The 55,404-nt window shown below is 72.0% G+C and carries 58 protein-coding genes and 1 tRNA gene (2 of these 59 cut by a window edge); 16 read left to right on the top strand and 43 right to left on the bottom strand.

Annotated elements, in window-relative coordinates; genetic code table 11:
* Nucleotides 1-530, top strand: the 3' portion of a protein-coding gene (locus CWN80_RS04175) for a PspA/IM30 family protein (protein ID WP_007923990.1). Its footprint begins 187 nt before the window's first position; only the last 530 of its 717 coding nucleotides appear in the window; its start codon lies beyond the left edge, outside the window; the stop codon is at nt 528-530.
* Between the two features lie 83 nt (nt 531-613).
* Here the strand turns inward: CWN80_RS04175 and pth are convergent, their stop codons facing one another.
* Nucleotides 614-1,195: an aminoacyl-tRNA hydrolase gene (pth, locus tag CWN80_RS04180; RefSeq protein WP_007923991.1), complete on the bottom strand. Its 582-nt coding sequence runs from the start codon at nt 1,193-1,195 to the stop codon at nt 614-616.
* 104 nt (nt 1,196-1,299) lie between these two features.
* Between pth and CWN80_RS04185 the strand changes: the two genes are divergently transcribed.
* The gene (locus CWN80_RS04185; protein ID WP_007923992.1) at nt 1,300-1,782 is read left to right on the top strand and encodes a hypothetical protein; all 483 of its coding nucleotides are present in this window, start codon (nt 1,300-1,302) and stop codon (nt 1,780-1,782) included.
* Between the two features lie 86 nt (nt 1,783-1,868).
* Here the strand turns inward: CWN80_RS04185 and CWN80_RS04190 are convergent, their stop codons facing one another.
* Both CWN80_RS04190 and CWN80_RS04195 read right to left on the bottom strand, forming a co-directional pair.
* A complete protein-coding gene (locus CWN80_RS04190) occupies nt 1,869-2,549 on the bottom strand; it encodes a 50S ribosomal protein L25/general stress protein Ctc (RefSeq protein ID WP_007923993.1) in 681 nt (226 codons plus the stop codon).
* Nucleotides 2,550-2,734: 185 nt separating this feature from the next.
* Complete coding sequence (locus tag CWN80_RS04195; RefSeq protein ID WP_128276930.1) at nt 2,735-3,772, bottom strand: EamA family transporter; 1,038 nt, start codon at nt 3,770-3,772, stop codon at nt 2,735-2,737.
* A gap of 79 nt (nt 3,773-3,851) precedes the next feature.
* Between CWN80_RS04195 and CWN80_RS04200 the strand changes: the two genes are divergently transcribed.
* The gene (locus CWN80_RS04200; protein WP_007923995.1) at nt 3,852-4,382 is read left to right on the top strand and encodes a CGNR zinc finger domain-containing protein; all 531 of its coding nucleotides are present in this window, start codon (nt 3,852-3,854) and stop codon (nt 4,380-4,382) included.
* A 52-nt stretch (nt 4,383-4,434) separates the two neighbouring features.
* Here CWN80_RS04200 and CWN80_RS04205 read toward each other — a convergent pair whose 3' ends face one another.
* The 7 genes from CWN80_RS04205 to CWN80_RS04235 form a co-directional block, all read right to left on the bottom strand.
* A complete protein-coding gene (locus CWN80_RS04205) occupies nt 4,435-5,406 on the bottom strand; it encodes a ribose-phosphate diphosphokinase (protein WP_007923996.1) in 972 nt (323 codons plus the stop codon).
* Nucleotides 5,403-6,884: a bifunctional UDP-N-acetylglucosamine diphosphorylase/glucosamine-1-phosphate N-acetyltransferase GlmU gene (glmU, locus tag CWN80_RS04210; RefSeq protein ID WP_040880444.1), complete on the bottom strand. Its 1,482-nt coding sequence runs from the start codon at nt 6,882-6,884 to the stop codon at nt 5,403-5,405. The genes CWN80_RS04205 and glmU overlap by 4 nt, the downstream gene beginning before the upstream one ends.
* A 253-nt stretch (nt 6,885-7,137) precedes the next feature.
* On the bottom strand, nt 7,138-7,812 hold the full coding sequence (locus CWN80_RS04215; RefSeq protein WP_007923998.1) for a histidine phosphatase family protein: 675 nt from the start codon (nt 7,810-7,812) through the stop codon (nt 7,138-7,140).
* Between the two features lie 87 nt (nt 7,813-7,899).
* Nucleotides 7,900-8,127, bottom strand: a complete 228-nt coding sequence (locus CWN80_RS04220) for a hypothetical protein (RefSeq protein WP_007923999.1) — start codon at nt 8,125-8,127, stop codon at nt 7,900-7,902.
* 140 nt (nt 8,128-8,267) lie between these two features.
* Nucleotides 8,268-9,647 carry a hypothetical protein gene (locus CWN80_RS04225; RefSeq protein ID WP_128276931.1) on the bottom strand — a complete coding sequence of 460 codons (1,380 nt, stop codon included), beginning with the start codon at nt 9,645-9,647 and terminating at the stop codon, nt 8,268-8,270.
* Nucleotides 9,644-11,029, bottom strand: coding sequence for a hypothetical protein (locus CWN80_RS04230; protein ID WP_007924003.1), 1,386 nt, complete (start codon nt 11,027-11,029; stop codon nt 9,644-9,646). The genes CWN80_RS04225 and CWN80_RS04230 overlap by 4 nt, the downstream gene beginning before the upstream one ends.
* Nucleotides 11,030-11,060: 31 nt before the next feature.
* Nucleotides 11,061-11,142, bottom strand: a tRNA-Gln gene (locus CWN80_RS04235).
* Nucleotides 11,143-11,251: 109 nt separating this feature from the next.
* On the opposite strand from CWN80_RS04235, the gene CWN80_RS04240 reads away from it, so the two are divergent.
* Nucleotides 11,252-11,851 carry a TetR/AcrR family transcriptional regulator gene (locus CWN80_RS04240; protein ID WP_007924005.1) on the top strand — a complete coding sequence of 200 codons (600 nt, stop codon included), beginning with the start codon at nt 11,252-11,254 and terminating at the stop codon, nt 11,849-11,851.
* A gap of 68 nt (nt 11,852-11,919) precedes the next feature.
* Here CWN80_RS04240 and CWN80_RS04245 read toward each other — a convergent pair whose 3' ends face one another.
* Entirely contained in the window at nt 11,920-12,279 is a 360-nt protein-coding gene (locus CWN80_RS04245; RefSeq protein WP_128276932.1) for a VOC family protein, read from the bottom strand.
* On the bottom strand, nt 12,276-13,076 hold the full coding sequence (locus tag CWN80_RS04250) for a methyltransferase domain-containing protein (protein WP_007924009.1): 801 nt from the start codon (nt 13,074-13,076) through the stop codon (nt 12,276-12,278). The genes CWN80_RS04245 and CWN80_RS04250 overlap by 4 nt, the downstream gene beginning before the upstream one ends.
* A gap of 95 nt (nt 13,077-13,171) precedes the next feature.
* Between CWN80_RS04250 and CWN80_RS04255 the strand changes: the two genes are divergently transcribed.
* A complete protein-coding gene (locus CWN80_RS04255; RefSeq protein ID WP_007924016.1) occupies nt 13,172-13,678 on the top strand; it encodes a MarR family winged helix-turn-helix transcriptional regulator in 507 nt (168 codons plus the stop codon).
* 2 nt (nt 13,679-13,680) lie between these two features.
* On the opposite strand, the gene CWN80_RS04260 is transcribed toward CWN80_RS04255, so the two are convergent.
* From CWN80_RS04260 to metG, 6 genes are all read right to left on the bottom strand, one after another.
* A complete protein-coding gene (locus CWN80_RS04260) occupies nt 13,681-15,471 on the bottom strand; it encodes an ABC-F family ATP-binding cassette domain-containing protein (RefSeq protein WP_007924017.1) in 1,791 nt (596 codons plus the stop codon).
* On the bottom strand, nt 15,471-16,409 hold the full coding sequence (locus tag CWN80_RS04265; RefSeq protein ID WP_007924018.1) for a 4-(cytidine 5'-diphospho)-2-C-methyl-D-erythritol kinase: 939 nt from the start codon (nt 16,407-16,409) through the stop codon (nt 15,471-15,473). The genes CWN80_RS04260 and CWN80_RS04265 overlap by 1 nt, the downstream gene beginning before the upstream one ends.
* The gene (gene rsmA / locus CWN80_RS04270) at nt 16,406-17,302 is read right to left on the bottom strand and encodes a 16S rRNA (adenine(1518)-N(6)/adenine(1519)-N(6))-dimethyltransferase RsmA (protein ID WP_007924019.1); all 897 of its coding nucleotides are present in this window, start codon (nt 17,300-17,302) and stop codon (nt 16,406-16,408) included. Before rsmA ends, CWN80_RS04265 begins: the two co-directional genes overlap by 4 nt.
* Before the next feature lie 85 nt (nt 17,303-17,387).
* Nucleotides 17,388-18,608 carry a resuscitation-promoting factor gene (locus tag CWN80_RS15935; RefSeq protein ID WP_272948428.1) on the bottom strand — a complete coding sequence of 407 codons (1,221 nt, stop codon included), beginning with the start codon at nt 18,606-18,608 and terminating at the stop codon, nt 17,388-17,390.
* Nucleotides 18,609-18,825: 217 nt separating this feature from the next.
* The gene (locus CWN80_RS04280; RefSeq protein ID WP_007924028.1) at nt 18,826-19,701 is read right to left on the bottom strand and encodes a TatD family hydrolase; all 876 of its coding nucleotides are present in this window, start codon (nt 19,699-19,701) and stop codon (nt 18,826-18,828) included.
* The gene (gene metG, locus CWN80_RS04285) at nt 19,701-21,497 is read right to left on the bottom strand and encodes a methionine--tRNA ligase (RefSeq protein WP_007924032.1); all 1,797 of its coding nucleotides are present in this window, start codon (nt 21,495-21,497) and stop codon (nt 19,701-19,703) included. Before metG ends, CWN80_RS04280 begins: the two co-directional genes overlap by 1 nt.
* 82 nt (nt 21,498-21,579) lie before the next feature.
* On the opposite strand from metG, the gene CWN80_RS04290 reads away from it, so the two are divergent.
* Nucleotides 21,580-22,176 carry a DUF4126 domain-containing protein gene (locus CWN80_RS04290; RefSeq protein ID WP_007924038.1) on the top strand — a complete coding sequence of 199 codons (597 nt, stop codon included), beginning with the start codon at nt 21,580-21,582 and terminating at the stop codon, nt 22,174-22,176.
* A 44-nt stretch (nt 22,177-22,220) separates the two neighbouring features.
* On the opposite strand, the gene CWN80_RS04295 is transcribed toward CWN80_RS04290, so the two are convergent.
* Nucleotides 22,221-22,808, bottom strand: a complete 588-nt coding sequence (locus CWN80_RS04295) for a TetR/AcrR family transcriptional regulator (protein ID WP_007924040.1) — start codon at nt 22,806-22,808, stop codon at nt 22,221-22,223.
* A 132-nt stretch (nt 22,809-22,940) separates the two neighbouring features.
* On the opposite strand from CWN80_RS04295, the gene CWN80_RS04300 reads away from it, so the two are divergent.
* Entirely contained in the window at nt 22,941-23,123 is a 183-nt protein-coding gene (locus CWN80_RS04300) for a hypothetical protein (RefSeq protein ID WP_007924042.1), read from the top strand.
* A gap of 90 nt (nt 23,124-23,213) precedes the next feature.
* On the top strand, nt 23,214-23,984 hold the full coding sequence (locus tag CWN80_RS04305; RefSeq protein WP_007924044.1) for a CPBP family intramembrane glutamic endopeptidase: 771 nt from the start codon (nt 23,214-23,216) through the stop codon (nt 23,982-23,984).
* Between the two features lie 7 nt (nt 23,985-23,991).
* Here CWN80_RS04305 and CWN80_RS04310 read toward each other — a convergent pair whose 3' ends face one another.
* Genes CWN80_RS04310 through CWN80_RS04325 form a run of 4 tightly spaced genes read right to left on the bottom strand, consistent with a single transcriptional unit; the run spans nt 23,992 to nt 28,351 of the window.
* Nucleotides 23,992-24,870, bottom strand: a complete 879-nt coding sequence (locus tag CWN80_RS04310; protein WP_128276933.1) for a hypothetical protein — start codon at nt 24,868-24,870, stop codon at nt 23,992-23,994.
* A 13-nt stretch (nt 24,871-24,883) separates the two neighbouring features.
* Nucleotides 24,884-25,627 (bottom strand): succinate dehydrogenase/fumarate reductase iron-sulfur subunit, encoded by a 744-nt coding sequence (locus CWN80_RS04315; RefSeq protein ID WP_007924048.1) that lies wholly within the window; start codon nt 25,625-25,627, stop codon nt 24,884-24,886.
* A gap of 2 nt (nt 25,628-25,629) precedes the next feature.
* The gene (locus CWN80_RS04320; protein WP_128276934.1) at nt 25,630-27,621 is read right to left on the bottom strand and encodes a fumarate reductase/succinate dehydrogenase flavoprotein subunit; all 1,992 of its coding nucleotides are present in this window, start codon (nt 27,619-27,621) and stop codon (nt 25,630-25,632) included.
* Nucleotides 27,622-27,637: 16 nt separating this feature from the next.
* Nucleotides 27,638-28,351, bottom strand: coding sequence for a succinate dehydrogenase cytochrome b subunit (locus CWN80_RS04325; protein ID WP_040880449.1), 714 nt, complete (start codon nt 28,349-28,351; stop codon nt 27,638-27,640).
* 141 nt (nt 28,352-28,492) lie between these two features.
* Between CWN80_RS04325 and CWN80_RS04330 the strand changes: the two genes are divergently transcribed.
* On the top strand, nt 28,493-29,173 hold the full coding sequence (locus tag CWN80_RS04330) for a spermidine synthase family protein (RefSeq protein WP_007924053.1): 681 nt from the start codon (nt 28,493-28,495) through the stop codon (nt 29,171-29,173).
* Between the two features lie 313 nt (nt 29,174-29,486).
* Here the strand turns inward: CWN80_RS04330 and hemL are convergent, their stop codons facing one another.
* From hemL to CWN80_RS04395, 13 genes are all read right to left on the bottom strand, one after another.
* Nucleotides 29,487-30,818 (bottom strand): glutamate-1-semialdehyde 2,1-aminomutase, encoded by a 1,332-nt coding sequence (gene hemL, locus CWN80_RS04335; RefSeq protein ID WP_007924056.1) that lies wholly within the window; start codon nt 30,816-30,818, stop codon nt 29,487-29,489.
* Between the two features lie 202 nt (nt 30,819-31,020).
* Nucleotides 31,021-31,500, bottom strand: coding sequence for a MarR family winged helix-turn-helix transcriptional regulator (locus tag CWN80_RS04340; protein WP_007924059.1), 480 nt, complete (start codon nt 31,498-31,500; stop codon nt 31,021-31,023).
* A complete protein-coding gene (hemB, locus tag CWN80_RS04345; protein WP_007924060.1) occupies nt 31,497-32,495 on the bottom strand; it encodes a porphobilinogen synthase in 999 nt (332 codons plus the stop codon). Before hemB ends, CWN80_RS04340 begins: the two co-directional genes overlap by 4 nt.
* The gene (locus tag CWN80_RS04350; protein WP_128276935.1) at nt 32,492-34,132 is read right to left on the bottom strand and encodes a bifunctional uroporphyrinogen-III C-methyltransferase/uroporphyrinogen-III synthase; all 1,641 of its coding nucleotides are present in this window, start codon (nt 34,130-34,132) and stop codon (nt 32,492-32,494) included. Before CWN80_RS04350 ends, hemB begins: the two co-directional genes overlap by 4 nt.
* Complete coding sequence (gene hemC, locus CWN80_RS04355; protein ID WP_007924065.1) at nt 34,129-35,088, bottom strand: hydroxymethylbilane synthase; 960 nt, start codon at nt 35,086-35,088, stop codon at nt 34,129-34,131. Before hemC ends, CWN80_RS04350 begins: the two co-directional genes overlap by 4 nt.
* On the bottom strand, nt 35,085-36,359 hold the full coding sequence (locus CWN80_RS04360; protein WP_007924066.1) for a glutamyl-tRNA reductase: 1,275 nt from the start codon (nt 36,357-36,359) through the stop codon (nt 35,085-35,087). Before CWN80_RS04360 ends, hemC begins: the two co-directional genes overlap by 4 nt.
* Nucleotides 36,359-37,039, bottom strand: a complete 681-nt coding sequence (locus CWN80_RS04365) for a redox-sensing transcriptional repressor Rex (RefSeq protein ID WP_007924069.1) — start codon at nt 37,037-37,039, stop codon at nt 36,359-36,361. Before CWN80_RS04365 ends, CWN80_RS04360 begins: the two co-directional genes overlap by 1 nt.
* 120 nt (nt 37,040-37,159) lie before the next feature.
* Nucleotides 37,160-37,408, bottom strand: a complete 249-nt coding sequence (locus CWN80_RS04370; RefSeq protein WP_238148059.1) for a glutaredoxin family protein — start codon at nt 37,406-37,408, stop codon at nt 37,160-37,162.
* A 10-nt stretch (nt 37,409-37,418) separates the two neighbouring features.
* Complete coding sequence (locus CWN80_RS15940; protein WP_157986906.1) at nt 37,419-38,963, bottom strand: lysophospholipid acyltransferase family protein; 1,545 nt, start codon at nt 38,961-38,963, stop codon at nt 37,419-37,421.
* On the bottom strand, nt 38,963-40,015 hold the full coding sequence (locus CWN80_RS04380; RefSeq protein WP_128276936.1) for an NAD-dependent epimerase/dehydratase family protein: 1,053 nt from the start codon (nt 40,013-40,015) through the stop codon (nt 38,963-38,965). The genes CWN80_RS15940 and CWN80_RS04380 overlap by 1 nt, the downstream gene beginning before the upstream one ends.
* Before the next feature lie 174 nt (nt 40,016-40,189).
* The gene (locus CWN80_RS04385) at nt 40,190-40,288 is read right to left on the bottom strand and encodes a 30S ribosomal protein bS22 (RefSeq protein ID WP_003792170.1); all 99 of its coding nucleotides are present in this window, start codon (nt 40,286-40,288) and stop codon (nt 40,190-40,192) included.
* 148 nt (nt 40,289-40,436) lie between these two features.
* Entirely contained in the window at nt 40,437-40,634 is a 198-nt protein-coding gene (locus tag CWN80_RS04390; RefSeq protein ID WP_007924109.1) for a helix-turn-helix domain-containing protein, read from the bottom strand.
* A gap of 166 nt (nt 40,635-40,800) precedes the next feature.
* Complete coding sequence (locus tag CWN80_RS04395; protein WP_007924111.1) at nt 40,801-41,991, bottom strand: acetoin utilization protein AcuC; 1,191 nt, start codon at nt 41,989-41,991, stop codon at nt 40,801-40,803.
* A gap of 71 nt (nt 41,992-42,062) precedes the next feature.
* Here CWN80_RS04395 and CWN80_RS04400 point away from each other — a divergent pair, with 71 nt between their 5' ends.
* Entirely contained in the window at nt 42,063-42,722 is a 660-nt protein-coding gene (locus tag CWN80_RS04400) for a potassium channel family protein (RefSeq protein ID WP_051987785.1), read from the top strand.
* A gap of 79 nt (nt 42,723-42,801) precedes the next feature.
* On the opposite strand, the gene CWN80_RS04405 is transcribed toward CWN80_RS04400, so the two are convergent.
* The 7 genes from CWN80_RS04405 to CWN80_RS04435 all read right to left on the bottom strand — a co-directional run bounded on the left by CWN80_RS04405 (nt 42,802) and on the right by CWN80_RS04435 (nt 48,500).
* Nucleotides 42,802-43,320, bottom strand: coding sequence for a GNAT family N-acetyltransferase (locus CWN80_RS04405; RefSeq protein ID WP_007924116.1), 519 nt, complete (start codon nt 43,318-43,320; stop codon nt 42,802-42,804).
* A 53-nt stretch (nt 43,321-43,373) separates the two neighbouring features.
* Complete coding sequence (locus CWN80_RS04410; RefSeq protein ID WP_040880450.1) at nt 43,374-43,856, bottom strand: GNAT family N-acetyltransferase; 483 nt, start codon at nt 43,854-43,856, stop codon at nt 43,374-43,376.
* The gene (gene proC / locus CWN80_RS04415) at nt 43,856-44,644 is read right to left on the bottom strand and encodes a pyrroline-5-carboxylate reductase (protein WP_128276937.1); all 789 of its coding nucleotides are present in this window, start codon (nt 44,642-44,644) and stop codon (nt 43,856-43,858) included. The genes CWN80_RS04410 and proC overlap by 1 nt, the downstream gene beginning before the upstream one ends.
* A gap of 29 nt (nt 44,645-44,673) precedes the next feature.
* On the bottom strand, nt 44,674-45,618 hold the full coding sequence (locus CWN80_RS04420) for a proline dehydrogenase family protein (RefSeq protein WP_128276938.1): 945 nt from the start codon (nt 45,616-45,618) through the stop codon (nt 44,674-44,676).
* Nucleotides 45,615-46,535, bottom strand: a complete 921-nt coding sequence (locus CWN80_RS04425) for a diacylglycerol/lipid kinase family protein (protein ID WP_007924120.1) — start codon at nt 46,533-46,535, stop codon at nt 45,615-45,617. Before CWN80_RS04425 ends, CWN80_RS04420 begins: the two co-directional genes overlap by 4 nt.
* A gap of 159 nt (nt 46,536-46,694) precedes the next feature.
* The gene (locus tag CWN80_RS04430) at nt 46,695-47,525 is read right to left on the bottom strand and encodes a sugar phosphate isomerase/epimerase family protein (RefSeq protein WP_007924121.1); all 831 of its coding nucleotides are present in this window, start codon (nt 47,523-47,525) and stop codon (nt 46,695-46,697) included.
* Between the two features lie 48 nt (nt 47,526-47,573).
* Complete coding sequence (locus CWN80_RS04435) at nt 47,574-48,500, bottom strand: Ppx/GppA family phosphatase (protein WP_128276939.1); 927 nt, start codon at nt 48,498-48,500, stop codon at nt 47,574-47,576.
* A 61-nt stretch (nt 48,501-48,561) separates the two neighbouring features.
* Here CWN80_RS04435 and CWN80_RS04440 point away from each other — a divergent pair, with 61 nt between their 5' ends.
* The 6 genes in view from CWN80_RS04440 to CWN80_RS04465 are tightly spaced (at most 32 nt apart) and all read left to right on the top strand, a layout consistent with a single transcriptional unit that may run on beyond the window.
* A complete protein-coding gene (locus CWN80_RS04440; RefSeq protein WP_007924123.1) occupies nt 48,562-49,398 on the top strand; it encodes a DUF3109 family protein in 837 nt (278 codons plus the stop codon).
* The gene (locus tag CWN80_RS04445) at nt 49,395-50,804 is read left to right on the top strand and encodes an FAD-binding oxidoreductase (RefSeq protein ID WP_007924124.1); all 1,410 of its coding nucleotides are present in this window, start codon (nt 49,395-49,397) and stop codon (nt 50,802-50,804) included. The genes CWN80_RS04440 and CWN80_RS04445 overlap by 4 nt, the downstream gene beginning before the upstream one ends.
* Before the next feature lie 32 nt (nt 50,805-50,836).
* Entirely contained in the window at nt 50,837-52,234 is a 1,398-nt protein-coding gene (radA, locus tag CWN80_RS04450; RefSeq protein ID WP_007924125.1) for a DNA repair protein RadA, read from the top strand.
* Between the two features lie 9 nt (nt 52,235-52,243).
* Nucleotides 52,244-53,320 carry a DNA integrity scanning diadenylate cyclase DisA gene (gene disA / locus CWN80_RS04455; RefSeq protein WP_007924127.1) on the top strand — a complete coding sequence of 359 codons (1,077 nt, stop codon included), beginning with the start codon at nt 52,244-52,246 and terminating at the stop codon, nt 53,318-53,320.
* A 2-nt stretch (nt 53,321-53,322) separates the two neighbouring features.
* Nucleotides 53,323-54,516 (top strand): DUF4185 domain-containing protein, encoded by a 1,194-nt coding sequence (locus tag CWN80_RS04460; protein WP_040880451.1) that lies wholly within the window; start codon nt 53,323-53,325, stop codon nt 54,514-54,516.
* Nucleotides 54,513-55,404: the 5' portion of an HhH-GPD family protein gene (locus tag CWN80_RS04465; RefSeq protein ID WP_007924131.1), read on the top strand. It continues 11 nt past the right edge of the window; 892 of the gene's 903 nt are visible here — the first part of the coding sequence; it begins with the start codon at nt 54,513-54,515; its stop codon lies off the right edge, out of view. The genes CWN80_RS04460 and CWN80_RS04465 overlap by 4 nt, the downstream gene beginning before the upstream one ends.

Consider the following 55,404-nt stretch of genomic DNA (forward strand, 5'->3'; position numbering starts at 1 on the left):
GCGACCTCAAGGCCGACCAGGAGGCCGCGACCGAGTGGGGCAACAAGGCGGCCGCCGCGGCCAAGAAGGCCGATGAGCTGACCGCCGCCGGCGACACCGCGGGCGCCGACAAGTTCACCAACCTCGCCCGCGTGGCGCTCCAGCGCCAGATCCAGCACGAGGGCGAGGCCAAGGAGGCCGAGCCGACGATCGCCGCGCAGAACGCGCAGGTCGAGCAGCTCAAGTCCGGGCTCGTGACGATGAAGACCAAGCTCGAGGACCTCAAGGCGCGCCGCTCGGCCCTCGTCGCCCGCGCGCGCTCCGCGGAGGCGCAGTCGCGCGTCCAGGAGGCCATCGGGTCGATGGACGTCATGGACCCGACGAGCGAGCTGGGCCGCTTCGAGGAGCGGATCCGTCAGCAGGAGGCCCTCGTCACGGGCCGCGCCGAGGCTCAGGCGGCGACGCTCGAGGACCAGTTCGCCGAGCTCGAGGACCACAGCCAGGACGCGGAGATCGAGGCGCGCCTGGCCGCGCTGCGGCAGCAGGGCTGACCACGTGAAGATCCCCGCTGCGCAGCGAGTCACGCTCGCGCGCGGCGGGGATCCGCCGACCGGCTCCGGTCAGGTGGGCCGGCTCACGGACGCGGCGCGTGGACGACCTGCTGGGCGTCGGTCAGGCCCTTGTCGATGAGCAGCTCGACCGCGTCCGCGGCGTCGTCGACGAGGAAGGGCAGCTCCTTGCGCTCCGTCGCCGAGAAGTCCTTGAGCACGTAGGCAGCGGCGTCCATCCGCCCCGGCGGGCGACCGATGCCCACGCGCACGCGCAGGTAGTCCTTCGTCCCGAAGGAGCTGGTGATCGAGCGCAGGCCGTTGTGCCCCCCTTCGCCACCGCCGAGCTTGAGCCGCACCTCGCCGAAGGGGATGTCGAGCTCGTCGTGCACGACGATCGTGCGCTCCGGGGGGACGGAGAAGAAGCTCGCCAGGCCCTTGGTCGGGCCACCGGAGAGGTTCATGTACGAGCTCGGGATGCCGATGATCGCCCGGGTCGAGCCCAGCCGCACCGACTCGGCCGCCGCGCCCGCCTTGTGCGTGCGCAGACGGGCCCCGGCCCGCTCTGCGAGGTGGTCGATGACCATCGCGCCGACGTTGTGCCGGTTGCCGGCGTACTGGGGTCCGGGGTTGCCGAGACCGACGACGAGCCAGGTGTCATCACTCACGAGGCCACACCCTATGCAATGACCAAGGGGCCCCGTCGCCTCGTCGTCCACAGACAGCCACCGCCCGTCCTGCGAGATCCCGGCTCCCCCACCATGATCGGACCATGGCTCCCGACATGCAGCACGCCACCGACCCGCTGACCCCGGACGAGATCGACGGTGAGACCCGGCGCCTCCGCCTGCGTCTGGCCACTGCCCGCCGGCGCGTCGAGCACACCGCCCCGGCCGACGACGCAGAGACCGAGCACATCGCCCGGTGCGCGAGCGACCTCGACCACGCGGACTCCCAGCTCGACCTCGTCGAGGCCACCGTGGCGACCGACCCGTCAGCGGCGACCGGGGCACTGCTGTCCGCGATGGGGACGATCGACCGCGTCATCGAGCACCTGCCGACATCGCCCACGGACCACCAGCTGCTCGCGCAGCGCCAACCGCACTCGCCCGAGATCCGCCTCGGGGCGCTGGTCACCGAGAGCCGGCCGGGCGAGAGCCGCGCGGAGGCGGTGCTCTACGCGCTCTTCCGCGGGGTCGGGTGGGTGCTCGGCGGCGTCCTGTCACGCGGCATCGGTGGCGGCGGACGCTACTAGCCGCAGGACCCCAGCACGCCGAAGGGCGGTGCCCCCGTGGGGAGGCACCGCCCTTCGGCAGTGGTTGCGCGAGGTCGCGCGGTGGGTCACTCCTGCTCGGAGGACTCCTCGCCACCCTCGGCGGCCTCGGACTCGCCCTCGGCGGCCTCGTCCTCGGGGGCGTCGTGCTCGATGCCGGCCTCGGCCTCGGCCTCGGCGAGCTCGGCCTCGAGCTCCTCGGCGGAGATCTGCTGGGTGATGTTGACGACGAGCAGCTCGGCGTCGGATGCGAGCGTCGAACCGGCCGGCATCTCGACCTGGCCGGCGAGGATCTGGGTGCCGACCTCGAGGCCCTCGACGGAGACGACGAGCGCCTCGGGCAGGTTGGTGACGTCGGCCTCGATCTCGAGGGTCGCGTTGTCGACCGTGACGACGGTCTCCGGGGCGGCGTCGCCCTCGACGTGGACGGGGACCTCGACGGTGACCTTCTCGCCGCGCTTGACGATGACGAGGTCGACGTGCTCGATGATCGGCTTGATCGGGTCGCGCTGGACGTCCTTGGCCAGGGCCAGCTGGTCCGACTCGCCCTCGACGGCGATGGTGAGCAGAGCGTTGGGGTTCTTCAGCGCCTGGAAGGTGTCGTGGAAGGGCAGCGCGAGGTGGATCGGGGCCTCGCCGTGGCCGTAGAGGACCGCGGGGACCTTGTCGGCGCGGCGCAGCTTGCGGGCCGCACCCTTGCCGAACTCGGTGCGCTTGTCGGACACCAGGCGGATCTCGTCGCTGGACATGTGTTGCTCCTTGCTCGTGGGGGGGTGCCCGCGCGGGGAGCGGGCGAGTCTGACGGCGGTGGCCTCGACGTGGGACGCGGCGCGGACGGATGTCGACGCGCAGGCACAGGACCCACGGACGGCACCGCGTCGATCACGGATCGCTGCGACCGTGCAGCGTCCCTCGCCGAGGCAACCCGTGGATACTAGTGGACCCGCGCGGGCTGGGCCAAGTCGGTCTCCTCGTCGCGGCCGAGGAGCGCGGTGTCGACGTCGTCGGTCGGCAGCGGCCCGCCGGCGACCTCCCTTTCGCCGAGCTTGACCGCGATGACGCCGGCGAGGACCGCGAGGCCACCGGCCGCCTGCACCGGCGACATCGCCTCGCCGACGACCAGCCAGGCGAAGACGATCGCGAAGAGGACCTCGCTCAGCCCGACGAAGGATGCCACGGTCCCGCCGAGCAGACGTGCAGCGGCGATGCCACTGGCGTACGCGAGTGCTCCGGCGACGACGGCGAGCTCGACGATCGCCACCCACCAAGGGGCGGACCAGCCGGCGAGGTCGACGCTCGAGGTGGTGGCCTCCATGGGCAGGACGCCGAGGGCGGCGACGACGAGCAGCCCCACGGCGCCGACCGCCAGCCCTCCCCCGGCGAAGCTGATGGGGGGCAGTGACTCTTCCTCGTCGGCTGCGACGAGGAAGAAGACGACCAGGCCGATGGCTGCGAGCAGGCCCCATGCGACCCCGACGACGTCGAGGCGGGCGCCCGAGGTCACGTCGAGCACGAGGACGAGACCGATGATCGCGGCGCCCACGCCGGCGGTCGTCAGCCGCGACGGCCGGCGGCCGTGCCGGGCCCATACCCACCCGACGATGAGCACGGGGGCCAGGTACTCGAGGAGCAGCGCGACGCCGACGGACAGCCGGTCGACGGCCATGAAGTAGGCGAACTGGCAGCCGGCCACCGCGAAGATCCCGTAGGCGATGATCCGACCGATGTTGCGCCGTAGCAGGTGCCAGTGGCCGTGCATGGCCAGAGCGGCCGGGACGAGCATGACGAGGGCGGCGCCGGTGATGCGCGCCGTGACGATCGCGCCGGGGCTCCAGCCGCTGGCGAGCAGCGCCTGGCCGAAGGTCCCCGACGAGCCGAAGGTCGCCGCGGACGCGAGCGCCACGAGCAACCCGACGAAGGGGGTGCGCTGCGGGGTGAGGTCGGCGGCCGCCACGGCTGCTCCTGACGTCATGGGTGAAGTAGCCTGATGCCGATGACGCTAGACCCGATCGACGTCAGGAGTCAATGTGGTCTTTGCCCATGACACGGATGTGGCGCTGCAGACCGCCGCCGCACTGGTCAACACCGCGGACGGGGCCTTCCCCGACGACGAGGGCGACACTCTGGAGACGACCGACCAACTGCGCGACTTCTACGTCGAGTGGGCGTGGACGGGGCGCTTCGACGGCGACTCCGCCGAGCTCGAGCAGGTGCGGGCCCTGCGCCCCCGGCTGCGCGCGGTGTGGGCGGCGGCGGACGACGCCGAGGCCACGGTGGCGCTCGTCAACGACCTGCTGCGCACCGGCGAGGCACTCCCCCAGCTCGTCGACCACGACGACTACGGCTGGCACATCCACGCGACCGGCGCCGACGCGCCCTTCGCCGACCGGATGCAGGTCGAGGCGGCGATGGCCCTCGTCGACGTCATCCGCGCCGGCGAGCTCTCCCGACTGCGGGTCTGCGCCGCCGACGACTGCGACGACGTGCTCGTCGACCTCTCGCGCAACCGGTCCAGGCGCTACTGCGACGGCGGCTGCGGCAACCGCTTGGCGGCCGCCGCCTACCGCTCGCGGCGCTCCTGACGACGAGAGCGGCCGGCGCAAGGAGTCTGCGCCGGGCCGCTCTCGTGGTGGGTCAGTTGAAGAGGCTGGTGACCGACCCGTCCTCGAAGACCTCGCGGATGGCGCGGGAGACGAGCGGCGCGATCGACAGGACCGTCAGGTCGTCGAACTTCTGCTCCTCCGTGAGGGGCAGCGTGTCGGTGACGATGACCTCCTCGGCGGCACAGGCCTGCATCCGCTCGACCGCCGGCCCGGAGAAGATGGCGTGCGTCGCGGCGATGATGACACCGGCGGCCCCGTCCTCCATGAGCGCGTCGGCGGCCTTGGTGATCGTGCCCGCGGTGTCGATCATGTCGTCGACGAGCACGCACCAGCGGCCCTCGACCTCACCGACGACGCGGTTGGCGACCGACTCGTTGGGCCGGTCGATGTTGCGCGTCTTGTGGATGAAGGCCAGCGGCACGCCGCCGAGCTGGCGGGACCACTGCTCGGCGACCTTGATCCGGCCGGCGTCCGGGGAGACGACGGCGAGCTTGCGGTCGCCGTACTTCTCCTTGACGTACTCGGCGAGGATCGGTCGGGCCATGAGGTGGTCGACGGGGCCGTCGAAGAAGCCCTGGATCTGGTCGGTGTGCAGGTCGACCGCGATGAGCCGGTCGGCACCGGCCGTCTTGAAGAGGTCGGCCATGAGGCGGGCCGAGATCGGCTCGCGCCCGCGGTGCTTCTTGTCCTGGCGGGCGTAGCCGTAGAAGGGCTGCACGACGGTGATCCGCTTGGCGCTGGCGCGCTTGAGCGCGTCGACCATGAGCAGCTGCTCCATGATCGCTTCGTTGATCGGAGTGCTGTGGCTCTGCAGGACGAAGGCGTCGCACCCACGCACCGACTCCTCGTAGCGCACGTAGATCTCGCCGTTGGCGAACTCGTAGGCGCTCGACGGCACGAGGTCGGTGCCGAGCTCGCGGGCGACCGCGTCGGCCAGCTCGGGGTGCGTGCGCCCCGTGAAGACCATGAGGTTCTTCTCGGTCGTCTTGTTGATGCCGGTCACTGGGAGTCCTCGCTGCTGTCGGGGGTGGCGGACGAAGGGGGTGTGGCCGCAGCCCGGGCGGCCGCCTCGGTGGGCGTACCGGCACGATGCGCCGCGACCCAGCCGTCGATGTTGCGCTGGCGGCCGCGGGCGATGCCGAGCTGGCCGGGCCCGACCGCGTCGGTCAGGGCGGAGCCGGCGGCGACGTAGGCACCGTCGGCCACCTCGACCGGCGCGACGAGCACGGTGTCGGAGCCGACGAAGGAGTGCTTGCCGATGACGGTCTGGTGCTTGTTGACCCCGTCGTAGTTGGCGAAGATCGTGCCGGCGCCGATGTTGGCCCCCTCGCCGATGATCGCGTCACCCGCGTAGGTGAGGTGCGGGACCTTGGCCCCGTCGCCGATCTTGGCGTTCTTCGTCTCGACGAAGCCGCCGATCTTCCCCTTCGCCCCGAGCTCGGTCCCGGGACGCAGGTAGGAGAAGGGCCCGACCGTGGCGCCGGCGCCGACGACGGCGAGGTGGCCCTCGGCCCGCTTGACCTCGGCGCCGTCCCCGACCTCGCAGTCGGTGAGGGTGACGTCGGGGCCGATCGTCGCCTCGGCACCGATGGTCGTCGCGCCGAGCAGCTGGGTGCCGGGGAGGATGCGGGTGTCCTGGCCGATGGTGACGTCGACGTCGATCCACGTCGAGTCGGGGTCGACGATCGTCACGCCGGCGCGCATGTGGCGCTCGAGGACCCGCTGGTTGAGCACCTTGCCCAGGCCGGCGAGCTGGACGCGGTCGTTGACGCCCTCGGTCTGCCAGAGGTCGTCGAGCACGTGGGCGGCGACGGTGCCGCCGGCGGCGCGGGCCAACTCGAGCACGTCCGTGAGGTACTTCTCGCCCTGCGCGTTGTCCGTCGTGACGTTGGCGAGCTCGCGGCGGAGCACGGCGGCGTCGAAGGCGTAGATGCCGGAGTTGATCTCGCGGATCTCCCGCTCCGCCTCGCTCGCGTCCTTGAACTCGACGATGCGCTCGACGTTGCCCGCGGCGTCGCGGACGATCCGGCCGTAGGCCTTGGCGTCCTCGAGCACCGAGGTGACGACGGTGACCGCGGCCTGCGCCTGCGTGTGCGCGCGGGTCAGCTCGCTGATCGTCTCCGCCGACAGGAGTGGCACGTCACCCATGGTGACGACGATCGTGCCGGTGAGGTCCGCGGGCAGGGCCTCGAGGCCGCACTCGACGGCCCGGCCGGTGCCCTTGACCTCGTCCTGGTCGGCGGTGCGGCATGGGATCTGCCACCGCTCGCCGTAGGCGGCGATGAAGTCGGCGACCCGGTCGCGCTGGTGGCGGATGACGACGACGGTCTCGCTGGCCCCGGCACCGGCGGCCGCGCGCATCGCGTGGCCGAGGAGCGGAGCTCCGCCGATCGGGTGCAGGACCTTGGGGAGGGTCGACTTCATCCGGGTTCCCTCGCCGGCGGCGAGGATGATGACTGCGTCTGGACGGACGTCGTTCACGCGGTTGATCTCCGAGGTGTCGGGGGCGCGGCCGGCCGACTGGGCCGCCTCGCCACTCTAGCGGCCGACCGTCGCCGGGATCGACCGAGCCGGGGTCAGAGCAGCTCGCGCCGCCCCCGGGTCGGCGAGTACTGCGGCGACCGACCGCGCCGGGCCGACCTCGTCGCCCTCGACGACGACCTCGCGGTCACCGGCGTCATGCGTACTGGCGTCCGGGTGCGGGGTGGGCAGCAGCCTCCACGCGGCTGAGACGTCAGTCGAGCTCCTCGTCGATCGCCTCGCCCGTGACGTCGTGGGCGCGGACGCTCGCGAGGTGGGCACCACCGAGCGGGTCACCGGTCCATCGCACGAGGTCCCAGCCCTCCCCCGGCCGGCCGTCGAGCAGGACGAGGCCGGTGTTGTTGATCCACCGACCTTCGATGTCGTCGGCGTCCAGCTCCGCCGCGAGCGTGGCGAAGACGCGGATCGCCGCGCCGTGGCTGAAGAGCGCGACGGTGTCGTCGCGACCGTGCGCCCCGGCGATCGAGCGCACCGCGCCGTCGAAGCGCGCCATGAAGTCGTGGCCGGTCGTCCCGCCCGGCACCGCGTGGTCGAGGTCGCGGTGCAGCCACGCGGCCAGCCCACCGAGGTAGCCCTCGACGGCCACCTGGTCGGCACGCATCTCGAAGTCGCCGGCGGCGATCTCCTCGAGCCCCTCGCGCACTCGTACCTCGAGCGAGCGCTCCTGCGCCAGTGGCACCCCCGTCAGCTGGGTGCGCACGAGCGGCGAGGCGTAGACCGCGCTGACGTCCTCGTCGGCGAGTGCTGCAGGCACCGCCGCCGCCTGGCGCTGGCCGAGCTCGGTCAGGCCGGCTCCGGGGTAGGCGGTGTCGAGCGCGCCCGTGACGTTGTGAGGGGTCTGTCCGTGCCGGATGAGGAGGAGTCGCACCCCAGCAGGCTACGCAGCGGCGCGCGGACGCCGGACCGCCCCCGTCCGGTGGACGAGGGCGGTCTGGTCGGATGGGCGGCGCTGGGCTCAGCGCACCATGCAGGGCCGCTTCGGGTCGAAGGTCCACCCGGGGACGAAGGCCTGCATGGCGACGGCGTCGTCGCGCGACCCGAGCCCGTGCTCCTGGTACAACGCGTGCGCCTGGGCGAGCCGGTCCCCGTCGATCGTCAGGCCCAGCACGACGTGACGCTCCCGATCGACGCCCTGGCCGACTTCGTCGAGGTCACGTCGGTCCGCGAGGGCGTGCAGGGCCACCCGGTCGCTCTCCCCTCGACGAGGACGACGGCCTGTGGGTTGCCCCCCCCCACCACTGGCCTCCGGGCGCGTCCACGGCGCAAGCGGTTTTGCCGTCGCGGTGGTGGCCCTGGCCGGACGAGGCGATCGGCTGCCCCCGATCAGTCCCGCCGCTCCACCTCGTCCACCCCGACGACCCAGGCATGGCTGCGGGAGGGGCGGCTGTACCGGCCACCGCGACGCTCCTGGTACTCCTGGAGCACCGCGAAGCCGTCCGGCGAGACATCAGCGCCGGGCGAGAGACCGTCATCGGTCTCGGCAACGAGCTCGGCCGTGCGCGTGTCGACGATGCGGAAGGAGCTCTCCGCCGCATCGCTGAAGAGCTTGTCGGTCGGCAGGAAGAAGACGATGAGCCGACCCCGTGGGTCATTGGTCGCGATGCGATAGCCCTCGGGCACCTCGACGTCCCCGACGACCTCGTCCTCGAGGGCATCGCGCAGGGTGAGGGTGTCGCCGTCGCGCGAGATCTCGAAGCGGTCGTGGACGACCGACCGCCCGTCGGGCACCTCCTGCGACCGCTCCACCGGCGGCACGTCCACGGTGACGACGCGGTCGCCGTCGAGCAGCCGCACGCCGTCGTCGCACCGCACGACCGGTGTCGCCTCGCCGGCGAGGCGGCCCCCGGAGTCCCCGGGGTTGTCCAAGCGCGCGCCGGGGCACGACGTGCGCGCCAGCTCCTCCCCCGAGCGAAGGGAGGTCACCGTCACCACGTCGCCCGCCCGGTGGATCGCCTCGTCCTCGCGCACGAGGACGCGCCCGCGGGGCGCGTCCTGCCAGGTGCGCGCCACCTTGCCGGTGTCGAGGTCGAGCGCCTGCGTCGTCTCCTCGTCGGGGGTGATGAGGGCATAGCGCTGCTCCGGCAGACCGCCGGGGTAGAGCGTCGCCAGGTCGACGTCGCAGCCGACCTCGGTGTCGTGGCTCCAGGCGACGCTCGCGTCCTCGAGCACCACCCCGGAGACGACGAGGCGGCCGCCGGTGACGTCCTCGCCGAGGCGGGCGCCACCTCCCGGTGACATGCACGAGACCACCGCGACGTGCCGGGTCGACATCCCGACGAACTCGGCCTCGTCCCCGGGCCGGACGGCCTTGTCGCCGTGGGCGACGAGCAGGTCGGTGGCCCGTGCCTCGACCTCGCCGTCCGCACGCTCGACCCGGACGTCACCACCGAGGGTCGAGACGAGGGCGCCGTCGGAGGTGAGCGTGCCGTCGCCGTAGAAGCGCGACCCGCCCCACCGCTCACCCGTCGGCGCGTGCTCCACCCACTCACCGTCCTCGTCGCCGTACGTGAACCACCCGTTGGGCCCGATGCGCACGCTGTGGGACCGCTCGGACGTGTAGTAGTGGACCCGGCCGTCGACGCTCCCGCCGCCGCCGATGGCTCCGCGCAGGACGACGCCGACGAGGAAGGCGACGATCGCCAGGGCGGCGAGCACCGCGAGGGTGAGCTTGGTGGCGTCGGCAGCCTTGCTCGGGGTGCTCACCGCATCCCCTTCGGCGCCGCGACCCACAGCCGTGTGCCCTCGATGTCCTCGTCGTCGGCCTCGACGAGGATCACGCCGTCAGGCGAGGTGTCGGCACCGGCCCGCATGACGCCATTGGTCGTCACGACCATCTCCCCGGTGCGGGTGTCGAAGGCCCGGTAGGCACCTCGGGGCCGCTCGCCTCCGGTGTCGAACTCGGTGAAGGTGATGAGCCGGCCCACCGGGCCGAAGGCGCCGAGCTTCATGCCGTCGGGCACGTCGAGCACGCCGATCTCCTGGTCCTGCAGGCCGTCCCGCAGGGTCACCTGGTCGCCGTCACGCTGGAGCAGGTGGCGACCATGGGCGACCTGCTGCCCGTCGGGCAGCTCCTCGCCCGTGGCCAACGGCGGGGCGTCGATCTCGACGAAGTCGTCGTCCTCGACGACGTGGACGCGGTCGCGGCAGGTGACGAAGGGGGTGACCTCCGGCGACAGCTGCTGGGTGATCTCGTCGGGTCGTCCCGGGGAGGCCCACGGGCACTCCACCCGGGCGAGCTCCTTGCCGGTGCGTAGGGACCGCCAACCGACGACGTCGTCGTCGCTCTCGTTCACGAGCGCCTTGTCACCGCTGATGACGATGTCGCTCCGGGGACGGCCCGAGCGCTCGAGCACGACCTCGCCCGTCGCGACGTCGATGACGAGGAGGTGCTCCTCGCTCGGCACCAGGAGGGCGTACTGCTGTGCGGGCAGGGTCCGGGGCTTGCTCAGCGGCCGAGCGTCGGGCCCGCACTCGATCCCGACGTCCTTGACCCAGTCGATCGAGGCGTCCTCGAGGGAGAGACCGGCGAGCACGGCCTTGCCACCCTCGACCTCCTCGGTGAGACGTGAGGGCGACGGGGCCACACAGGTCGTGACGACGACCTGCTCCTCGCCGAAGGCGACGGTCTGCACGTCCTCGCCACCCCACAGGTCGTCCTCCCCGAGCTCGTCGGCGATCTCCTTCGTCGTCCGCGAGCTCGTCGACCCCTCACGCTGCACGAGCACCTTGGCATCGCCCGGCTGCACGACGACCCCGTCCTGCGAGATCGACATCTGCGAGTCGAGCTCGCCGATCGTCCACGACTCGCCGGTGTGCACGTTGCGGGCGACGTAGTCGCCCCCGCCGCCGGGGTGGGTCACCCACCCGTCGGGCCCGAGCTGGACCGACAGGTCCTCGCTGTCCCAGACGATGTTGCCCGAGACCTCCGGCGGGTCGAGGCGCCCGCTGAGCGCCCCGAGACCACCGGGTAGGAAGGAGACGACCCCTGCGGCAAACATCCCGACGAGGGCCAGCACGCCGACGACCTTGAGTGCGCGCGGCACCGCGCGGGAGGGCTGAGGGGAGAGGTCGTGGGGGGCGCTCACCGGCTCATTGTGGCCGATCGGCGTCGACCGATGGCTCCCCGGGTAGGAGTCGAACCTACGTCGCTAGTCCTGATTCAAAGTCAGGCGGGCCCTGCCGGCAGACCAACCGGGGAATGCCGCCGGAGCGGCACGGTCAGGGTAGTCGACAGGCTGCTCCGTGCCGTCACCGACAATGGGGGCATGAGCCAGCAGGACGAAGGGCGGCCGCCGCGCCGCCCGCGCATGACCGGTGCGGCACGGCGTGAGCAGCTCGTGAGCGTCGGGCGCGGACTCTTCGCGGCGAAGGGGGTCGACGGCACCTCCGTGGAGGAGATCGCCGGCGCGGCCGAGGTGTCCAAGCCGGTCGTGTACGAGCACTTCGGCGGCAAGGAGGGGCTCTACGCCGTGGTCGTCGACCGTGAGCTGAGCGTCCTCACCGAGGCCGTGACGACGGCGCTCACCGCGGGCGGCACCGACCGGCAGATCATCGAGCGAGCGGCTCTCGCGCTGCTCGACTACATCGAGGGCTCACCGGACGGCTTCCGCATCCTCGCGCGGGACGTCTCCGGCGAGGCCCCCAGCGGCACCTACTCCTCGCTGATCTCCGATGTCGCGACCCAGGTCGCCCACCTGCTCTCCGAGCCCTTCGAGCAGCGGGGTTTCGACCCGACCACGGCGCCGATGTACGCCCAGATGCTCGTCGGTCTGGTCTCCCTCACGGGGCAGTGGTGGCTCGAGACCCGCCAGCCGGACAAGGAGTCCGTGGCCGCCCACCTCGTCAACCTCGCGTGGAACGGTCTCGACGGCCTCGAGCCCCACCCCACGCTGCACGGGCGGAACTGACCTCCCTTCGCCCGGTTCCCATGCACCGCGCACGCCTGCACGTGCGGGGTGTATGGGAATGGCGGAGGTCAGGCCTGCTGGAGCTCGACCCTGTTCCCCACCGGGTCATCGGTGTGGAAGCGCCGCACCCCCGGGATCGCCTCGTCCCAGCGCACCTCTCCCCCGGCAGCCGTCACGGCCTCCGCCAGGGCGTCGACGTCGTCGACGAGGAAGCACGGGTGGGCCTTGCGCGCCGGAGTGAAGTCGGCCTCGACGCCGCAGTGCAGCTCCCGGTCCCCCGCCTGGAACCACGCTCCACCGCGGGCCGCGAGGACCCGCGGCTTGGGGATCTCCGGCATCCCGAGGAGGTCACCGTAGAAGGCCCGCAGCGCGTCCTCGCTGCCTGCGGGACAGGCGATCTGGACGTGGTGCAGCCCGAGGACGCTCACGCCTTGCGCCCGACGGCGAAGACGCGACGGAAGGCCAGGAGGACCCCGGCGGGGGTGCGCGGGTAGGCGGCCGTCAGCTTGGCGGCGTAGGCAGCGAGGAAGGCCTCGCGCTCGCCCTCGTCCTCGAGGACCTCGAGCATCGGTCGCAGACCGGTGCCGCTGACCCAGTCGAGCACCGGGTTGTCACTGGCCCCCTCGGGGTCGAGCACGTGCGTGTAGGTCGTCTCCCACGCGTCGACGGCGAGCCCGCGAGCCGTGAGCACCTGCAGGTAGGTCGACGGGTCGCCGGCGCCGAAGCGCTTGCTCGCGGCCTCGAGCTCGCCGCTGCGCGGGTGGTCGACCGCCGTCTCGCGCATGAGCGCGTGGGTCGGCGCGTCGTAGTTGCCCGGCACCTGCAGGGCAAACCAGCCGTCCGCGGCGAGGGCGTCGACCCAGGTCTCGATGAGGGGCAGGTGGCGTGGCACCCACTGCAGCGCAGCATTGCTGACGATGACGTCGGGCGCCGCGCCCAGGCTGGCGATGTCCCAGTCGGCGAGGTCGGCCTCGACCCACTCGACGCGCCCGTCGGTGTCGAGGGCGCGCGCCGCGTCGAGCATCTCGACGCTGCTGTCCACCCCGACGACCCTGGCCTGCGGCCAGCGCTCGGCGAGCGAGAGGGTCAGCGGGCCGTTGCCGCAGCCGAGGTCGACGACGAGCCCCGGCTCCTGCGCGTCGACGCGTGCCATGAGATCCACGAAGGGTCGGGAGCGTTCGCTCGAGAACTGGCCGTAGCGGGTCGGGTCCCAGGTCACCGTCATGTGTGCGTGCCTCCTCGTTCGGGTCCGTGCAGCCTAACCAACGACCATGCATATGTCTCGATATCAAGATTCACGACCGCAGGTATTCTTGACGGATGAGCAGCCGCCACGACCCGTCCGACGACGTCGACGCCATCGTCGAGGCCTGGCGCCGCGAGCGTCCCGACCTCGACGTCGAGCCGTTGCACGTCTTCTCACGCGTCTCCCGGCTCGCCCGGCTGCTCGACCTCGACCGCACGAGCGCCTTCGCCCGGCACGAGCTCGAGGGCTGGGAGTTCGACGTGCTCTCCGCGCTGCGCCGCGCCGGCGAGCCCTACCAGCTCTCCCCCGGCCGCCTGGTCCAGGAGACCCTCGTGACCTCGGGGACGATGACCAACCGCATCGACCGCCTCGCCACCAAGGGCTGGGTCGAGCGCCTCCCGTCGCCCACCGACCGTCGGGGGGTCATCGTCCGCCTGACGCAGGGAGGCCAAGCGGCGGTCGACGCCGCGATGGCCGACCTGCTGGCCCGCGAGGGCGAGCTCCTCGACGACATGTCGGCCGACGAGCGGGCCGCGCTCACCCGCGCGCTCAAGCGGCTGCTCGCCCCCTTCGAGGCCTGACCTCAGCCGACGAGCTCGGCGCACTCCAGCCACTCGAGCTCGAGCATCTCCTTGTCCTCCGCGAGCTCGCCGAGCGTCGCGTTGAGCTCCGCCAACCGCGTGTGGTCGTGCACCGACTCGGCCATCTCGTGGTGCAGCGACTCCTCCCGCGCGGCGATCTTGGCCAGCTGCTTCTCGATCCGCGCCATCGCCTTGCGCGCCTCGCGCTGGGCAGCCGGGTCCACGGTCGGCTCCCCCGGGGACGAAGGGGGCGCCGCCGCCCCCTTCGTCGGGGTCGGCCGCGTCGGCTGGGCCGCGCGCAGCCGCAGGTACTCGTCGACGCCACCGGGCACGTGCCGCAGGCGCCCGTCGAGGATCGCGTACTGCTGGTCGGTGATGCGCTCGAGCAGGTACCGGTCGTGGGAGATGACGATGAGCGTGCCCGGCCACGAGTCGAGCAGGTCCTCCATCGCGGCGAGCATGTCGGAGTCGACGTCATTGGTCGGCTCGTCGAGCGCGATGACATTGGGCTCGTCGAGCAGCAGGAGCAGCAGCTGGAGGCGCCGCTTCTGGCCGCCGGAGAGGTCGTCGACCCGTGCTGACAGGTGCTCGCGGGCGAAGCCGAGACGCTCGAGCAGCTGGGCGGGCGTGTGGTCGCGCCCGTCGATCGTGAAGGTCGCCTTGGTCCGGGCGAGCACCTCGCGCACCCGGTCGGAGCCGATCTGCGCGAGCTGGGAGAACTGCTGGTCGAGGAAGCCCAGGCGCACCGTCTTGCCCCGCTTGACCCGACCGGTGCTCGGCGCGATGTCGCCGGAGACCAGCCCGAGGAGGGTCGACTTGCCGGCGCCGTTGGCGCCGAGGATGCCGGTGCGCTCACCCGGCGCGATCCGCCACGTGATGTCACGCAGGACGGTCCGGTCGCCGAAGGTGACGCTCGCGTCCTCGATGTCGATGACGTCCTTGCCGAGGCGGGCCACGGCCATGCGCTGCAGCTCGATCGGGTTGCGAACGGGTGGGACATCGGCGATCAGCTGGTTGGCGGCCTCGATGCGAAACTTCGGCTTCGAGGTCCGCGCGGGCGCCCCCCGGCGCAGCCAGGCGAGCTCTTTGCGCATGAGGTTCTGCCGCTTCTGCTCCGTCGCGGCGTTGATCCGGTCGCGCTCGACGCGCTGGAGGACGTAGGCGGCGTAGCCCCCTTCGAAGGGCTCGACGATCCCGTCGTGCACCTCCCAGGTCTCCGTGCACACCTCGTCGAGGAACCACCGGTCGTGGGTGATGACGACGAGACCGCCCGAGCCCTTGGGCCAGCGCCGGCCCAGGTGCTCGGCGAGCCACGAGATGCCCTCGACGTCGAGGTGGTTGGTCGGCTCGTCGAGGGCGACGAGGTCCCACTCCCCGACGAGGAGCGCCGCGAGCGCCACGCGCCGCCGCTGGCCACCTGACAACTCGCCGATGCGGGCCTCCCACGGCACGTCGGTGACGAGGCCGGCGATGACGTCGCGGACGGCCGGGTCGCCGGCCCACTCGTGGTCGGGGCGGTCGCCGACGATCGCGTGACCGACGGTCTCGTCGGGGTCGAGGTCGTCCGACTGCCCGAGCACGCCGAAGCGGACGCCACCCCGGCGGGTGATCCGCCCGGCCTGCGGCTCGATCGTGCCGGCGAGCATGCCGAGCAGGCTGGACTTGCCGTCGCCGTTGCGACCGACGAGGCCGATCCGGTCGCCCTCCTCGATGCCGAGGCTGACCGAGTCGAAGACGACGCGCGTGGGGTACTCGAGGTGGAGCCCTTCGGCCCCGAGGAGCGGTGTGGCCATCAGAGCTGACGCACGGTGGGCAGGATGTGCGCGCCCTGGACCGGGCCGGTCGCGCGCAGGACGTCGCCGGCGACGCCGCAGGCCGTGAGCGCCACGGCCAGGTCGATCGCCCCCTCGGCTCCATCAGCGAGGATCGCGACGGTCGGGCCCGAGCCGGAGACGATCGCCGCGAGCGCACCGAAGCCCATCGCCGACTCGATGACCTCGCCGATCGCGGGCTGCAGGCCGATGGCGTCGGCCTGCAGGTCGTTGTCGAGCACGGGGGCCAGCGCGGACGCGTCACCCGAGCGCAGCGCGCTCATCAAAGCAGCGCTCGGCTGCGGCTCCTCGAGCGTCGTCCCGGCCGTGCGCTCGTCGAAGGCGGCGTAGACCCGCGGGGTCGACAGCCCGCTCGCGAGCGACGGCACGAAGACCCAGTGGTACCTCCCCTTCGCCAGGACGGCCGTGACGACCTCGCCCCGCCCCGACCCGACGGCGGTGCCGCCGTGGAGGAGGAAGGGGACGTCGCTGCCGATGCCGGCCGCGATCTCCTCGAGCTCGTCCTTGGGTACGTCCGTGCCCCACAGCGCGTCGCAGGCGACGAGTGCCGCGGCCGCGTCGGCGGAGCCCCCGGCCATGCCGCCGGCGACGGGGATCTCCTTGTGGATCGTCAGGTGCACCGGCTCCTGACCACCCGTGTGGTCCGCGAGGGCGCGGGCCGCACGCAGCGCGAGGTTGGACTCGTCGGTCGGCACCCGGTCGGCGTCGCGACCGCGCACGGAGCATCCCCACTCGTCGGCAAGGGTGGCCGTGACGTCGTCGTGGATGCCGATGGCCTGGTAGACCGTCGACAGCGCGTGGTAGCCGTCCTCACGAGCCGGGCCGACGAAGAGCTCGAGGTTGACCTTGGCAGGGGCCCGCACGGTCACGCACGCGGGCAGCTCGAGCACGGAGGTCATGCCGTCACCCTAGCCATGAGTTCCTCGGTGACACGGGCGAAGTCCGCGACGCCGATCTGCTCGCCCCGGGTCCGCGGGTCGATGCCGGCTGCGCGCAAGGCCTCCTCGGCGATCTCCCCCGTCCCCGCGATGCCCTTGAGCGAGGCGCGCAGCGTCTTGCGGCGCTGGGCGAAGGCGGCGTCGACGACGGCGAAGACCTGCGAACGGGTGGCACCCGTGGGCGGGGGCTCCCGCCGCACGAGCCGCACGAGCCCGGAGTCGACGTTGGGCACCGGCCAGAAGATGCTGCGCGGCACCCTCCCGGCGAGCGCCACGTCGGCCCACCACGCGGCCTTGACGCTCGGCACGCCGTAGGTCTTGCTCCCCGGCCCCGCGGCGAGGCGCTCCGCGACCTCGAGCTGGACCATGACGAGCACCCGCTCGATCGTCGGGAAGGTCTCGAGGAAGTGCAGCACCACCGGCACCGAGATGTTGTACGGCAGGTTGGCGACGAGTGCCGTGGGTGGTGGGCCGGGCAGCTCGGTGACGGTGAGCGCGTCGGCCGGCACCACGGTCAGGTGGTCGGCGACGGCCGGCCCCTGGGCGGCGACGGTGCCCGGCAGCGCCGCTGCGAGCGTCGGGTCGACCTCGACGGCCGTGACCCGCGCGGCCTCCTCGAGGAGCGCCAGGGTCAGCGAGCCGAGACCGGGGCCGATCTCCACGACGTGGTCGTCTGCGGTGACTCCCCCGGCGCGGACAATCCGCCGCACCGTGTTGGCGTCGACGACGAAGTTCTGCCCCCACTGCTTGGTCGGGCGCACGCCGAGACCGTCGGCGAGCTCACGGACCCGAGCGGCGCCGAGGAGGGTGACGCCGCTCCCTTCGTCAGGGGCGGTGCTCGGGTCGCTGCTCATGGGTGGACTCTATTCGGCGAAGGGGGACGGCCGCGGGCCCCCACGACCGTGGTGGTCGCAGGGGCCCGTCGGGTGCGTCGAGACGTCAGGCCGCGTGGGCGCAGCCCCAGGGCTGCAGGCCGCGCTGGGCGTAGACGCGGTTGGCCACGGTGATCTGCTCCTCGCGGGTGGCGAGGTCGGCGCGGGGGGCGAAGTCGCCACCGCCGGAACCGAGCCAGGTGCGGCTGTCGAACTGCAGACCGCCGTAGTAGCCGTTACCGGTGTTGATCGACCAGTTGCCCGTCGACTCGCACTGGGCGATCCGGTCCCACATCGCGGCGCGCGAGGTGTCCAGACCGGACGAGCTGCTGCTCTTCGTCGGCTCCGACGTGGGGGTCGAGGTGCTCTTCGGCGTCGAGGAGGAGGAGGAGGAGGACGACTTCGGCGTCGAGCTCTTGGGGGTGGACGTCGGCGCGGGCTTGGGGGCCGGCTTGGCCTTGGTGCCCTCGACGACGACCTTGTGAACGGGCTGCTTGGTGATCTTGCTGCTCGTGCGCTCGGAGGAGACGACCTTGCCGTTCTTGACCGTGTCGCGGTAGGTGCTGCGGCGCTCGCCGGCGACACCCTCGCGCTCGACCTTCGTCGTGCCGACGGTGAGCGAGGCGTCCTTCTTGACGATGGTGCGGAAGGGGACCGCCTCGGTGCGCTGCGTGGACCGGGCGTCCATCTCGTCGACGCGGATCGTCATGCCGTCCTTGACGACGGTCTTCGCGCCCGGCTTGATGCGGTCGTCGGAGTCGAAGCGGACCTCTGCCTCACGCAGGGCCTCCTGGACCGTGCGGGCGGTGACGGTGGCCGTGGTGCGCTTGCCACCGACGACGAGCTTGATGTCCTTGGGCGTCGACATCTCGATGTCGAGGCCGTCGCGGCCGATCGCCTTGCTGCGCGAGGCGGACAGGACCGCGTCGCCGCTGTTGCGGATGCCGAGCTCCTTGAGGGCGTCGCCGACATTGGTCGCCGTCGTCCAGTACTCGCGCTCCTTGCCGTCCACCGTGAGGGTCAGCTTGCGCCCGTAGCGCACCACGATCGTCTGACCGTCGTCGACAGGGGTCTCGGCCGAGGGCGTGACCACGTCGTGGGCGCCGAGCTCGATGCCCTGCTTGTCGAGGACGTCGGCGACGGTGCCTCCGAAGGAGTGGACGGTCGAGGTCTCGCCGTCGACCGAGAGGGCCACGGACTTGTCCATGACGACGACTCCCGAGACCCCGAGGGCCAAGGCGCCGACGACGCCGGCCTGGGTGATGCGGCGGATCGCGGGTGAACTCACAGTGCTCCGATGGTCGAGCTTCCCGGGCACCGGCGGGATCGCGCACGACGACCCAGGGATGGCGGGCGCCGTGTCAGCGGAAGAACATCAGGGGAAACCGGCCCCGGCCAACAGCGGACTACCCTGCACCACCGGACCGCCGAAGGTCAAGTTTTGGTAACGGAGCGTGGTGAGCGCCACCCTTCGCCCCTGCCCGCCGGCCCCCTCCGGCAGCCGGTCACCAAGGGCCGTAGACCCGCTCCGAGGTCTCGGAGATCGCCGCGCACATCGTCGGCACGTCGACCCCGAGGGTGCGCGCCATGACCCGCACCGTGTGCGGTAGCAGGTACGGGGCATTGGCCCGGCCACGCTCAGGCGACGGCGTGAGATAGGGCGCGTCCGTCTCGGCGAGCACCTGCTCGATCGGGGTGTGCGCGAGCGCCTCGCGCAGCCCGGCGGCGCTCTTGAAGGTCACGGTGCCGGCGAAGGAGAGGTGGTAGCCGCGCTCGACGCACTCACGGGCCATCGCCAGGTCGCCGCTGAAGCAGTGCAGGACCGTCGTCTCCGGCGCCCCCTCCTCGGTGAGGATGCGCAGCACGTCGTCGTGGCTGTCGCGGTCGTGGATCTGCAGGGCCTTGCCGGTGCGCTTGGCGAGGTCGATGTGCCAGCGGAAGGACTCCTGCTGCACCGCGTGCCCCTCCGGGCCGGTCCGGAAGTAGTCGAGGCCGGTCTCGCCGATCGCGCGCACCCGCGGGTGGGCGGCCAGCGCCTCGATCTCGTCCCACGCGGCCTGCAGCCGACCGGCCTCTGCGAGCGCTGGGATCTCGTTGGGGTGCAACGCAACTGCGCCGAGCATCGACGGGTGCCGGTCGACCTGCTCGACGGTGAAGCGGGCGCTCTCGAGATCGCAGCCGACCTGCACGACCCGGTCCACCCCCGCCGACGCGGCACTCGCCAGGGCCGCGGCGACGTCCTGCGTGGTCCGCTCCTCTCCCCCGTCGGGGGCGATGGCGTCGGCGACGTCGCGCCGCCGGATGTCGAGGTGCGTGTGGTTGTCGACGACCGGCAGCGGCAGCGGGTCGGGCCGAGGGGCCACCCCGTCGCGGTCACCCATCACTCAGCCGCCATGGCCGCCCGCTCGGTGCCGACGACCTCCTCGGCGTCGAGCTTGACGAAGACCGGGGTGGGCTTGGCGATCGGGGTGCCGACCACGACGGGCGTCGGTTCCCACCGCGGGAAGGACGAGTAGTCCCCCGTGATGACGGGGTAGCCGGGCCCGCCGTCGAGGTCGTCGACGTCCTCGACGCGCGGCATCGGGACGAGCGCCCCGTCGCCACCGAGGACGGCGTCGACCCGGTTGGCCGCGTGCGGGACGAAGGGAGCCAGCAGCAGGTTGCAGTCGCTGACGCACTGGGTGAGCGTGTGCAGGACCGTCGCCAGCCGCTCGCGCTGGTCCTCGCCCTTGAGGCGGAAGGGCTCGGTGTCGGTGACGTACTTGTTGACGTCGCCGACCACCCGCATGACCTCGCCGAGCGCGGCCTTCTGCCGGTGCCGCTCGAGGAGGGTGCCGACCTCGGCGAAGGCCCCGGCGACCCGGGCGAGCACCGCCCGGTCGACGTCCTCGAGCTCTCCCGGCTGCGGGATCTCGCCGAAGTTCTTGGCAACCATCGACGCGGTGCGGTTGACGAGGTTGCCCCAGCCGGCGACGAGCTCGGAGTTGTTGCGCTGGACGAAGTCCGGCCAGGTGAAGTCGGCGTCCTGGTTTTCCGGACCGGCCGCGCAGATGAAGTAGCGAAGCGGGTCCGGGCCGTAGGTCTCGAGGACGTGCCGCACGCCGATGACGTGGCCACGGCTGGAGGAGAACTGCCGGCTCTCCATCGTGAGGAACTCGCTGGAGACAACCTCCGTCGGGAGGTTGAGCTCACCGAAGGGGCCGGGCTCGCCTCCCTTCGCACCCTTGCCGGAGTAGGCGAGCAGCTCCGCCGGCCAGATCTGGCTGTGGAAGGTGATGTTGTCCTTGCCCATGAAGTAGTAGGACAGCGCCTCCGGGTCGTTCCACCACTCGCGCCAGCGCTCGGGGTGGCCCTGACGTCGGGCCCACTCGATGGAGGCGGAGAGGTAGCCGATGACGGCGTCGAACCACACGTAGAAGCGCTTCGTGGGGTACTTCGTCGCCAGCTCACCCGGCAGCGGGATGCCCCAGTCGATGTCGCGGGTCATGGCGCGTGGCCGGATGTCGTCGAGGATGTTGAGGCTGAAGCGGATGACATTGGGCCGCCACGTGCCGGTCGCCTCGCGACCCTCGAGGTACTCGCGCAGCGCATCGGCGAGCGCGGGCAGGTCGAGGAAGAAGTGCTCGGTCTCGCCGAACTGCGGGGTCGACCCGTCGATCTTGCTCCGCGGGTCCTTGAGGTCGCTCGGCTCGAGCTGGTTGCCGCAGTTGTCGCACTGGTCACCGCGAGCGTCCTCGTAGCCGCAGATCGGGCAGGTGCCCTCGATGTAGCGGTCGGGCAGCGTCCGGCCGGTCCGCGGGTCGAGCGCGACCTGCTGGGTCTGCTCGATGAAGTAGCCGTTCGCCTGGCACTGCTCGAAGAGGTCCTGGACGACCTGGTAGTGGTTGCGGGCCGTCGTGCGCGTGTAGAGGTCGTAGGAGCAGCCGAGGTCGCCGAGCTCGTGGGCGATCGTCGCGTGGTGGGTGTCGACGAGCTCGCGGGCGGTCGTGCCCTGCTTGTCGGCGAGCACGAGGATCGGCGTGCCGTGCTCGTCGGAGCCGCTCACCATGAGCACGTCGTGCCCCGCCATGCGCATGTACCGGCTGAAGACGTCCGAGGGGACCCCGAATCCGGCGACGTGGCCGAGGTGGCGGGGACCGTTGGCGTAGGGCCAGGCGACGGCGGAGAGAACCTTCATGCCCCTCATCCTAGGTTCCCGGGGATAGCCTGCCGGGACCGCGTGCGGGGCCGCCGCACCGATGATGAAGGGAGCCGCACCCGTGATCGCCGCCCTCACCGGGATGGGTCTGAGCGCCGCTGCCGGGCTCAACGCCTACATCCCCTTCCTCGTCGTCGCCCTGCTGGCCCGGTTCACCGACGTCGTCGTCCTGCCGACCGGCTTCGAGTGGATGGAGTCGTGGTGGGCCATCGGCATCGGGGCCGTCCTGCTGCTCACCGAGGTCACTCTCGACAAGGTGCCCGCCGTGGACAGCGTCAACGACGCCGTGCAGACCTTCATCCGCCCGAGCATGGGCGGGCTCATGGGCGCGGCGACCGCCGGTGCGAGCACTCTCGACGAGTCGACGTGGATGCAGGACAACGCCTGGGTGGGCGTCCTGCTCGGCGTGGTCATCTCGGGTCTCGTCCACGCCGGCAAGACCGCGGCCCGCCCGGTGGTCAACGTGGGGACGGCCGGCTTCGGCGCGCCGGTGGTCTCGACCGCCGAGGACGGGGCCTCGATCGGCATCGCCCTCGTCGCGGTCTTCGTGCCGGTGCTCGTGGTCCTCGTGCTCATCGCCCTGACCGCGATGCTCGTCTGGGTCTTCACCGCCTGGCGGCGCCTGCGACGCCGACGGCAGGCGCGCCCGGCCACCTGACCCGCACGCCCGACCCCTCCGGGGGCGGGTGACGGCCGGGTGGGTCAGACGGGCAGGAAGGCCTCGATGATCCGTCGTCCGACGCCACGGACGAAGGGCTCGCGCTCGCCCTCCGGGCGGGTGAGGGCCGCCGTGAGCACGCCCTCCATCGCCGCGATGACCGCCTGGGCGGAGGTCTCGACGTCACGGACCTCGGCCAGGGTGAGGATCTGCCGCACGATGCCGTCGACACGGTCGCGGGCCGGGGCCATGGCGGCCGCGATCTCCGGCTGGCGCGAGGCCTCCTGGGTCAGCTCCGCCTTGGCCATCCAGGCCTCCGGCTCGCGCAGCCACGACGCGAAGAGGTCGAGCGCGCGGTCGATGAGCGTCGCGTCATCCTCGCCGGCCTGCTGCTGCCGGCTCAGCTCCTCGACGCTGTCGATGAGACCCGCCGCGATGTACTCGGTGAGGGCGGTGACCAGGGCCATCCGGGTCCGCAGGTAGCCCGAGGTGCTCCCCTGCGGCAGACCGGCCTCCGCGTCGACCGCCCGGTGGGTCAGGCCACGCATGCCGCCAGCCGCGACGACCCGGGTGGCCGACTCGAGGATCAGCTGCATGCGGGGCGAGAGCTCGGTCGTGGCAGTGGCGCTCATCCGACTCACGGTACCCGCTCGTCGGGCGACCCCGGACGCGTCCGCCCACCTCCGAGGTGGACTTGACGAGACCTTTCTACGGGTGTAGTTTTTCCAGTGTCTTCAACAGACGTAGAAAGGAATTCGATCATCATGAGCATCGCCACCGTCGCCTCCTTCGTCACCGCCGCCCTCGTCCTCGCGGGCATCGCCCTGACCTTCCTCCTCGTCACCGTCGGCGTCGCCGCCTTCCAGTTCTTCTCGGCCAACCGCCCGGTCCGCGTCGCCCGCCACCAGAGCATCCCGACGTACTACCGCCAGCTGGCCTTCAGCTGATCCGGAGGGGGACCAGCGCCGCTCCCCCCTTCGCCCCCGGCCGGGGTCCACGCCGGCGACGACGCCACGGACCCCGCCTACGCTGAGGCCATGACCTCAGCCCCCGAGCCACTGCCGCCCCGGACGGCGGTCACCGAGACGCTCCTCGTCCTCGGGGTCTCGCTCGGGGCGTCGGCCCTGTGGTCGGCGCTCTCCCTCGCCCGCAAGCTGACCGCCGACGAGGACCTGTCGGGGCAGGTCACCTCGATGAACCAGTCCGTCACCCCCGCCCAGCCGTGGCTGGACCTCACGCACCAGCTCGTCGGCATCGGCCTGGCCCTCGTGCCCGTCGCCCTGGCGCTGCACCTGCTGGCCCGCCAGCACGCAGCCCCCCACCACCTCATCGGCCTCGACCTGCGCGCACCCGGTCGCGACCTCGCGCAGGGGCTGGGCCTCGCCGCGGTCATCGGCATCCCCGGGCTGGGCCTCTACCTGGCCGCCCGCGCCCTGGACCTCAACACGACGGTCGCCGCCTCGGACCTCTCAGCGGCGTGGTGGACCGTCCCCGTGCTCGTGCTGGCCGCCGGGCAGAATGCGCTGCTCGAAGAAGTCGTCATGCTCGGCTACCTCTTCACCCGCTGGCGCGAGGCCGCCTGGTCACCGGTGGCCGTCGTCGTGACGAGCGCACTCGTCCGCGGCAGCTACCACCTCTACCAGGGCTTCGGCGGCTTCGTCGGCAATGTCGCGATGGGTCTGCTGCTCGGCGCGGTCTACCTCAAGGTGCGCCGCGTCGCGCCGATGTTCATCGCGCACTGGCTCATCGACATCGTCGCCTTCGTCGGCTACGCCCTCCTGGCGAGCCGGCTGACCTGGCTCGGCTGAGACCGACTCAGAAGTCGTCCGAGGAGAGGTCCTCCATGACCTTCGCGCCCTTGGGCTTGGCGAAGTCCTCCCGGCTGCGATTCCACTTCGAGTACTCGAGGACGGACTGGCGCTCGCCCTCCCCGTAGCTCAGCCTGATCGGCGCTGGCTCCCCCGGCGCCGTCGAGACCCACAGGATACGCTCCTGCGCGTCGCCCTTCGCCTTGCGGATGGCGACGCGGTAGGTCTCCTCACCGTCGAGCGTCTCGAAGCTCGCCGGGCTCTTCTTCGCGTCGAAGGGGGTGACGGACTCCCCGTAGAAGGTGGCCCGCAGCAGGGTCTGCGGCCGGTACGCGTCGAGCGGCGAGTCGTCGAAGGGCACCTTGACCCAGGCGCCGGTGTTCTTGCGCATGGGGCTGTCATCGGGCGCCTCGAAGACCTCGAGCCACTCCTTGTTGACCCGCACGTAGTGGTCGATGCCGACGATGATCGTCTCCATCGTGCCGCCGCCGGGCACCGACAACGTCGCGCGGGAGATGCCGGCCTTCTTCGACGTGGACAGCAGCCCACCGGTCGAGCCCTCGGAGCGCAAGGTGATCGTCAGGTCGCGGTCGGCGTCGTAGACCGTGCCCGAGATCGTGACGTTGTTGGTCGAGGCCATGTACTCGCGCGACGAGGTGAGCACCGAGCTGCCGCTCGGCGGGTTCTTCGTCGACCCGGTCGCGGTCGTGGAGCTGGACGACGTCGGCGCGGTCGTCGTCGTGGTCGTGAGGGGTGGGGCCGCCGAGGTCGACGACGACTCCGTGTCGTCCCCGCCCAGCGGGCCGCACGCCGTCACGGACACGGCCACGGCGCCGGCCAGCACGAGGCTGGCGCGGCGCCGTGGTGCGCGAGGTCGTCGCGTCATCGTCAGATCAGGCTCACAGTGCGCCCCGCGCCGCCTGGCGCAGGTCGGCGTTAAGCGTGCTGATGACGTCGAGCGGGATTTCCTTGGGGCACGCCGCAGCGCACTCACCGATGTTGGTGCAGCCACCGAAGCCCTCGAGGTCGTGCGTCTCGAGCATCTTGACGACGCGACCGCCACGCTCGGGCTGACCCTGCGGCAGCTCACCCAGGTGGGTGACCTTGGCGCCGAGGAAGAGCATGCCCGAGGCGTTGGGGCAGGCCGCGACGCAGGCGCCGCAGCCGATGCACTTGGCGGAGTCGAAGGCCCGGTCGGCCTTCTCCTTCGGCACCGGCACCGAGTGCGCCTCGGGCGCGGCGCCGGTGTTGACCGAGATGTACCCACCGGACTGGATGATCCGGTCGAAGGCGCTGCGGTCGACGACGAGGTCACGGATCACCGGGAAGGCGTTGGCCCGCCACGGCTCGATCGTGATGGTCTCGCCGCTGCGGAAGGAGCGCATGTGCAGCTGACAGGTGGTCGTCCGCTCGGGGCCGTGGGCCTCTCCGGAGATCATCAGGCCGCACATGCCGCAGATGCCCTCGCGGCAGTCGCTGTCGAAGGCAATCGGCTCGGTGCCCTGGGCGATGAGCTGCTCGTTGAGGACGTCGAGCATCTCGAGGAAGGACATGTCCGGGGAGATGTCCTTGACCTCGTAGGTGACGAGTTCGCCCTTCGCCGTGGGTCCGGCCTGGCGCCAGATCTTGAGGGTCAGTTCCATGCTCACTTGTAGCTCCGCTGCTTCAGCTCGATGAACTTGTAGTTCAGGTCTTCCTTGTGCAGGACGGGCGCGCCGTCGCCGCCGAACTCCCATGCCGCGACATAGGCGAACTCGTCGTCGTGACGCAACGCCTCACCGTCCTCGGTCTGCGACTCCGCGCGGAAGTGACCGCCGCAGGACTCGCGCCGGTGCAGCGCGTCGATGCACATGAGCTCACCGAGCTCGAGGAAGTCGGCGACGCGGCCGGCCTTCTCGAGGCTCTGGTTGAGGGTGTCGGCCTCGCCGAGGACCCGGACATTGGTCCAGAACTCCTGCTTGAGGTCGCGGATGAGGCCGATGGCCTTGCGCAGGCCCTCGTCCGTGCGCTCCATGCCGCAGTACTCCCACATGATGTTGCCGAGCTCGCGGTGGAAGGAGTCGACGCTGCGCTCACCGTTGATCGAGAGGAACTTCTCGATCCGCTCGGTCACCGAGGCCTTGGCCTCGACGACTGCCGGGTGGTCCTCGTCGATCTTCTCGAAGGGCCCCTTGGCGAGGTACGAGCGGATGGTGTTGGGCAGGACGAAGTACCCGTCGGCCAGGCACTGCATGAGCGACGAGGCACCCAGGCGGTTGGCTCCGTGGTCGGAGAAGTTCGCCTCGCCGACCGCGTAGAGGCCGGGGATCGAGGTCTGCAGGTCGTAGTCGACCCAGAGCCCACCCATCGTGTAGTGCACGGCCGGGTAGATGCGCATCGGGACCTTGTAGGGGTCCTCGCCGGTGATCCGGGCGTACATGTCGAAGAGGTTGCCGTACTTCTCCTTGACGGCCGCCTCACCCAGTCGCTCGATGGCCGCGGCGAAGTCGAGGTAGACGCCCCGACGCATCTGGCGCTTGTTGCCATCGGCGTCGACCTCGTCGACGAGCGGGCCGACGCCGCGGCCCTCGTCGCACATGTTCTTCGCCTGGCGGGAGGCGATGTCACGGGGCACGAGGTTGCCGAAGGCGGGGTAGATCCGCTCCAGGTAGTAGTCGCGGTCCTCCTCGGGGATCTCCCGCGGGTCCTTGTCGCAGTCCTCGGCGCGCTTGGGCACCCAGATGCGACCGTCATTGCGCAGCGACTCCGACATCAGGGTCAGCTTCGACTGGTGGTCGCCCGAGACGGGGATGCACGTGGGGTGGATCTGCGTGTAGCAGGGGTTGCCGAAGTAGGCGCCCTTGCGGTGCGCACGCCACGCCGCGGTGACGTTGCAGCCCATGGCATTGGTCGAGAGGAAGAAGACGTTGCCGTAGCCACCCGAGGCGAGCACGACGACGTCGGCGAGGTGGGTCTCGATCTCACCGGTCACCATGTCGCGGGCGATGATGCCCCGCGCGACGCCGTCGACGAGGACGACCTCGAGCATCTCGTGGCGGCTGTACTCGGTGACGGTGCCCTTGGCGACCTGGCGCTCCATGGCCTGGTAGGCGCCGATGAGCAGCTGCTGACCGGTCTGGCCGGCCGCGTAGAAGGTCCGGGCGACCTGGACGCCGCCGAAGGAGCGGTTGTCGAGCAGACCGCCGTACTCGCGGGCGAAGGGGACACCCTGCGCGACGCACTGGTCGATGATGTTGGCGCTCACCTCGGAGAGGCGGTAGACGTTGGTCTCGCGGCTGCGGTAGTCGCCGCCCTTGACCGTGTCGTAGAAGAGGCGGTAGGTCGAGTCGCCGTCGTCGTTGTAGTTCTTCGCGGCGTTGATGCCACCTTGGGCAGCGATCGAGTGGGCCCGTCGCGCGCTGTCCTGGTAGAAGAAGCTCTTGACGTTGTAGCCCGCCTCGCCCATGGTCGCGGCGGCCGAGGCTCCGGCGAGGCCGGTGCCGACGATGATGACGTCGAGCTTGCGGCGATTGGCGGGGTTGACGAGCGCGTTGTCGAACTTGTGCTGCGTCCACATCTGGTCGATCGGGACGTCGGGCGCCTTCGTGTCCGCGATGGGCGCGCCCTCGGTGAAGAACTCGCTGAGAGTGTCAGTCATGTGTGGGTGCTCCTGCTCAGAGGCTGTCGATGAAGATGTAGACCGGCGGGATGAGGAACCCGACGACGATGACGGCCGCGAGGACCGCACCGATGGCGCGTGCGCGAGCGCGGGCGACCGCGGTGCGGTTCAGGCCCATCGTCTGCGACGCGCTGTAGACGCCGTGGTAGAGGTGCATCCCGAGGGCCACCATCGCCAGCACGTAGATGAGCAGGACCCACCACATGGCGAAGGCCGCGCTGATCATCACGTAGGGCGACTCCTTGATCGCCTCGGACGAGGCCGACCCGTAGAGGTTCGGCTTGACGATCGTGAACTGGATGAGGTGGAAGATGACGAAGGCGAAGAGGGCCAGCCCGCCCCAGCGCATCGTGCGCGAGGCGAGGGTGGACCCCAGGTTCTTCTTCACCTGGTACTTCACCGGACGCGCGGCGTTGTTGCGCGCGATGAGCGTCAGGGCGGCGTAGACGTGGGCCACGAGCGCGAGGATCAGGACGATGCGCACAATCCACAGCAGACCCCCGTACGGGAGCATCGGCTCCCCGAAGGTGCGCAGGTGGTGCGCGTAGGTGTCGAAGGCATCCTGGCCGGCGAGGGCCTTGAGGTTGCCGTACATGTGCAGGAGCACATACAGGATGAAGATGACGCCGGAGCCAGCCATGAGCATTTTCAGCCCGATGGAGGACGACGCCACCCCCTTCTTCTTCGCGGGGAGGGTCGTAGTAGCCACGGGGTCAAGGTACCGCTTTGTGAGCGGGCACACGTCACCGGTCCGCCCCGCCACGGTGTGACATTGGCCCGGTTACCGTGACGTAATAGACAACACAGATGTCGCAAAAATCGCCGGAATCCCGGAGAAGGATGATCACCTTTGGAGCCCACGCCGCCGCACACCCTCGTCTCCGCGACCACCCCGCGCGGCGAGATCGCCCTGCGCGAGCGCGAGACCGGCGACGGTGTCGTGCACGAGCTGGTCGTCGCCGGCGTCTTCGCCATGGACAGCGTCGACACCTCGACGGAGGTCGCGATGGCCCAGGAGTCGCTGGCCCGCACCTCGTCACCCGACCGCGTGCTCGTCGGCGGCCTCGGCCTGGGCTTCACCACCTGGCAGGTGCTCAAGGACAAGCGGGTGCGGCAGGTCGACGTCGTCGAGCTCGAGCCCGACCTCGTCGAGTGGGCCCGTCTCGGGCTGGCCCCCACGCTCGGTCTCGTCGCGCGGCACCCTCGGGTGCGGGTCCACGCCGGCGACATCGCACCGGTGCTGCGGGGCGCGGCCACTCCCTTCGGCCCCTGGGACCTCGTCCTGCTCGACGTCGACAACGGCCCGAGCTTCCTCGTCCACGACGCCAACGCGCGCATCTACTCCCCCGATGCCCTCCGCTCCGCCGTCGACCAGCTCGCCCCCGGCGGCACCCTCGCCATCTGGGCTGCCCAGCGCGAGCCCGACCTCCTCACGACCCTGCAGCCCCTGGGCGCCACCGAGGAGATCCTCCTCGAGGTCGAGCGCGAAGGGCGCACACTCACCTACGCCCTCTACCTCACCCGCCCCTGACCTGACCCCGGCTGGCCGGGTTGGGGACGGAGCGCGGGAAGGAGGCTTCGCTGGGCCGAAATCCTGCGTGCTCGCGTGGTCCGGTTGTCGTGCTCGACTTCGGCTTGATTCGCTCAGCCCCCTCCCCGCACCCCGTCCCCGTCAGCCGGTAGCGGCCACGGCAGGGCCGGACGGGAGGTGGGGTCCGGCGCGAATCAAGGAAAAGTCCGGACTCCCTGCTCCAGGCGACGTCCTCGAGGAGTGGTCCGGACTTTTCCCCAGCGCCGGGCCCGATCTCCCGGCCGGAACCCAGCTCAGCGAGGGTCGTCCGGGCTCAGCCGGCAGCAGCCGCCCTGGCAGCGGCCGGCAGGGCCGCGCGGATGGTCTCCAGGGCGTCCTCGTCGATGGCGTCGGAGACGAACCACACCTCGAAGGCGCTCGGGGGCAGGTGCACGCCGGCTTCGAGCATCGCGTGGAAGAAGCGCCCGTAGGCTGCGGTGTCCTGGGCCTGTGCGTCGGCGAAGGAGGTCACCGCGCCGTCGCGGAAGAAGATCGAGAACATCGATCCGGCCCACTGCACGGTGTGGGCGACGCCCTCGGCCGTGAGGGCGGCGGAGGCGGCGTCGGCGATGGCGCGGGCAGTGCCCTCGAGGCGCGGGTACAGCTCCTCCGTGCAGCCTCGCAGGGTGGCCAGCCCGGCGGCGGTCGCCACGGGGTTCCCGGAGAGCGTGCCTGCCTGGTACACCGGCCCGTCGGGCGCGAGGTGCGCCATGAGGTCGGCCCGGCCGCCGAAGGCCGCAGCCGGGAAGCCGCCGCCCATGACTTTGCCGAAGGTGAAGAGGTCCGGGGCCCCGCCCTCGTAACCGCCCGGGTGAGCACCGGCAGGCCCGGTCTCGTGGCCGTACCAACCGGAGCGGCTGGCGCGGAAGCCGGTCATCACCTCGTCGCTGATGAGCAGCGCACCGTGCGCCGCGGTGATCGACCGCAGCCCCTGGGTGAAGCCGGGCGCGGGCGGGACGACGCCCATGTTGCCGGGCGATGCCTCGGTGATGACCGCAGCGATCTCGCTGCCACGGGCGGCGAAGAGCTCCTCGACCGCGGCGAGGTCGTTGTAGGGCAGCACGATCGTCTCGCCGGCCGCGGACGCCGGGACACCGGCGGAGTCGGGCAGCGCGAAGGTCGCGACGCCGGAGCCGGCCTGGGCCAGCAGCGCGTCGACGTGGCCGTGGTAGCAGCCGGCGAACTTCACGACGACCGAGCGTCCGGTCGCCCCGCGCGCCAGGCGAAGGGCGGACATCGTCGCCTCGGTGCCGGAGGAGACGAGGCGGACCTGCTCGACCGGCTCGACGCGAGCGACGATCTCCTCGGCGAGGGCCACCTCGTTTTCGCTGGGGGTGCCGAAGGAGAAGCCGTGTGCCGCGGCGGACCGGACGGCCTCGAGCACCTCGGGGTGGGCGTGACCGAGGATCATCGGGCCCCACGAGCAGACGAGGTCGACGTAGCGGTTGCCGTCGACGTCGGTGAGCCAGGCGCCCTCGGCGCTGGCGATGAAGCGCGGGACGCCGCCCACACCACGGAAGGCCCGCACCGGCGAGTTGACCCCACCGGGGATCACCTCGCGAGCGCGGTCGAAGAGGGCCTGCGATCCGGTGGTGGAGAGCGTCATGGGCCCAGTCTCCCAAACCGCCTGCCCCGCTCCCGACGGGGACGTACGACCCCCAGGCCACCTTGCGCATTTCCCTAGGGAAATCACCCACCCACAGGTCATTTCCCTAGGGAAATGCGCACCCTCCAGAGAATTTCCCTAGGCAGATGCGCACCCCTTGGAGAATTTCCCTAGGGAAATGCGCAGGAGGGGGGCGGGTGGGCTAGTCGTCGAGACCGATCTCGTGGTGCTGGGGGGCCATCTGGTCACGCAGCGTCGCCATGGCCGCCCCGAGCGCCGCGAACTGCTCGGGCGGCAGTGCGTCGACGAGGTGGCGCCGGACGGACTGGACGTGCGCCAGGGCCAGCTCGGCGAGGGCCTCACGACCGGTGTCGGTGAGCGAGATCTCCACGCCGCGCCCGTCGTCGACGGAGCGGCAACGCTCGACCCAGCCGCGCTTCTCGAGCCGGGCGGCGGTGTGGGTCACCCGTGAGCGGGACTGGATGATGTCGTCGGCGAGCCGGGACATCCGCATCCGCTGGCCGGGCGACTCGGAGAGCATGGACAGCAGCTCGTACTCGGTCAGCTGGATGCCCAAGGGGGCGAGGTCATCGCTGAGGGCGCGCTCGAGCAGCCGCGACCCCCGCAGGTAGGCACGCCAGTGCTGCTGCTCCCCCGCGGAGAGCCACGGGCCGTCGCTCACAGCCGCCCCGCGATCTCGAGGGCGAAATAGGTGAGCACGATCTGGGCCCCGGCCCGCTTGATGTGGACGAGCGACTCGAGCACGGCCGCGTCCCGGTCGATCCAGCCCCGCTCGGCCGCGGCGACGATCTGCGCGTACTCCCCCGAGATCTGGTAGGCCGCGACGGGCACCGGCGAGACCTCTGCGGCAGCCGCCACGACGTCGAGGTGGGGTTGGGCAGGCTTGACCATGATGAAGTCGGCGCCCTCGGCGAGGTCGAGCTCGATCTCGCGCAGCGCCTCCGTCGCATTGGCCGGGTCCTGCTGGTAGGTCGCCCGGTCACCGCTGAGCGACGACTGCACCGCCTCGCGGAAGGGCCCGTAGAGCGCGGAGGTGTACTTCGCGGCGTAGGCCAGCACGAGCGTGTCGGTGTGCCCGGCTGCGTCGAGCGCGGCGCGCACGTGGGCGACCTGGCCGTCCATCATCCCGGACAGCCCGAGCACGTGGGCTCCGGCCTCGGCCTGGGCGAGCGCCATGGACGCGTACCGCTCGAGCGTCGCGTCGTTGTCGACGATGCTGCGCCCGTCGGCGCTCGTGGCCAGCACGCCGCAGTGCCCGTGGTCGGTGAACTCGTCGAGGCACAGGTCGGTCATGACGACGAGTCGGTCACCGACCGCGTCGACGACGGCCCGGGTGGCGACGTTGAGGATCCCCTGGGGGTCGTCCGCACCGGAGCCGCGTGCGTCCTTGGTCGCCGGCACGCCGAAGAGCATGATCCCGCCGATGCCCGCCTCGACGCAGGCGCGCGCCTCGTCGACGAGCGACTCGAGGGTGTGCTGCCGCACGCCCGGCATCGACGAGATCTCGACCGGGGCCTCGATCCCTTCGCGGACGAAGACCGGCAGGACGAGGTCGGCCGGGTGCAGCCGCGTCTGCGCGACGAGCCGACGAAGGGGGGCACTCCCCCGCAGCCGTCGCGGCCGCACGACCGGACCGGTGGCGCCGACCCCGCTCATCCCTTCGCCTTGCGGCGGCTCGTCGACTTCTTGCGGCGCTCGCTGGGTCGGGTGACCTCTTCGCCGGCCTCGAGGGCGGCGGCGGCGAGTTCACGACCGTGGTCGGCCAGCGCCTCGACGAGGCTCTCACCCGTCGCCTCGGCGGCCATGACGTCGACGCGCAGGCCGGCCTCCTCGGCGGTCTTGACCGTCGCCGGACCGATGCACGCGATGATCGTCGAGGCGTGCGGCTTGCCGGCGATGCCGACGAGGTTGCGCACGGTCGAGGACGAGGTGAAGACGACCGCGTCGAAGGCGCCCTGCTTGATCGCGTCGCGCACGGGCGCCGGCGGAGGGGTGGCGCGCACGGTGCGGTAGGCGGTGACGTCGTCGACCTGCCACCCCATGTCCTGCAGGCCGGCCACGAGGGTGTCCGTCGCGATGTCGGCCCGCGGCAGGAAGACCCGGTCGATGGGGTCGAGGACCTCGTCGTAGGGCGGCCACTCCTCGAGCAGCCCGCGCGCGGACAGCTCGCCGCTCGGCACGAGGTCGGGCTCCAGGCCCCACTCCCGCAGGGCGTCGGCAGTGACCCCGCCGACGGCAGCGATCTTCAGCCCGGAGAAGGCACGGGCGTCGAGGCCGAACTCCTGGAACTTCTCGCGGATCGCCTTGACGGCGTTGACCGAGGTGAAGCCGATCCACTGGTAACGCCCGGTGACGAGGCCGCGGACCGCGCGCTCGACGGCCTGCGGCGTGCGCGGCGGCTCGACGCTGATCGTCGGCACGACCTCGCTCGTCGCACCGTGGGCGAGCAACTGCCGGGTCATCGGGCCGGCCTGGTCCTTGGTCCGCGGGACGAGGACCTTCCACCCGTAGAGCGGCTTGGTCTCGAACCACGAGAGGGTCTCGCGCATCGCCACCGTCGGCCCGACGACAGCGAGCGTCGGCTCCTCCAGACCCTCGAGGGCCTCTGCGGCCTCGGCCAGGGTGGTCTCACGGGTCGTCTGCTGCGTCGTCGTCCCGCCCCGGGTCACCGCCACGGGGGTCTCTCCGGCCCGACCGGCGGACAGCAGGCTGGCGAAGGCCGGCTCGAGCTGCTCGGGCAGGCCGAGCAGGACGAGCGTCACGTCGTCACCGACGGAGGCGGACAGGTCGACGCGCTTGCCGCTGCTCAGGCTGACGACGTGGACCGCGCCGGTGCTGCGTGCGGTGAGCGGCACGCCGGCGTAGGTGGGGACGGCGCTCACGGCGGAGACGCCGGGCACGACGTCGAAGTCGATGTCGGCCTTGACCAGGGCCTGCGCCTCCTCGGCCAGGCCGTTGAAGGTCGCCGGGTCGCCGTCCATGAGCCGCACGACGAGTCCACCCCGGTGCGCCTTGGCCGTCTTGACGACGAGCTTGGCGCGCATGGCGTGGGTCAGCTGCTGCCCGTGCTCCCCGTGGCTCGCGTCGACGACGTCGACGTCGTCGGCCGTCAGGGTCGCGAGGACGTCGGCACTGGTCAGCCGGTCGGTGATGACCGCGTCCGCCCGGGCGAGCAGGTCGACCGCGGCCACGGTCATCAGTGAGGCATCACCCGGACCGGCGCCGACGAAGGCGACACGCGCCGGGCGTCGAGGGGCTGCGGTGGAGGGTGCGGCAGAGCGCTGGGGGGTCACTGGATCTGCTCCGAAGCGGTCGGTGGGTGGGTGGCTTGCAGGTCGGCGAGCGCCGTGGCGCCGTCGGCGACGAGGGTGCGGGCGAGGCGGCGACCGAGGTCCTCCGCCTCCCCGAGGGGGCCGGTGATCGACCGGCGCAGGTCTCCGGAGCCGTCGGTGGCGGCGACGACGGCGCGCAGCGAGATCACCGGTCCGTCCTCGTCGTCGACGACCTCGGCGAGCGCCCCGATGGGCGCGGCGCAGCCCGCCTCGAGCTCCGCGAGGATCGCGCGCTCGGCGGTCACGGCTGCGTGGGTATCGGCGTGGTCCAGAGGACGAAGGGCGGCGAGCACCGCCGCGTCGTCCGCGCGGCACTCGACGGCCAGGGCGCCCTGCCCGGGGGCCGGCAGCATCTGGATCGGGTCGAGCACCTCGGTGACGCGGTCGAGCATCCCGAGACGGGTCAACCCCGCGGCCGCGAGCACGACGGCGTCGAGCTCGTCGTCGCCGGGACCGACCATGGCGAGTCGAGTGCCGAGGTTGCCCCGGATGTCGCGGAAGCGCAGACCGAGGCCGAGCGCCTCGAGCTGGGCCCGGCGGCGCGGCGAGCCGGTGCCGACGAGGGCCCCCTCGCCCAGCTCGCCGAGTGTCAGCCCGTCGCGAGCGCACAGCGCATCGCGCGGGTCGACGCGGGCCGGCACCGCGGCGACGGTCAGCCCGGGGGCCGGCGCGGTCGGCAGGTCCTTGAGCGAGTGCACGGCGAGGTCGACCTCCCCGGCGCGCATGGCGTCGCGCAGCGCGGTGGCGAAGACCCCGGTGCCGCCCATGCTTGCCAACGAGGCGCGGTTGGTGTCGCCCTCGGTGACGATCTCGACGAGCTCGACCTCGTGGCCGGCGGCACGCAGCGCGTCGGCGACGTGGCCGGACTGGGTCGTGGCGAGGGCAGAGCGGCGGGTGCCCAGACGGAGGGTGGTCACAGGCTGCTCCCTTCGGCATGGAGGTCGAAGAGCTGGCGCAGGGCGTCCTCGTACTCACCGAAGCGGCCGTCGATCGCCAGCTCCTTGGCACGCACGGTCGGCTGGTGCAGCAGCTTGTCGACGATGCGGTGGACGGCCCGGTCGACCTCGGCGCGGTCGGCGGCGGACATGCCCGGGGTGCGCTGCTCGAGGCGGGCGAGCTCACGCTCGACGACCTGCTGGGCAGCGCTGCGCAGCGCGCGCACGGTGGGTGCGGCGATGCTCGCCGCCCGCTTGCCGAGGTGCTGGGTCACGGCCTCGGCGACGATGCCCCGGGCCTGCTCCACCTCGGGGACGGCGCCGTCGGCACCGAGCAGGTCGCCGAGCTCGGCGAGGCCCAGGCGGGTGACACCGCTCAGGTCGTCGACCTGGTGGGCGACGTCGTGCGGCAGCGCGAGGTCGATGTAGGCCTGACGCGCGCCGCCCCGCGCCACCTGCGCGTCGGCGGCGTCGGAGAGGGTGACCGCCAGACCGGTCGACCCCGTGCAGGAGATGACCACGTCGGCGTCGGCGAGCGCACCGGCCAGCTCGTGTGCCGGCCGGGCCGAGCCGCCGAGCCGGTCGGCGAGCGCGAGGCCGCGCTCGTGGGTGCGGTTGACGACCGTGAGCTCGCGGACACCGCGCCGCACACAGCTGGTCGCCGCCAGCGCGCTCATCGCACCGGCCCCGACGACGAGCACGTGCGCCTCGGCGAGGTCGCCCACGTGCTCCTCCGCGGCGTCGAGGCCCGCCGTGACGAGCGACCGCGAGACCTCGTCGATGCCGGTCTCGGAGTGCACCCTCTTGCCCGTGCGCAGTGCCTGCTGCACGAGTGCGTTGAGGTGCGGGCCGACGTGGCCGTCGTCCTGCCCCCGGCCGAGCGCGTCACGCAGCTGTCCGAGGATCTGGGACTCGCCGACGGCCATCGAGTCGAGGCCGGCCGCGACGTTGAAGACGTGGGCGACCGCGGCGTCGCCATAGTGCAGGTCGAGGTGGCTCTTGAGGTCGTCGTGGGTGATGCCCGTCGAGGCGGTGAGCGCCTCGGTGAGGTCCGCGACGGCGCCGTGGAAGGCACTGACCTCAGCGTAGATCTCGGTGCGGTTGCACGTCGCGACGACGAGGTGCTCGGTGATGTCGGGGCTGGCCGTGGCCGCCGCGATGATCGACGACAGGCTCGTCTCGTCGAGCGCCGCGCGCTCGAGCACGGAGATCGGGGCTCGTCGGTGGTTGAGGCCGAAGGCAAGGAGACTCATCAGCCGGCTCCTTCCAGGAGGTCGTCGGTCATGCCGCCCGATCGCTGCTGCTCGTGGAAGGCGAGGATCTGCAGCTCGGTCGACAGGTCGACCTTGCGCATGTGGACGCCCTCGGGCACCTGGATCGCCGTGGCGGCGAAGTTGAGGATCGAGCTGACGCCGGCGGCCACGAGCCGGTCCGCGACCTCCTGCGCCGAGCCAGCGGGGGTCGCGATGACACCGATGCACGCCTCCCCCGGCGTGACGAGGGACTCGAGCTCGGTCATCGGCTGGACGCGCAGGTCGTCGAGCTGCTGCCCCACGAGCGTCGGGTCGCGGTCGAGCAGGGCGACGACCTTGAAGCCCTTGGTCGCGAAGCCGCCGTAGGAGGCGAGCGCGCGACCGAGGTTGCCCATGCCCACGATGAGCACCGGCCAGTCGTGGGTGAGGCCGAGGGCGCGCGAGATCTGGTAGGTCAGGTGGGCCACGTCGTAGCCCACGCCGCGCACGCCGTAGGAGCCGAGGTGGCTGAGGTCCTTGCGCAGCTTGGCGGAGCTGACCCCGGCACTGTGGGCGAGCTCCTCGGAGGAGACCGAGAGGACGTCCTGAGCCGTCAGCTGACCGAGGGCCCGGAGGTACCCGGGGAGCCGGGCGACCGTCGCGTCAGGGATCTCACGCTTGGCTGCCTGATCGACGGACACGGCTGGGCTCGGCTCCTCTCCCGGCCGAAGGGCGAGCGGCGCCTGACGACCGAACACCTCGACATTACGCTCTTGTGAACAAATGCACAAAGTCGCGGATCCGGTGGACAGGACCCGGTCTCAGCCCTGCAGGGCCGAGCGGAGCCGCCCTTCGTCCACACGCCAGTAGTCGTGCTGACGGCCGTCGACGAAGGTGACGGGCACCTCGTCGGTGTAGCGCGCGAGGTCCTCGTGGCTGTCGATGTCGACCTCGGCGAAGTCGTCGCCGGTCTCGGCGACGACCCGCTGGATCACCGCCCGCGCCTCGTCGCACAGGTGGCACCCGGCGCGGCCGACCATGACGACGCGGGCTTCGGGCAGGGCGGGCACCACAGCGCCCCTAGAAGAAGACCGAGCGTCGGGTCACGAGTACGGAGTAGAGCGTCTGCTGGATCGTCTCGCGCACCTGGTCGGTGACCTCGAAGACGAGCATCGGGTCCTCCGCGGCCGCGGGCCCGAGCGATGCGGTGTCGATCGGCTCGCCGAACTCGATGATCCACTTGCTCGGCAGCGGGATGAGACCGAGCGGACCGAGGAGCGGGAAGAAGGGCGTGATCGGCGCGTAGGGCGCACCCACGAGACGTGCGACCGTCTTCATGTTGCCGATCATCGGGTAGACCTCCTCGGCCCCGACGACGGAGCACGGGATGATCGGCACCTCCGCCTTGACGGCCGCCGAGACGAAGCCTCCGCGGCCGAAGCGCTGGAGCTTGTAGCGCTCGCGGAAGGGCTTGCCCACGCCCTTGAAGCCCTCCGGCCACACGCCGACGAGCTCGCCCCCGCGCAGCAGACGCTCGGCGTCGGCGTTGGAGGCCAGGGTGGCGCCGGTCTTGCGGGCGACGTCACCGACGACGGGCAGCTGGAAGACGAGGTCGGCGCCGAGCATGCGCAGGAAGCGTCCCTGCGGGTGCGCGTCGTGGATCGCCAGCTGGGTGATGACCGAGTCGATGGCCACCGTGCCGGAGTGGTTGGAGACGAGCAGTGCCCCGCCGTCGGCCGGGATGTTGTCGATCCCCCGCACCTCGACGCGGAACCACTTGTCCTTGAGCAGCCGCAGCACGGGGAAGACGGTGTGCAGCGTGAAGTCACGGTCGAAGCCGAAGTCGTCGACCGCGTAATCGCCCTTGACCCGGCGCTGGAGGAACTGCAGCGTCTCGCTGAAACGGCGCTCCCATCCTTCGCCGGCGGCCGCACCCGCGGCGTGGCCCAGCGTGCGGGAGGTCATCTGCCCCGCCGACAGCAGCACCGACAGCAGCTCGGCCAGGCCCGGCACGAGGGCCTGCCCGCTGTCGGGGGTGGCTGCGGGCTGCTCCGACGCGTGCGTGGTGCGGGTCGACGCGGCCGGTCGGGTCGGCGTCGTCGTGCGGGCGGTGCGACGTCGCGCGGCGCTCCGGGTGCCCGAAGGGGGCGACGTCCGCTTCGCCGCGGGCGGCGCGCCGTCGGGGCCGGGCACGACGGTGAGCGTCGGCTTGCGCGGTGTCGTCGGTCGAGCCGTCGACCGGGAGGCCGGCTTCGCCGCGCGGGTCCGGGGCGTCTCGGCACCCGGCACCGCAGCGGACGGCCCGGTGAGCAGCGGGGTGCTGCGGCGGCGGGCGCGCTCGCCGCCGGCGCGGTCGGCCGCCGCCGAGACGGTGCTCGGGCGAGCGGCGGCAGACTTCTTCGCGGGGGTCTTCTTCTCCGGCGCGGCCTTCTTCGCGGCCGTGGACTTCTTCGTCGGCGTCGTGGCCACGGCCTTCCCGGCCGCGGTCTTCTTGGCCGCGACCCTCGTCGCCGTGGACTTCTTCGCCGTGGCCTTGCTGGTGGAGGCCTTCTTCGCGGTGGCCTTCTTCGCGGTGGCCTTCTTCGCCGTGGTCCCACGACGGGCTGCGGGGGTGCTCTCGGCCATCACTTCTCACTCTCCGGGGTGGGCGTCACGGCCCGCATCGCGGCCTCGGCGGCCTGCACGGCCGTCCAGCCGGGTTGGGCGAAGGGGAGCCGGTCCAGAACCCTCCCCTTCGTCGCACGGGCGAAGTCCTCGTAGGCGGCACGGGTGGTGTAGGCCGGCTCGAAGCCGAGGTCCTCACGCATGCGCCGGGTGTCGAGCCCGCGGCCGAAGCTCAGCAGGTCGACCTGGTCGGAGCCGATGTCCATGAGACCGAATCGCTTGGCCAGGTCGGTGATGCTGCCCGTCGCCATGCGGGGGACGAGCACGTAGGGGCGACCGGCGATGTTGGCCGCCTGGCTCACGGTGATGATGCCGTCACCGGCGACGTTGACCGCGCCCAGGCCCGGCAGGCTGACCGCCCGGGCGATCGCCGCGACGCAGTCGTCCTCGTGGACGAACTGGAGCCGCGCGTCGAAGCCGAAGGGGATCGGGATGACCGGCAGGCTGAAGTGGTCGGTGAAGGCGGTGCGGATCCGCGGACCGATGACGTTGGCGAAGCGCAACGTCGTGATCTCGATGTCCTCGCGGCGGCGGGAGAGCCCGCGCACGTAGCCCTCGACCTCGACGCTGTCCCGGGCCCAGCCGGAGCCGGGCATCCGCTTGGCGGACATGTCCTCGGTGAACATCGCCGGGTCGCGGGGGCTCGAGCCGTAGACGCCCGCGGTGGACTTCACGATGAGCTTGGTCACCGACTCAGCCCGCTGGCAGGCCGCCAGGAGCTGCATCGTCCCGATGACGTTGATCTCCTTCTGCGTCGCCCGCCCACCGCCGGCGCGGGGGGTGGCGATGACGCCCATGTGCACGACGGTGTCGACGTCGTTGCCGGAGATGATCCTGCTGATGAGGGGGCTGCGGATGTCGGCCCGCATGAACTCTGCCCGGCCGATGCCGTGGCGCGGGGGGACGACGTCGACGCCGATGATGCGGCCGACGGACTCGTCGCGGCTGAGTCGGCGGGCGAACGCTTCACCGAGGTGGCGGGAGACGCCGGCCACGAGGACGGTCTCGGGCACCAGAACCCCTTCCTGCGGTTGGGACGTGCGAGGGACGGTCGGCTGCAGCCTAGTCACGCACCGCCGCGCATGGGGCCTGCGCTGCCCCGTCCTGGGCGAGGAGAGACCGGGATCACCCGCGGGCACGACGAAGGGGGCCGCCCCGGTCCCCCGGGTGCGGGCCCCTTCGTGTGGTCACTTCTTGTTGCGACGCTGGTGGCGCGTCTTGCGCAGCAGCTTGCGGTGCTTCTTCTTCGCCATGCGCTTGCGACGCTTCTTGATGACAGAACCCATGCGGATGTCCTTCGTGTCGTGATCAGTGTTTGCGGTGGTGCCTCGAGCGATGCCGATCCTGCGGCCGCAGGCCCCACCGGGTACGAGTCAGAGGACCGAGTCTATCCGCTCTCGCGAGTGGGGCGGACGAGGGCCCTCACGCCACCCGTCAGGCGGTCTCGACGAAGGAGGTCTCGAGGTAGGTGTTGACCGCGTCCTCGGGGACGCGGAAGCTGCGGCCGACGCGCACGGCCGGCAGGTCGCCGTTGTGGACCATGCGGTAGACCGTCATCTTCGACACCCGCATGATCGACGCGACCTCGGCCACGGTGAGGAAACGCACCTCACCCAGTCGGTCGTTGGACATGATCACCTCTGCATCCGCAAGGCAGTGCCGCCGACCGGTGCCGGCGAGCCTGGACATGCCCCGCAGGGGATAACCATAGGGGCAGATGTGACGACTGTGAAGACGAGCGGGGCAGGTTTTGCTCGCACGTCCACCCGACACGCCGCAGGTCGGGCAAAAATCGCGCTCACTCGTACCAGACGTCGAGCCCGTGGAGGGGGAAGACCGCCTCACGCGCCGCCATGATCGCCCGGTCGACGCCGCTGTGCGGGTTGTAGCCCATCGCCCACGGCTGGACCCAGATCGGCAGGTCCTTGTCGTCGAGATCGCCCATCCGCTCCGGCCCGAGCTGCCCGGAGACGAGCTCGACGTGCTCGCGCCAGGCCATGGGGATCTCCGTGGCTGCCGGTACGGGGTGGTGGGCGGCGATGGCCGTGAGGTGCGTCCACGCCCGTGGGACCGCGCCGGCGACGTCATAGCCGCCGCCGCCGACGGCCACCCACCGTCCGTCGCACACCTCGTGCGCGAGCCGGTGCATGTCGACCGCCGCCTGGCGCTGGGCGTCGAGCGAGATCGCCATGTGCGCCAGCGGGTCCTCCCGGTGGGTGTCGCAGCCGTGCTGGGTCACGAGGATCTGGGGCCGGAAGGCCCGTACGACCGGGGCGGCCACGGCGGTGATGGCGCGCAGCCAGGGCCCGTCGGTCACCCCGGGCGGCAGGGCGACGTTGACCGCGGTGCCCTCGGCGCCCGCTCCACCCGTGTCGCCCGGCCAGCCGGTGCCCGGGAAGAGCGTGCGGCCGGACTCGTGGACCGACACGGTGAGCACGCGGGGGTCCTCGTAGAAGATCTCCTGCACCCCGTCGCCGTGGTGCACGTCGACGTCGACGTAGGCGACGCGCTCGACGCCCTGGTCGAGCAGCCAGGCGATCGCGGCCGCGATGTCGTTGTAGACGCAAAATCCGGCGGCCCGGTCGCGCATCGCGTGGTGCATGCCGCCGGTGAAGTTCACCCCGTGCTCGGCCTCGCCGGTCCACACCCGCCGGGCCGCCTCGATCGAGCCTAAGACGATGCGAGCGCTCGACTCGTGGATGCCGGCGAAGGCGGGGACGTCGTCGGTGCCGATACCCCACCGACCGTCGGCGACCGTCGGGTCCTCCGAGATGGCGCGGACGGCAGCGACGTACTCGGGGTCGTGAACCGTGTGGAGGACCTCGTCGGTCGCGGGGGCGACGTCGACGACGTCGACCTGGTCGAAGACACCGAGCTCGCGGCACAGCCGAGCCGTGAGGTCCAGACGCACCGGTGCCATCGGGTGACCGGGGCCGAAGTCGTACCGCGTGAAGTCCTCACCCCAGATGGCGCACGCCTGTGTCGTCATGCGCCCGACGCTACCCCGACTAGGGTCAGGTGCCACGACCACCCGACACATCGGAGGACCACGTGCCGCGCATGCGTCTGCACAACGAGGACGTCCTCGTCCTCGGCCTCGGCCGCTTCGGCGGCGCCGTGGCCACTGAGCTGCACCGACTCGGCAACCGGGTGACGGCTCTCGAGCTGGACCCCTCCCTCGCGGAGACCTACCTGGGCCGCGTGGGTCGCATCGTCCAGGGCGATGCGACGTCGGTGACGACGATCGAGGACCTCAAGCCGCACACCTTCTCGGCGACGGTCCTGGCGATCGGCTCGTCGATCGAGGCCAGCGTGCTCGCCGCGGTCAACGTCATCGACGGCGAGGCGCCGAAGGTGTGGGCCAAGGCGGTCAGCCCCGAGCACGCGCGCATCCTCAACCGCATCGGCGTGCACCACGTCCTCTCCCCCGAGATCGAGTCGGGCAAGCGGCTGGCCCACCTCATCGGCAGCCGGCTCATGGACTACATCGAGTTCGACGACGGCTTCGCGATCGTCAAGATGACCCCGCCGCAGGAGGCGATCGGCTTCACGCTCGAGCAGTCGTCCATCCGCAGCAAGTACGGCGTCACCGTCGTCGGGGTCAAGTCCCCCGGCCAGGACTTCACGTACGCCCGCCCGGACACCAAGGTGCGCAGCGGCGACCTCATCATCGTCAGCGGCCCGACGACCCTCATCGAGCGGATGGCCGCGCGCCCGTAGGCCGGGCCGACCGCACGACGGCGCCCCTCCTCCCTTCGGACGAAGGGGAGGAGGGGCGCCGGTGGTCGTGGAGGCAGCGTCAGCCGCGGTCCTCGCCGAGGGCGAGGACGAGCGCGACCTCTTCCTCCTGGCCGGAGTCGTCGCCGGCGACGCGCATCGGGCGGCGGTCGTCGGTGGGCCGGAAGCCGAAGCTCGAGGCGAAGGCGACCGCGCGGCCGTTGTCGGCCCCGACCCAGTAGTACAGCTGGCCCAGGCCCTTGCCCTCCGCGATGCGGGCGCTCTCGCGCACGAGGCTCGCGGCGACGCTGCGGCCGCGCCAGTCGGGGCGGACCCAGAGGCCGAAGAGCTGGCCGGCGGTCTCGGACTTCGTCTCGCCGGCGGAGCCGATGCTCACGACGCCGACCTGCTCGCCGTCGGCCTCGGCGACGAGGCGGTCACTGCGACCCATGCGGGCCCGCCAGAAGTCCTCGGGCTCGGCGGCCTCGGTGGCGTGGTCGGCGACGAAGGCGTCAGGAGATTCCTGCAACGCTTCCAGCCGAAGGGTGCGGTAGGTCTCCCACTCGTCCTCGGTCAGTGCGCGCACGGTGATCTCACTCATGGCGCGAGTCTCTCATCCCCGCCGGCGAAATGCCCTGCCGGGTCACGGATTGTTCACCCGATCGAAGGCAGATCACGACTCATCCGGTCGCATCGCGGGGCATCTCCGTGGGCTCCGTCGAAGGCAAACCCGGCCCGCTCGTAGAAGGCGACGGCGCGAGGGTTGTCGAGCATGACGTGCAGCCGCACCTCCGTCGCGCCGCCGTCCGCCGCCTCGGTCACGGCGGCCTCGACGAGCGCATCGGCGATCCCCCGACCGCGAGCATGGCCGGCGACCCACATCGCGACGATCTCGGGGACGTCGGCCGGGTCGAGCCGCAGGAGCGTCGCGGCGCCGAGCGGGAGCCCGTCGCGGGCCTCGGCGAGGAAGATGGCCTGCCCGAAGAGCCCGCGCCACCTCTGCTCGTCGTACGCGACCTCCCGGGCGAAGCTGCTGCCGTAGGCCGCCGGCTCGTCGAGGAGCATCGCCAGCCGCATGGCCCGGTAGCGCTGCCAGTCGTCGGCGGTCAGGCGGCGCACCGACCAGTCGGCGACCATCAGCCCGCACGCTCGGCGCAGGCCGCGACGGCGTCGGCGAGCGCGTGCCGCACCCCGTGGGCCTCGAGGCGGGCGAGCGCCGCAGCGGTCGAGCCCCCCGGCGAGGTGACCTGGGCGCGCAGCAGCGCCGCCTCCTCACCGGTCTCGACGAGCATCGCGCCCGCCCCTCGGGCCGCCTGACCGGCGAGGGCGAGGGCGTCGGCGCGGGTCAGCCCCCGGGCGACACCGGCATCGACCATCGCCTCGACGACGAGGTAGAAGTACGCGGGAGCCGACCCGGAGAGGGCCGTGGCGGCACCCTGCTGCGCCTCGGGCAGCACGAGGGTGGCGCCGGTCGGCGCGAGCACGTCGCGCACGAGCTGCAGCTGCTCGGCGGTGACGTCTGCGGCGGGGCTGAGCACAGTCATCCCCTGGCCGACACGAGCCGGGGTGTTGGGCATGCCCCGGACCGCGGCGACGCCGTCCGGCAGCGCGGCGGCCAGGTCGGCGAGGGAGACCCCCAGCGCGAGGGAGACGACGACCGAGCCGGGACGAAGGGAGTCGCGCACCTGCGCGAGCAGGTCCGCCACGGCGTAGGGCTTGACGACGACGAGGTGGACGTCGGCGCGGGCGGCGGCCGCGAGGGCGTCGACGACCTCGACCCCGGGCCGGTCGGCGTACCGCTCGCGCAGCTCGGCAGCGCGCTCCGGGGTGCGCACGACGGCGAGGACCTCGCCGTCGCCCCCCGTGGTGAGCCCGTCGAGGATGGCGCCGCCCATGGCGCCGACTCCGTAGATCGCGGTGGTCATCTGGGGTCCTCCTGGGTCGGTGGTGCGGGTCAGCCGCGGTCGGTCAGGGTCTCGACGAGGCGTCGGATCCCGGAAGGACGGCGGGCCAGGTCGTGCAGGTGCTCGAGCCACATCGGACCGTAGGGCACGAGGATGCGCACCCGGTGGCCGGCGTCGGCGGTGCGCAGCTGCAGGTCGGGGTCGGCGCCGAGGAAGAACTGGTACTCCAGGCCCTCGGGACCACGACCGGACTGGTCGGCGAGCCCGTCGGCCAGGTCGAGGAGCACCGGCTCGTGGGTTGCGACGACGGTGTGGACGCCGCTGCCCAGCAGGGTCGCCAGGCAACGAGCGAAGGCGAGGTCGACCTCGTGCGGGTCCTGCCAGCTCGACGCCCGCGGCTTGCCGGTGCCGCCGCGCACGAGGCGCACCCGTGCACCGGTCGCGGCGAGCATCGCCGCGTCGGCCTCGGAGCGGTGGCGGCGGGCGACGAGCGAGGTCGTGAGGCGGGGGTGGTCCAGCCGCACCCGCTGGACGAGGTCGAGCAGGGTGTCCATCGCGTGATCGGGACCGGAGCGCAGGGTGACGTCGACGCGGTGCTCGTCGCCGACTGTGCACACCCGACGCAGGGCCTCCTCGGCGCGGGCCGGGTCCTGCCCGAGACCGAGGTGCTCGGGCGCGAGGTAGAGCTCGGAGTGGTAGTCGCCGCCGGCCGTGACGGGCGCGACCCGCTCGATGGCCGTGGTCGCCTCGCTGATCGTCGCCTCGACGGCCGCGGCATCGGTCGCGGCAGGCAGGAGGGGGTGGAGCGCGGCCAGCCGGTTGGTCCGACGCAGCCACGCCGCGGTGGCGACGGCGTCATCGATCCCGTCGCCGGCGACGAAGCGCCGCCGGGCGGCCTGCACGATGCGTGAGCGCTCGGTGCGCTGCCGGGCTCCCGGGGCGACGAGCGCGTCGAGCAGGCGGGTGCGCAGGTGGTCGGGGTCAAGGGCACTCACGTCGTCTCCTCCGGGGTGTGCAGACGGTAGGCGCCGGGGACGACCCGCCAGGTCCGCTCCCGGGCCGGCTCGAGCTCCTCGCCGTCGGCGTTGGCGGCGAAGGCGTGGTTGGCCCCGCGGACGGTGACGGTCCCGGCCCGACGGGTCACGACGTCGTCGAGCTCGGTGTGGGTCCCGCGGCTCAGGTGCAGGGCGTAGCGCAGTCGACGCAGCGGGGCGACGGCGAAGGAGACGACGACCTCGGCCCGGCCGTCGCCCGGCCGCGCGTCCGGTGCGATCGTCGAGCCGCCGCCGACGCTCGTCCCGATGGTCGCCGCGACCTGCAGCACGCGACGGCTGCCGTCAGCGACGACCTCGCCGTCGGTGACGACCTCGAGGTGCCGCCCCTGCTGCCCGAGTCCTGCCGAGATGCCGCCGATGGCGTAGCCGAGGATCCCCAGGTGCACCTTGCCCAGGCGCTCCTTCCACGGCGCCGCGATGCGGCCGGCCTCCTCGCCCACGCCGATGTGCACGGCATTGGCCACGAGGTTGTCGTCGTCGTCGATGAGCACGTCGACGGGGCGCACCGGACTGGCCAGGACGATGCGTGCCGCCTCGGCGGGGTCCTTGGGCAGCCCCGTGGCACGGGCGAAGTCGTTGCCGGTCCCCATCGGCAGCAGGCCGACCGTCGGCGGGTCCTCGCCGAGGTCGCCGGTGCGGCAGAGCGCGGTGACAAAGGCGTGGAGCGACCCGTCTCCCCCGGCGATGACGACCTCGCGGCCGTCACGCCGGGCGATGGCGTCGGTGAGCTCGTCGATCGACTCGGTCTCGACGACCTCGACGTCGCCGCCCTCACGCAGCACCGCCAGCGCGGCCTCCTGGGCCTCACGGTCGGAGCTGCCCGCAGAGGCATTGGCGATGAAGAGCAGTCGTCTCACGCCCGTCAGCCTACGGTCCTGCGCTCACCCGGTCCGGCGGCGCAGGGTGAGGCTGACGAGGGCGAGGGCCACGACGATCCAGCCGGCGATGACGAGCAGCGGGGTGACGAGGTCGGCGCCGGGCTCGGGCTGGCCGGCGACGGCGGCCGGGGGCCGACATCACGCCGATCCGGCCGAGGTGCCGCTCGGCTCGGCCGCGAGCTGCCCGAGGTGCCGGCGGGCGAAGTCGAGGGACTCGCGCAGGTCCTCCTCACGCTCCTTGGGTCGCTTGCGGGTGCCGACCTCGAGGACCACCGCCCCGGCGAAACCGCTCGTCGCGACGTGCTGCAGCACCTCCGCGCAGGGCTGGGTGCCGCGACCCGGGACGAGGTGGTCGTCCTTGAGGGTCGTCAACAGCCCGTCCGCGAGGTGGATGTGCGCGAGCCGCTCGTCGAGGTCGAGGACCATCTGCATGGCGTCGCTGCGCGCGGTCGCGGTGTGCGACAGGTCGACCGTCACGTGGTCGTAGGGCTGGGGCACCGGGTCCCAGTGCGGCAGGTAGGCCTGCACCTGCCGGCCACCGGCCGCCCACGGGAACATGTTTTCCACCGCCAGGACGATGCCGGTGTCGTCCTCCCGCTCGGCCACCCCGTCGGCGAAGGTGCGGGCGTACTCCTTCTGCCACCGGAAGGGTGGGTGGAGCACGACGGTCGGCGCCCCGACCTCCTGCGCCAGCTCGATCGACGCGTCGACCTTGCCCCAGGGGTCGGCGCTCATGACCCGCTGGGTGAGCAGCAGCGTCGGCGCGTGGATCGAGACGATGTCGACCCCGTGGTGCTCGGCGAGCGCTAGCAGGGCGCCCGCATTCTGCGAGACGGGGTCCGACCAGACCATGACCTCGACCCCGTCGTAGCCGAGCCGGGCCGCGGTCTCGAAGGCCGCCGCGGCGCCTTCGGGGTAGACCGACGCCGTGGACAGCCCCACCGGGATCGGGCGCGCGTGATCAGGCATGCCGTCGAGCGTAGACCTCGCCGGTGGGACGACCCCGGTCAGCGGGCGTCAGGACATGAGGTCGAGGTAGCGCAGCAGCACTCCCTCGCGCAGCGCCCACGGGCAGATCGTCAGCTCCTCGACCCCGAGCAGGTCCATGGCGGCCTCGGCGACGATGCCGCCGGCGAGGATCTGGTGCGACCGCGATGCCGACACCCCGGGTAGTTCGACCCGCTCGCGGGCGGTCATCGGGGTGATGCGCGCGATCGTCGCGGTGACGTCGGCCAGACGCAGGCGCCGGGTGACGTAGGGCCCGTCGGCGCTCGGCGCGGCACCGGCCAGGCGAGCCAGCGAGCGCATCGTCTTGCTCGTGCCGAGCACGGTGTCGGGGGCGCTCGCCTTGGCGTAGGGGCGGATCTCCTTGGCGAGGGTCGCGCGCACGTAGCGCCGCGCCTCCTTGATCTGCTGGGCGCTCGGAGGGTCCGCTGGGAGCAGCTCGCGCGTGGTGCGACCGGCCCCGAGGAGCAGGGACTTCGCGATGTCGGGGTCCTCGTCGTCACCGAGGGTCAGCTCGAGCGAGCCACCACCGATGTCGATGACGAGCAGCTTGCCCGCGGACCACCCGGCCCAGCGGCGTGCCGCGAGGAAGGTCAGGCGGGCCTCGTCCTCGCCGCTCAGCACCCGCAGGTCGACTCCGGTCTCCTCGCGCACCCGGGTGAGCACCTGCTCGCCGTTGGGCGCCTCGCGGACGGCGCTCGTCGCGAAGGCGAGGATCTCCTCGGCCCCGTGGTCCTCGGCGACCTCGAGGCACTCGGCGACGAAGCGGGAGAGGTCGGCCGCCCCCGCGTCGTCGATGCAGCCCTCGTCGTCGACGTGCTCCGAGAGCCGGAGCAGGATCTTGTGAGAGGTCGCGGGGATCGGCGCCGCACCGTGGTGGGCGTCGACGATGAGCAGGTGGACGGTGTTGGAACCGACGTCGATGACACCAAGGCGCACGGGGCAACAGTAGACGCACGCGGACCACCTGCCAGACAGGACGCCGCATAGGGTGACGCCCGTGAGCGACGAGACCCCGACCCACCCGGAGGAGACGGACCTGCGGACCGCCCGCACGTGGGTCGAGTTCGACGACCCGGCCGACGACGGGCAGCGCTTCCGCTGCGACCTCACCTGGCTCACGTCGTCGTGGACCTGCGTCTTCGGGTCCGGCTGCCACGGCATCGACGCCGACAAGCCGGACTACGGGTGCTGCGTGCTCGGTGCGCACTTCACCGACAAGGACGACCTGACCCGGGTCAAGGCGATCGTCGACGAGCTCGGCGAGGACGAGTGGGAGCTGCACCCGGGCTCGACGCGCCGCTCCGCGTGGACGGAGAAGGAGGACGGCGACCTCAAGACCAAGGTCGTCGACGGGGCCTGCATCTTCTTGAACCGCCCCGGCTTCCCCGCCGGCGCCGGCTGCGCGCTGCACCAGCACGCGATGCTCACCGGCGTCGAGCCGCACACCGTCAAGCCGGACGTGTGCTGGCAGCTGCCGATCCGGCGCACCTACCGCACCGTCGAGCTGCCGGACGAGAGCAGCTACCTCGAGGTGAGCATCGGCGAGTACGACCGCCGCGGGTGGGGGCCGGGCGGGCACGAGCTCGACTGGTACTGCTCCGGCAGCCCCGACGCCCACGTCGCCCCCGACCCGGTCTACGTCAGCGAGCGCGCCGGGCTCGTCGAGCTCATGGGGCAGGCCGGCTACGACGAGCTGGCGACACGCTGCGAGGCCCACCTCGCGCTGGTCGCGGCCGCCACGACGACGAGGGGAGGGTCCCGCCCTTCGCCCGCCGGCCGGACCCTGCTGCCGCTGCTCGTCCACCCGGCCACGCTGGCGGCGCAGGAGCGGTGACGGTGGCTCCCTTCGACCTCACGGAGCTGGCCGACGAGCTCGGCGACGGCGTGCTCGTCACCGACGCCGACGTCGTGCGGTCCTACTCCGCGGACCAGGCGCTCTTCTGCCCCGCCGACGGCGCGATCGCCCTCGTGCGGGCACGCACGGTCGCCGACGTGCAGGCGACGATGCGCTTCGCGACGCGGCACCGCGTGCCCGTGGTGCCGCAGGGTGCCCGGACCGGGCTGTCCGGAGGGGCCAATGCCGTGCCCGGCTGCCTCCTGCTCTCGCTGGAGCGCATGGACCGGGTGCTCGAGGTCGACGCCGCCGAGCGCACCGTGACCGTCGAGCCGGGGATCATCAACCAGGATCTCAAGGACGCGCTCGCACCGCACGGCCTGTCCTACCCGCCGGACCCTGGGTCGGTCGCCATCTCGTCGATCGGCGGCAACGTCGCGACCAATGCCGGCGGGCTGTGCTGCGTGCGCTACGGCGTGACCCGCGACTACGTGCGGCGGCTGCGCGTCGTCCTTGCCGACGGCACCCTCACGACCCTCGGGACGACGACGGCGAAGGGGGTCGCCGGCCTCGACCTGCGCAGCCTCTTCGTCGGGTCGGAGGGCACGCTCGGGGTCGTCGTCGAGGTGACGCTGCGGCTCGTGCCCACGCTGCCGGAGCCGCTCACCGCGGTGGCGACCTTCGCCGACATACGCTCCGCCGCAGCGACGGTCGCCGACCTCATGGCGTCGGGGGCGCAGCCCAGCCTCGTCGAGTCGATGGACCGGGCGACCCTGCAAGTCCTCGCCGAGTGCGGCTACGGCGACGTCGGCACGGGCGCCGGGGCGATGCTGCTCGTGCAGTCCGACGGTAGCGGCAGCCTCGAGGCCGCGCAGGCGGAGGTCGAGGCGCTGGGGCGCTTCGCGCAGGCGCACGGGGCGCTCGACGTCGCCGTCTCCGACGACCCCGCCGACAGCGCCGCGCTCGTCGCGATGCGGCGGATGGCCCAGCCCTCCTTCGAGCGGTGGGCGCAGGCGCACGGCGGCGGGCAGCTCCTCGACGACGTCTGCCTGCCCCGCACCCGGCTGCCGGAGTTCTACGACCGGCTCGAGACGATCCGGCAGGAGTCGGGCCTGATGATCGCGGTCGTCGCGCACGCCGGCGACGGCAACACGCACCCGTCGGTCTTCTTCGACACGAGCGACCCCGACAGCGTCGCGCGCGCCGACGCCGCCTTCGACGCGATCATGGAGGTCGGTCTCGAGCTCGGGGGCACGATCACCGGTGAGCACGGTGTCGGCCACCTCAAGCGCCGCTGGCTGGCCCGCGAGCTGGACGAGGGCTCCCGGCGGGCGCACCTGGCGGTCAAGGCGGCGCTCGACCCGCTGGGCATCCTCAACCCGGGCAAGATGCTCGCCGAGCTCTGAGGCTGTCGGCCACTGCGCATAGGTTCTCTCCCATGGCTTCCAAGAAGGGCGGACCGACCTACCGCTGCAGCGAGTGTGGGTGGACCACGGTCAAGTGGGTCGGGCGGTGCGGCGAGTGCCAGGCGTGGGGCAGCGTCGACGAGGTCGGCGGCCCGACGACCCGCACACTGGCCGCCGCGCGCGTCCAGCGACCGGCCGTCCCGATCCGCGAGGTCGACGCGGCGCAGGCGAGCCACCGCAGCACCGGCGTCGGTGAGTTCGACCGGGTGCTCGGTGGCGGTCTCGTGCCCGGCTCGGTCGTCCTCGTCGCCGGCGAGCCCGGCATCGGCAAGTCGACCCTGCTCCTCGACGTGGCCGCCCGTGTCGGGGACCGGGGGCGGGTCCTCTACATCAGCGGCGAGGAGTCGGCGGCGCAGGTGCGCGGCCGCGCCGAGCGCATCGACGCCGTCACCGACGGGCTCTACCTCGCCTCCGAGACCGACCTGGCGACGGTGCTCGCGCAGATCGAGCAAGTGCGCCCCGACCTCGTCGTCGTCGACTCCGTCCAGACGATCGCCTCGACCGAGGTCGACGGTGCCGCGGGCAATGTCGGCCAGGTCCGTGAGGTGGCCGGCTCGCTCATCCAGGCCGCCAAGGAGGGCGGCTTCGCCATGCTCCTCGTCGGGCACGTCACCAAGGACGGCTCGATCGCCGGACCGCGTGTCCTCGAGCACCTCGTCGACGTCGTCGTGCAGTTCGACGGCGACCGGCATTCGCGACTGCGTCTGGTGCGGGCGGTGAAGAACCGCTTCGGCCCGACCGACGAGGTCGGGTGCTTCGACCTCACCGAGGGCGGCATCGTCGGGCTGAGCGACCCGAGCGGCCTCTTCCTCTCCAGCCGCCACATCAACGTGCCGGGCACGTGCGCGACCGTGACGCTCGAAGGGCGTCGCCCACTCGTCGTCGAGGTCCAGTCCCTCGTGAGCCCCTCGCAGATCCCCACGCCCCGGCGGGCCAACGTCGGCCTGGACAGCGGTCGGCTCGCGATGATCATCGCGGTGCTCGACAAGCGCGCGGGCGCCCCGATCGGCAACCAGGACACCTACGTCTCGAGCATCGGCGGGGTCCGCATCACGGAGCCGTCGAGCGACCTTGCCGTCGCCGTCGCGATCGCGAGCGCCGTCCTCGACGAGCCGATCGCCCACGACCTGCTGGCCCTCGGCGAGGTCGGCCTGAGCGGCGAGGTGCGGCCGGCGGTCGGCGTTGGGCGCCGCCTGGCCGAGGCCGCCCGTCTCGGCTTCCGCACCGCCCTGGTGCCGAAGGGAGCGCTCGACGACTCCTCCGCGCCGCCCGGGATGGACGTCGTCGAGGTCGTCGACGTCGCGTCGGCGATCGCGCAGGCGCGGCGCCGTCGCCCCCGGCCCCACCTCGTGACCAGCCCGACACCCTAGACTCGGCCCGTGCCCGACCACGACGACGAGCTCTTCCGATCAACCCTTGCCGCGGTAGCGCCAGGGTCCGTCCTGCGCGACGGGCTGGAGCGCATCCTCCGCGGCAACACGGGCGCGCTCGTCGTGCTCGGCCACGACAAGCTCGTCGAGTCCCTGTGCACCGGCGGCTTCGACGTCAACATCGAGTTCTCCGCGACCCGCCTGCGCGAGCTGGCGAAGATGGACGGCGCGGTCGTCGTCGACTCCAGCGTCTCGCGCATCCTCAAGGCCGCCGTCCAGCTCGTGCCCGACCCCTCGATCGAGACCCTCGAGAGCGGCACCCGGCACCGCACCGCCGAGCGGGTGGCCCGGCAGACCGGTCATCCGGTCGTCTCCGTCAGCCAGTCGATGCACATCATCGCCCTCTACGTCGGCGGCCGACGGCACGTGCTGCGCACGACGACCGAGCTGATCTCCCAGGCCAACCAGGCGATGCAGACGCTCGAGCGCTACACCAACCGGCTCAACGAGGTGACCGGCACCCTGTCGGCCCTGGAGATCGAGGACCTCGTCACCGTGCGCGACGTCGCCGTGGTGCTCCAGCGTCTGGAGATGGTGCGTCGGATCCACTCGGAGATCGCCGAGTACGTCCTCGAGCTCGGTGTCGACGGCCGGCTGCTCACCCTCCAGCTCGAGGAGCTGACGGCCGGTCTGGACGACGACCTCAACGCCGTGATCCTCGACTACCTCGACCCTGACGGCGCCGTCGGCTCCAGCGACGAGGTGCTCACCAACCTCTCCGGCCTCGACGCCACCGAGCTGCTCGACCTCGGGCACGTCGCCAAGACGCTCGGCTTCCCGATCGTCGGCGAGTCCCTCGACGCATCGGTCAGCCCGCGCGGGCTGCGCATCCTCGGCAAGATCCCCCGGCTGCCCGGAGCCATCGTCGAGCGCCTCGTCGACCACTTCGGGTCGCTGCAGCGGCTGCTCGCCGCCGGCATCGACGACCTCATGGCCGTCGACGGGGTCGGTGACCTGCGGGCCCGGACCGTGCGCGAGGGCCTCTCGCGACTGGCCGAGAGCTCGATCCTCGAGCGCTACGTGTGACGATGGCCCGCTTCCTGGTGTCGTGGCTGGCCGGTGGGCTGGTCGTTGCCGGCGCCTGGTTCGGGTGGACCCACACCGCCGAGGTGGACGCTGCGGTGGCCGGACCTGCCGGCTTCGTCGAGCTGGGTCCGACGCCGGAGGGTGAGCCGCTGCGCACCGCGGGCACGGAGGTCGGGTTTGCCTGCTCGGGGCCGACTCCGCGCGATGCCGCGGGCATGGACGACCTCATGGGTGAGCTCGACCGGCAGCCGCGGCTCGAGGGGGCCGACCACGGGGCCTCGATCGAGCTGGCCGACGGCCGCCGGATGTACACCTACGGCGACACGATCCGCGCCGACGGGATCCGGCCCTTCATGGTCCGCAACTCCGTGCTCATCTCCAACGGGGACTGCGTGCGGCCGATGCCGACCGAGCACGACGGGCCCGCGATCCCGAGCGACGGCAAGCAGGGCTACTGGCCGATGTCGATGCGCGCCCGCGCCGTCGAGGGCGGCACGGTCGTCGAGGTCATCACCGCCACCGTCAGCGTGCGCGGCACCGACTCCTTCGAGACGAGCGGGTCCAACCTCGCGACCTTCGAGGTGCCCACCGGCCGGATGCCCCGCCTCGTCTCCCACGAGCCCCTCGGGGAGCGCACCTCCGACCCGCGGGTGCCGACCTGGGGCGCCGCGATGTGGGACGACGGCCCGTGGACCTACGTCTTCGGCACGTCGAGCAATGCCGACAAGTCGACGGCCGGGTGGGCCCTGCACGTGGCGCGGACCAGGCCCGAGGAGCTCGGCAGCCTCGACGAGTGGGAGTACTGGGACGGCAGCAGCTGGGTCGAGGGTGACCCCGGGGCCGCCCAGAGCGAGGCCGCGCAGCTCATCGGGAGCTCCAGCGGTGTCTCGCACGTGCTCAGCGTCATCGAGCGTGACGGCAGCTGGTACGCCATCAGCAAGGAGGGCGACTACCATGGCGTCTGGTTGAGCGTCTGGAAGGCCCCCTCGGTCACCGGCCCGTACACCAAGCACCGGGTCCGGCCCCTCGCCAACGACGGCAAGATCCGGCGCTACGCGCCACTGGCCCACCCCGATGTCGAGATCGACTCCGATCGGCTCCTCGTCTCGTGGAGCGAGGCACCGACGACGCACGGCCCCTTCTACACCCACCCCGAGCTCTACCGCCCGAAGTTCGCAGAGATCGACCTCCCGTGACCCGCCCCGCCCCCGAGACCGGGGCAGCCAGCGCGCTGCTGCGCTCGGCCGTGCTCGACTGGTACGACCGCCACGGACGCGACCTGCCCTGGCGCGACCCCGGCTGCTCCCCCTGGGGCGTCTACCTCTCGGAGGTCATGTCGCAGCAGACGCCCGTCGCCCGGGTGCTGCCGGTGTGGGAGCGCTGGCTGGAGCGATGGCCCACCCCTGCAGACCTCGCCGCCGACTCACCCGGGGAGGCGGTGCGCATGTGGGACCGCCTTGGCTACCCGCGCCGCGCACTGCGGCTGTGGGAGTCCGCCGGCGTCATGGTCGAGCGGCACGCCGGCCAGGTCCCCCGCGACCACGACGACCTCCTTGCCCTGCCCGGGGTCGGGCCGTACACCGCGGCCGCCGTCGCCTCCTTCGCCTTCGGCGACCCACGCACGGTCGTCGACACCAATGTCCGTCGGGTGCTCGCGCGGACGGTGACCGGCACCGAGCACGCCGCCCCCGCCCTCACCGCCGCCGAGATGCGTCTGGCCGAGGCCTCCATGCCGGACGACCGCGACGAGGCCAACCGGTGGAATGCCGCGTCGATGGAGCTCGGCGCCCTCGTGTGCACCGCCCGCGCGCCCCGCTGCGACGACTGCCCGGTGAGTCACCTGTGCGCCTGGCAGGTCGCCGGGCGGCCGGCTCACGACGGACCACCCCGTCGCGGTCAGGCCTGGCACGGCACCGACCGACAGGTCCGCGGGCGCATCGTGCAGCTGCTGCGCGAGAGCGCCGACCCGCTCCCCCGTCGGGACCTGGCCACCACCTGGCCCGACGACCCGGCGAAGGTCGAGCGCTGCCTCGCCACCCTCGTCGACGACGGGCTCGTCGAGCCCGTCGAGGGCGGCTACACCC

The sequence above is a fragment of the Janibacter hoylei PVAS-1 genome (genome assembly GCF_004025845.1).
Classification (GTDB): domain Bacteria; phylum Actinomycetota; class Actinomycetes; order Actinomycetales; family Dermatophilaceae; genus Janibacter; species Janibacter hoylei.

Excerpts from the sequence above, each read along its gene's own strand:
- CWN80_RS04185 (WP_007923992.1), top strand. The coding sequence starts at position 1,300 with ATGGCTCCCGACATGCAGCACGCCACCGACCCGCTGACCCCGGACGAG.
- CWN80_RS04190 (WP_007923993.1), bottom strand. The coding sequence starts at position 2,549 with ATGTCCAGCGACGAGATCCGCCTGGTGTCCGACAAGCGCACCGAGTTC.
- CWN80_RS04195 (WP_128276930.1), bottom strand. The coding sequence starts at position 3,772 with ATGACGTCAGGAGCAGCCGTGGCGGCCGCCGACCTCACCCCGCAGCGC.
- CWN80_RS04240 (WP_007924005.1), top strand. The coding sequence starts at position 11,252 with ATGACCGGTGCGGCACGGCGTGAGCAGCTCGTGAGCGTCGGGCGCGGA.
- CWN80_RS04250 (WP_007924009.1), bottom strand. The coding sequence starts at position 13,076 with ATGACGGTGACCTGGGACCCGACCCGCTACGGCCAGTTCTCGAGCGAA.
- CWN80_RS04255 (WP_007924016.1), top strand. The coding sequence starts at position 13,172 with ATGAGCAGCCGCCACGACCCGTCCGACGACGTCGACGCCATCGTCGAG.
- CWN80_RS04260 (WP_007924017.1), bottom strand. The coding sequence starts at position 15,471 with ATGGCCACACCGCTCCTCGGGGCCGAAGGGCTCCACCTCGAGTACCCC.
- CWN80_RS04265 (WP_007924018.1), bottom strand. The coding sequence starts at position 16,409 with ATGACCTCCGTGCTCGAGCTGCCCGCGTGCGTGACCGTGCGGGCCCCT.
- rsmA (WP_007924019.1), bottom strand. The coding sequence starts at position 17,302 with ATGAGCAGCGACCCGAGCACCGCCCCTGACGAAGGGAGCGGCGTCACC.
- CWN80_RS04280 (WP_007924028.1), bottom strand. The coding sequence starts at position 19,701 with ATGGGTGACCGCGACGGGGTGGCCCCTCGGCCCGACCCGCTGCCGCTG.
- metG (WP_007924032.1), bottom strand. The coding sequence starts at position 21,497 with ATGAAGGTTCTCTCCGCCGTCGCCTGGCCCTACGCCAACGGTCCCCGC.
- CWN80_RS04295 (WP_007924040.1), bottom strand. The coding sequence starts at position 22,808 with ATGAGCGCCACTGCCACGACCGAGCTCTCGCCCCGCATGCAGCTGATC.
- CWN80_RS04300 (WP_007924042.1), top strand. The coding sequence starts at position 22,941 with ATGAGCATCGCCACCGTCGCCTCCTTCGTCACCGCCGCCCTCGTCCTC.
- CWN80_RS04305 (WP_007924044.1), top strand. The coding sequence starts at position 23,214 with ATGACCTCAGCCCCCGAGCCACTGCCGCCCCGGACGGCGGTCACCGAG.
- CWN80_RS04310 (WP_128276933.1), bottom strand. The coding sequence starts at position 24,870 with ATGACGCGACGACCTCGCGCACCACGGCGCCGCGCCAGCCTCGTGCTG.
- CWN80_RS04315 (WP_007924048.1), bottom strand. The coding sequence starts at position 25,627 with ATGGAACTGACCCTCAAGATCTGGCGCCAGGCCGGACCCACGGCGAAG.
- CWN80_RS04320 (WP_128276934.1), bottom strand. The coding sequence starts at position 27,621 with ATGACTGACACTCTCAGCGAGTTCTTCACCGAGGGCGCGCCCATCGCG.
- hemL (WP_007924056.1), bottom strand. The coding sequence starts at position 30,818 with ATGACGCTCTCCACCACCGGATCGCAGGCCCTCTTCGACCGCGCTCGC.
- hemB (WP_007924060.1), bottom strand. The coding sequence starts at position 32,495 with ATGAGCGGGGTCGGCGCCACCGGTCCGGTCGTGCGGCCGCGACGGCTG.
- CWN80_RS04360 (WP_007924066.1), bottom strand. The coding sequence starts at position 36,359 with ATGAGTCTCCTTGCCTTCGGCCTCAACCACCGACGAGCCCCGATCTCC.
- CWN80_RS15940 (WP_157986906.1), bottom strand. The coding sequence starts at position 38,963 with ATGGCCGAGAGCACCCCCGCAGCCCGTCGTGGGACCACGGCGAAGAAG.
- CWN80_RS04385 (WP_003792170.1), bottom strand. The coding sequence starts at position 40,288 with ATGGGTTCTGTCATCAAGAAGCGTCGCAAGCGCATGGCGAAGAAGAAG.
- CWN80_RS04390 (WP_007924109.1), bottom strand. The coding sequence starts at position 40,634 with ATGTCCAACGACCGACTGGGTGAGGTGCGTTTCCTCACCGTGGCCGAG.
- CWN80_RS04395 (WP_007924111.1), bottom strand. The coding sequence starts at position 41,991 with ATGACGACACAGGCGTGCGCCATCTGGGGTGAGGACTTCACGCGGTAC.
- CWN80_RS04400 (WP_051987785.1), top strand. The coding sequence starts at position 42,063 with ATGCGTCTGCACAACGAGGACGTCCTCGTCCTCGGCCTCGGCCGCTTC.
- CWN80_RS04405 (WP_007924116.1), bottom strand. The coding sequence starts at position 43,320 with ATGAGTGAGATCACCGTGCGCGCACTGACCGAGGACGAGTGGGAGACC.
- CWN80_RS04410 (WP_040880450.1), bottom strand. The coding sequence starts at position 43,856 with ATGGTCGCCGACTGGTCGGTGCGCCGCCTGACCGCCGACGACTGGCAG.
- proC (WP_128276937.1), bottom strand. The coding sequence starts at position 44,644 with ATGACCACCGCGATCTACGGAGTCGGCGCCATGGGCGGCGCCATCCTC.
- CWN80_RS04430 (WP_007924121.1), bottom strand. The coding sequence starts at position 47,525 with ATGCCTGATCACGCGCGCCCGATCCCGGTGGGGCTGTCCACGGCGTCG.
- radA (WP_007924125.1), top strand. The coding sequence starts at position 50,837 with ATGGCTTCCAAGAAGGGCGGACCGACCTACCGCTGCAGCGAGTGTGGG.
- CWN80_RS04460 (WP_040880451.1), top strand. The coding sequence starts at position 53,323 with ATGGCCCGCTTCCTGGTGTCGTGGCTGGCCGGTGGGCTGGTCGTTGCC.